Source organism: Streptomyces sp. AMJ-169, from assembly GCF_055597585.1.
In genome coordinates this window covers 288,545-343,906 of the sequence record NZ_JBVLTJ010000010.1, presented here as the reverse complement: position 1 = coordinate 343,906, position 55,362 = coordinate 288,545, and the positions used below count along the sequence as shown (strand labels likewise).

The 55,362-nt window shown below is 71.8% G+C and carries 51 protein-coding genes, 1 other RNA gene and 4 pseudogenes (2 of these 56 only partly in view); 28 read left to right on the top strand and 28 right to left on the bottom strand.

Translation table 11 applies throughout. From position 1 onward, the window contains the following. Positions 1-753: the 3' portion of a small ribosomal subunit Rsm22 family protein gene (locus ACYUD3_RS25590; RefSeq protein ID WP_470974163.1), read on the top strand. Its footprint begins 228 nt before the window's first position; the window shows 753 of its 981 coding nt (coding positions 229-981); the start codon falls outside the window, past its left edge; it ends in the stop codon at positions 751-753. A 248-nt stretch (positions 754-1,001) separates the two neighbouring features. Here the strand turns inward: ACYUD3_RS25590 and ACYUD3_RS25585 are convergent, their stop codons facing one another. Then, positions 1,002-2,039: a D-alanyl-D-alanine carboxypeptidase family protein gene (locus tag ACYUD3_RS25585; RefSeq protein WP_470974160.1), complete on the bottom strand. Its 1,038-nt coding sequence runs from the start codon at positions 2,037-2,039 to the stop codon at positions 1,002-1,004. Between the two features lie 237 nt (positions 2,040-2,276). Between ACYUD3_RS25585 and ACYUD3_RS25580 the strand changes: the two genes are divergently transcribed. Beyond that, on the top strand, positions 2,277-3,722 hold the full coding sequence (locus ACYUD3_RS25580) for an ABC transporter permease (RefSeq protein ID WP_470974157.1): 1,446 nt from the start codon (positions 2,277-2,279) through the stop codon (positions 3,720-3,722). Positions 3,723-4,590: 868 nt separating this feature from the next. Further along, positions 4,591-5,277 (top strand): ABC transporter ATP-binding protein, encoded by a 687-nt coding sequence (locus ACYUD3_RS25575; RefSeq protein ID WP_470974154.1) that lies wholly within the window; start codon positions 4,591-4,593, stop codon positions 5,275-5,277. A 331-nt stretch (positions 5,278-5,608) separates the two neighbouring features. On the opposite strand, the gene ACYUD3_RS25570 is transcribed toward ACYUD3_RS25575, so the two are convergent. Beyond that, entirely contained in the window at positions 5,609-6,601 is a 993-nt protein-coding gene (locus tag ACYUD3_RS25570; protein ID WP_470974151.1) for an aldo/keto reductase, read from the bottom strand. Between the two features lie 558 nt (positions 6,602-7,159). Between ACYUD3_RS25570 and ACYUD3_RS25565 the strand changes: the two genes are divergently transcribed. From ACYUD3_RS25565 to ACYUD3_RS25550, 4 genes are all read left to right on the top strand, one after another. After that, positions 7,160-7,747, top strand: coding sequence for a DoxX family protein (locus ACYUD3_RS25565; protein ID WP_470974149.1), 588 nt, complete (start codon positions 7,160-7,162; stop codon positions 7,745-7,747). A gap of 80 nt (positions 7,748-7,827) precedes the next feature. Beyond that, positions 7,828-8,262, top strand: coding sequence for a MazG-like family protein (locus ACYUD3_RS25560; RefSeq protein ID WP_470974146.1), 435 nt, complete (start codon positions 7,828-7,830; stop codon positions 8,260-8,262). Continuing rightward, the gene (locus ACYUD3_RS25555) at positions 8,263-8,700 is read left to right on the top strand and encodes a hypothetical protein (protein WP_470974143.1); all 438 of its coding nucleotides are present in this window, start codon (positions 8,263-8,265) and stop codon (positions 8,698-8,700) included. It begins immediately after the preceding gene. Between the two features lie 79 nt (positions 8,701-8,779). Next, entirely contained in the window at positions 8,780-9,556 is a 777-nt protein-coding gene (locus ACYUD3_RS25550; RefSeq protein ID WP_470974140.1) for a DUF3105 domain-containing protein, read from the top strand. Between the two features lie 376 nt (positions 9,557-9,932). Here the strand turns inward: ACYUD3_RS25550 and ACYUD3_RS25545 are convergent, their stop codons facing one another. The 3 genes and pseudogenes from ACYUD3_RS25545 to ACYUD3_RS25535 form a co-directional block, all read right to left on the bottom strand. Continuing rightward, the gene (locus tag ACYUD3_RS25545) at positions 9,933-11,111 is read right to left on the bottom strand and encodes an alpha/beta fold hydrolase (protein ID WP_470974136.1); all 1,179 of its coding nucleotides are present in this window, start codon (positions 11,109-11,111) and stop codon (positions 9,933-9,935) included. 347 nt (positions 11,112-11,458) lie between these two features. After that, positions 11,459-11,878: RNase P RNA component class A (rnpB, locus tag ACYUD3_RS25540), an RNA gene on the bottom strand. A gap of 118 nt (positions 11,879-11,996) precedes the next feature. Next, positions 11,997-12,782: pseudogene (locus ACYUD3_RS25535) on the bottom strand (DMT family transporter); the annotation flags it as partial. Positions 12,783-12,985: 203 nt separating this feature from the next. Here ACYUD3_RS25535 and ACYUD3_RS25530 point away from each other — a divergent pair. Both ACYUD3_RS25530 and ACYUD3_RS25525 read left to right on the top strand, forming a co-directional pair. Continuing rightward, a complete protein-coding gene (locus tag ACYUD3_RS25530) occupies positions 12,986-13,771 on the top strand; it encodes a MerR family transcriptional regulator (RefSeq protein WP_470974133.1) in 786 nt (261 codons plus the stop codon). Next, positions 13,768-14,319, top strand: a complete 552-nt coding sequence (locus ACYUD3_RS25525; RefSeq protein WP_470974130.1) for a hypothetical protein — start codon at positions 13,768-13,770, stop codon at positions 14,317-14,319. The genes ACYUD3_RS25530 and ACYUD3_RS25525 overlap by 4 nt, the downstream gene beginning before the upstream one ends. Here the strand turns inward: ACYUD3_RS25525 and ACYUD3_RS25520 are convergent. Then, the gene (locus ACYUD3_RS25520; protein WP_470974127.1) at positions 14,270-15,694 is read right to left on the bottom strand and encodes an RNB domain-containing ribonuclease; all 1,425 of its coding nucleotides are present in this window, start codon (positions 15,692-15,694) and stop codon (positions 14,270-14,272) included. The two genes, ACYUD3_RS25525 and ACYUD3_RS25520, sit on opposite strands and share 50 nt — an antisense overlap. Before the next feature lie 76 nt (positions 15,695-15,770). Here ACYUD3_RS25520 and yaaA point away from each other — a divergent pair, with 76 nt between their 5' ends. Next, positions 15,771-16,535 carry a peroxide stress protein YaaA gene (gene yaaA, locus ACYUD3_RS25515; protein WP_470974124.1) on the top strand — a complete coding sequence of 255 codons (765 nt, stop codon included), beginning with the start codon at positions 15,771-15,773 and terminating at the stop codon, positions 16,533-16,535. A 4-nt stretch (positions 16,536-16,539) separates the two neighbouring features. Here the strand turns inward: yaaA and ACYUD3_RS25510 are convergent. From ACYUD3_RS25510 to ACYUD3_RS25500, 3 genes and pseudogenes are all read right to left on the bottom strand, one after another. After that, a pseudogene (locus tag ACYUD3_RS25510) lies at positions 16,540-17,178 on the bottom strand (histidine phosphatase family protein); the annotation flags it as partial. 11 nt (positions 17,179-17,189) lie between these two features. After that, the gene (locus ACYUD3_RS25505) at positions 17,190-17,933 is read right to left on the bottom strand and encodes a zinc ribbon domain-containing protein (RefSeq protein ID WP_470974220.1); all 744 of its coding nucleotides are present in this window, start codon (positions 17,931-17,933) and stop codon (positions 17,190-17,192) included. Beyond that, a complete protein-coding gene (locus tag ACYUD3_RS25500) occupies positions 17,930-18,769 on the bottom strand; it encodes a Nif3-like dinuclear metal center hexameric protein (RefSeq protein WP_470974121.1) in 840 nt (279 codons plus the stop codon). The genes ACYUD3_RS25505 and ACYUD3_RS25500 overlap by 4 nt, the downstream gene beginning before the upstream one ends. 218 nt (positions 18,770-18,987) lie before the next feature. Here ACYUD3_RS25500 and ACYUD3_RS25495 point away from each other — a divergent pair, with 218 nt between their 5' ends. Together ACYUD3_RS25495 and ACYUD3_RS25490 are read left to right on the top strand one after the other, a co-directional pair. Next, positions 18,988-20,280: a hypothetical protein gene (locus ACYUD3_RS25495; protein WP_470974118.1), complete on the top strand. Its 1,293-nt coding sequence runs from the start codon at positions 18,988-18,990 to the stop codon at positions 20,278-20,280. Between the two features lie 96 nt (positions 20,281-20,376). Next, the gene (locus ACYUD3_RS25490) at positions 20,377-20,532 is read left to right on the top strand and encodes a hypothetical protein (protein WP_470974115.1); all 156 of its coding nucleotides are present in this window, start codon (positions 20,377-20,379) and stop codon (positions 20,530-20,532) included. Positions 20,533-20,662: 130 nt separating this feature from the next. Here the strand turns inward: ACYUD3_RS25490 and ACYUD3_RS25485 are convergent, their stop codons facing one another. The 4 genes and pseudogenes from ACYUD3_RS25485 to ACYUD3_RS25470 form a co-directional block, all read right to left on the bottom strand. Further along, positions 20,663-21,574, bottom strand: coding sequence for a 3-oxoacyl-ACP reductase (locus ACYUD3_RS25485; protein WP_470974112.1), 912 nt, complete (start codon positions 21,572-21,574; stop codon positions 20,663-20,665). Positions 21,575-21,583: 9 nt separating this feature from the next. Continuing rightward, entirely contained in the window at positions 21,584-22,660 is a 1,077-nt protein-coding gene (locus tag ACYUD3_RS25480) for a Zn-dependent alcohol dehydrogenase (RefSeq protein WP_470974109.1), read from the bottom strand. A gap of 29 nt (positions 22,661-22,689) precedes the next feature. Continuing rightward, positions 22,690-23,547 carry a MaoC/PaaZ C-terminal domain-containing protein gene (locus tag ACYUD3_RS25475; RefSeq protein ID WP_470974106.1) on the bottom strand — a complete coding sequence of 286 codons (858 nt, stop codon included), beginning with the start codon at positions 23,545-23,547 and terminating at the stop codon, positions 22,690-22,692. Between the two features lie 851 nt (positions 23,548-24,398). Further along, positions 24,399-24,644, bottom strand: a pseudogene (locus tag ACYUD3_RS25470) (ABC transporter ATP-binding protein); the annotation flags it as partial. A 322-nt stretch (positions 24,645-24,966) separates the two neighbouring features. Here ACYUD3_RS25470 and ACYUD3_RS25465 point away from each other — a divergent pair. Further along, positions 24,967-25,437, top strand: a pseudogene (locus tag ACYUD3_RS25465) (response regulator); the annotation flags it as partial. Here the strand turns inward: ACYUD3_RS25465 and ACYUD3_RS25460 are convergent. Together ACYUD3_RS25460 and ACYUD3_RS25455 are read right to left on the bottom strand one after the other, a co-directional pair. Further along, entirely contained in the window at positions 25,394-26,044 is a 651-nt protein-coding gene (locus ACYUD3_RS25460; RefSeq protein ID WP_470974103.1) for a class I SAM-dependent methyltransferase, read from the bottom strand. The pseudogene ACYUD3_RS25465 and the gene ACYUD3_RS25460 overlap by 44 nt on opposite strands. 689 nt (positions 26,045-26,733) lie before the next feature. Then, positions 26,734-28,482: an MFS transporter gene (locus tag ACYUD3_RS25455; protein WP_470974100.1), complete on the bottom strand. Its 1,749-nt coding sequence runs from the start codon at positions 28,480-28,482 to the stop codon at positions 26,734-26,736. A 179-nt stretch (positions 28,483-28,661) separates the two neighbouring features. Between ACYUD3_RS25455 and ACYUD3_RS25450 the strand changes: the two genes are divergently transcribed. From ACYUD3_RS25450 to ACYUD3_RS25435, 4 genes are all read left to right on the top strand, one after another. Continuing rightward, on the top strand, positions 28,662-30,101 hold the full coding sequence (locus ACYUD3_RS25450; RefSeq protein ID WP_470974097.1) for an MFS transporter: 1,440 nt from the start codon (positions 28,662-28,664) through the stop codon (positions 30,099-30,101). Between the two features lie 10 nt (positions 30,102-30,111). Next, on the top strand, positions 30,112-30,951 hold the full coding sequence (locus ACYUD3_RS25445; RefSeq protein WP_470974094.1) for an N-acetylmuramoyl-L-alanine amidase: 840 nt from the start codon (positions 30,112-30,114) through the stop codon (positions 30,949-30,951). Between the two features lie 110 nt (positions 30,952-31,061). After that, positions 31,062-31,931 (top strand): DUF5336 domain-containing protein, encoded by an 870-nt coding sequence (locus tag ACYUD3_RS25440; RefSeq protein ID WP_470974091.1) that lies wholly within the window; start codon positions 31,062-31,064, stop codon positions 31,929-31,931. A 130-nt stretch (positions 31,932-32,061) separates the two neighbouring features. After that, a complete protein-coding gene (locus ACYUD3_RS25435; protein ID WP_470974088.1) occupies positions 32,062-33,072 on the top strand; it encodes an LLM class F420-dependent oxidoreductase in 1,011 nt (336 codons plus the stop codon). Positions 33,073-33,108: 36 nt separating this feature from the next. Here the strand turns inward: ACYUD3_RS25435 and ACYUD3_RS25430 are convergent, their stop codons facing one another. From ACYUD3_RS25430 to ACYUD3_RS25415, 4 genes are all read right to left on the bottom strand, one after another. Continuing rightward, positions 33,109-33,693 (bottom strand): hypothetical protein, encoded by a 585-nt coding sequence (locus tag ACYUD3_RS25430; protein ID WP_470974086.1) that lies wholly within the window; start codon positions 33,691-33,693, stop codon positions 33,109-33,111. Between the two features lie 183 nt (positions 33,694-33,876). Next, positions 33,877-34,944, bottom strand: a complete 1,068-nt coding sequence (locus ACYUD3_RS25425) for a prenyltransferase/squalene oxidase repeat-containing protein (protein ID WP_470974083.1) — start codon at positions 34,942-34,944, stop codon at positions 33,877-33,879. Continuing rightward, positions 34,941-35,675 carry a class I SAM-dependent methyltransferase gene (locus tag ACYUD3_RS25420; RefSeq protein WP_470974080.1) on the bottom strand — a complete coding sequence of 245 codons (735 nt, stop codon included), beginning with the start codon at positions 35,673-35,675 and terminating at the stop codon, positions 34,941-34,943. The genes ACYUD3_RS25425 and ACYUD3_RS25420 overlap by 4 nt, the downstream gene beginning before the upstream one ends. After that, entirely contained in the window at positions 35,669-37,024 is a 1,356-nt protein-coding gene (locus tag ACYUD3_RS25415; protein WP_470974077.1) for a glycosyltransferase family 4 protein, read from the bottom strand. Before ACYUD3_RS25415 ends, ACYUD3_RS25420 begins: the two co-directional genes overlap by 7 nt. A 206-nt stretch (positions 37,025-37,230) precedes the next feature. Here ACYUD3_RS25415 and ACYUD3_RS25410 point away from each other — a divergent pair, with 206 nt between their 5' ends. After that, positions 37,231-37,842: a TetR family transcriptional regulator gene (locus tag ACYUD3_RS25410; protein ID WP_470974074.1), complete on the top strand. Its 612-nt coding sequence runs from the start codon at positions 37,231-37,233 to the stop codon at positions 37,840-37,842. A gap of 50 nt (positions 37,843-37,892) precedes the next feature. Here ACYUD3_RS25410 and ACYUD3_RS25405 read toward each other — a convergent pair whose 3' ends face one another. Continuing rightward, positions 37,893-38,126 carry a ferredoxin gene (locus ACYUD3_RS25405; RefSeq protein ID WP_470974071.1) on the bottom strand — a complete coding sequence of 78 codons (234 nt, stop codon included), beginning with the start codon at positions 38,124-38,126 and terminating at the stop codon, positions 37,893-37,895. A gap of 2 nt (positions 38,127-38,128) precedes the next feature. Beyond that, complete coding sequence (locus ACYUD3_RS25400) at positions 38,129-39,580, bottom strand: aldehyde dehydrogenase (protein WP_470974068.1); 1,452 nt, start codon at positions 39,578-39,580, stop codon at positions 38,129-38,131. A 662-nt stretch (positions 39,581-40,242) separates the two neighbouring features. Here ACYUD3_RS25400 and ACYUD3_RS25395 point away from each other — a divergent pair. The 4 genes from ACYUD3_RS25395 (at position 40,243) to ACYUD3_RS25380 (ending at position 42,905) form a co-directional block, all read left to right on the top strand. Continuing rightward, the gene (locus ACYUD3_RS25395) at positions 40,243-40,476 is read left to right on the top strand and encodes a hypothetical protein (protein WP_184853161.1); all 234 of its coding nucleotides are present in this window, start codon (positions 40,243-40,245) and stop codon (positions 40,474-40,476) included. A gap of 501 nt (positions 40,477-40,977) precedes the next feature. After that, entirely contained in the window at positions 40,978-41,181 is a 204-nt protein-coding gene (locus ACYUD3_RS25390; RefSeq protein WP_470974065.1) for a hypothetical protein, read from the top strand. Further along, positions 41,178-41,603 carry a type II toxin-antitoxin system VapC family toxin gene (locus tag ACYUD3_RS25385; protein ID WP_470974062.1) on the top strand — a complete coding sequence of 142 codons (426 nt, stop codon included), beginning with the start codon at positions 41,178-41,180 and terminating at the stop codon, positions 41,601-41,603. Before ACYUD3_RS25390 ends, ACYUD3_RS25385 begins: the two co-directional genes overlap by 4 nt. A 228-nt stretch (positions 41,604-41,831) precedes the next feature. Then, entirely contained in the window at positions 41,832-42,905 is a 1,074-nt protein-coding gene (locus ACYUD3_RS25380) for an MBL fold metallo-hydrolase (RefSeq protein WP_470974059.1), read from the top strand. On the opposite strand, the gene ACYUD3_RS25375 is transcribed toward ACYUD3_RS25380, so the two are convergent. Then, positions 42,902-43,150, bottom strand: a complete 249-nt coding sequence (locus ACYUD3_RS25375) for a hypothetical protein (RefSeq protein WP_470974056.1) — start codon at positions 43,148-43,150, stop codon at positions 42,902-42,904. The genes ACYUD3_RS25380 and ACYUD3_RS25375 overlap by 4 nt on opposite strands. Positions 43,151-43,802: 652 nt before the next feature. Between ACYUD3_RS25375 and ACYUD3_RS25370 the strand changes: the two genes are divergently transcribed. Next, positions 43,803-44,219 (top strand): aggregation-promoting factor C-terminal-like domain-containing protein, encoded by a 417-nt coding sequence (locus ACYUD3_RS25370; RefSeq protein WP_470974053.1) that lies wholly within the window; start codon positions 43,803-43,805, stop codon positions 44,217-44,219. Between the two features lie 132 nt (positions 44,220-44,351). Here ACYUD3_RS25370 and ACYUD3_RS25365 read toward each other — a convergent pair whose 3' ends face one another. Next, on the bottom strand, positions 44,352-45,587 hold the full coding sequence (locus tag ACYUD3_RS25365) for a cytochrome P450 (RefSeq protein ID WP_470974050.1): 1,236 nt from the start codon (positions 45,585-45,587) through the stop codon (positions 44,352-44,354). 188 nt (positions 45,588-45,775) lie between these two features. Here ACYUD3_RS25365 and ACYUD3_RS25360 point away from each other — a divergent pair, with 188 nt between their 5' ends. Further along, positions 45,776-46,945, top strand: coding sequence for a steroid 3-ketoacyl-CoA thiolase (locus ACYUD3_RS25360; RefSeq protein WP_470974047.1), 1,170 nt, complete (start codon positions 45,776-45,778; stop codon positions 46,943-46,945). A 78-nt stretch (positions 46,946-47,023) separates the two neighbouring features. On the opposite strand, the gene ACYUD3_RS25355 is transcribed toward ACYUD3_RS25360, so the two are convergent. The 3 genes from ACYUD3_RS25355 to ACYUD3_RS25345 are packed head-to-tail and all read right to left on the bottom strand — an operon-like array spanning position 47,024 to position 50,123. After that, a complete protein-coding gene (locus ACYUD3_RS25355) occupies positions 47,024-47,275 on the bottom strand; it encodes a hypothetical protein (RefSeq protein ID WP_470974044.1) in 252 nt (83 codons plus the stop codon). A 58-nt stretch (positions 47,276-47,333) separates the two neighbouring features. After that, positions 47,334-48,026 carry a DUF6193 family natural product biosynthesis protein gene (locus ACYUD3_RS25350; protein WP_470974041.1) on the bottom strand — a complete coding sequence of 231 codons (693 nt, stop codon included), beginning with the start codon at positions 48,024-48,026 and terminating at the stop codon, positions 47,334-47,336. A gap of 33 nt (positions 48,027-48,059) precedes the next feature. After that, complete coding sequence (locus ACYUD3_RS25345; RefSeq protein WP_470974038.1) at positions 48,060-50,123, bottom strand: bifunctional glycosyltransferase 87/phosphatase PAP2 family protein; 2,064 nt, start codon at positions 50,121-50,123, stop codon at positions 48,060-48,062. Between the two features lie 415 nt (positions 50,124-50,538). On the opposite strand from ACYUD3_RS25345, the gene ACYUD3_RS25340 reads away from it, so the two are divergent. Both ACYUD3_RS25340 and ACYUD3_RS25335 read left to right on the top strand, forming a co-directional pair. Continuing rightward, positions 50,539-52,155, top strand: a complete 1,617-nt coding sequence (locus ACYUD3_RS25340) for a DUF2330 domain-containing protein (RefSeq protein WP_470974035.1) — start codon at positions 50,539-50,541, stop codon at positions 52,153-52,155. A gap of 114 nt (positions 52,156-52,269) precedes the next feature. Further along, entirely contained in the window at positions 52,270-52,932 is a 663-nt protein-coding gene (locus ACYUD3_RS25335) for an O-methyltransferase (protein WP_470974032.1), read from the top strand. A 77-nt stretch (positions 52,933-53,009) separates the two neighbouring features. On the opposite strand, the gene ACYUD3_RS25330 is transcribed toward ACYUD3_RS25335, so the two are convergent. Beyond that, positions 53,010-53,402, bottom strand: a complete 393-nt coding sequence (locus ACYUD3_RS25330) for a hypothetical protein (RefSeq protein WP_470974029.1) — start codon at positions 53,400-53,402, stop codon at positions 53,010-53,012. Positions 53,403-53,532: 130 nt separating this feature from the next. Between ACYUD3_RS25330 and ACYUD3_RS25325 the strand changes: the two genes are divergently transcribed. Together ACYUD3_RS25325 and ACYUD3_RS25320 are read left to right on the top strand one after the other, a co-directional pair. Then, positions 53,533-53,664: a hypothetical protein gene (locus ACYUD3_RS25325; RefSeq protein WP_470974026.1), complete on the top strand. Its 132-nt coding sequence runs from the start codon at positions 53,533-53,535 to the stop codon at positions 53,662-53,664. Then, positions 53,661-54,164 (top strand): GNAT family N-acetyltransferase, encoded by a 504-nt coding sequence (locus ACYUD3_RS25320; RefSeq protein ID WP_470974023.1) that lies wholly within the window; start codon positions 53,661-53,663, stop codon positions 54,162-54,164. The genes ACYUD3_RS25325 and ACYUD3_RS25320 overlap by 4 nt, the downstream gene beginning before the upstream one ends. A 78-nt stretch (positions 54,165-54,242) precedes the next feature. Here the strand turns inward: ACYUD3_RS25320 and ACYUD3_RS25315 are convergent, their stop codons facing one another. Next, positions 54,243-55,362, bottom strand: partial view of a DHA2 family efflux MFS transporter permease subunit gene (locus tag ACYUD3_RS25315; protein ID WP_470974020.1) — the 3' portion only. It continues 920 nt past the right edge of the window; the window shows 1,120 of its 2,040 coding nt (coding positions 921-2,040); the start codon falls outside the window, past its right edge; it ends in the stop codon at positions 54,243-54,245.

The window sequence follows — 55,362 nt, the reverse complement described above, 5'->3', positions numbered from 1 at the left end:
GCGGTGGCGGTGCCGGAGTGGGTGCCGGGGAGCCATGTCGATGTGGGCGGGGGGACCGGCGCCGCCACCTGGGCGGTGGCCGCCACCTGGCCCGGCGCGCGGGAGATCACCGTCCTCGACTGGGCGGAACCGGCGCTGGCGATGGGGCGGGAGATCGCCGAGGGGTACCCCGATCTGGCCGGCGCCCGCTGGGAGCGCGCCCGGATCGGCGCCGCGCTGACACTGCCGGCGGAGACGGACCTGGTCACCGTCTCGTACGTCCTCAACGAACTCTCCCCCGCCGACCGCACCGCCCTCCTCGACACGCTGAGCACCGCCCGCACGGTGGTGATCGTGGAGCCCGGCACCCCGGACGGCTACGCCCGCATCATCGAGGCCCGCGAACGGCTGCTCGGCGCGGGATTCACCGTCGCCGCCCCCTGCCCGCACGACACCCCCTGCCCGATCGCCCCCGGCACCGACTGGTGCCACTTCTCGGCCCGCGTCAGCCGCTCCTCCCTGCACCGCCAGATCAAGGGCGGCTCCCTGCCGTACGAGGACGAGAAGTTCGCGTACGTCGCGCTGACCCGGCTGCCGGCCGACCGCGCCGCCGCCCGCGTCGTCCGCAAACCGCAGCTGCGCAAGGGGCAGGTGCTGCTCGATCTGTGCGGCGCGGAAGGGGAGTTGGGGCGCACAACGGTGACGAAGCGGCACGGGGAGCTGTACAAGGCGGCGCGGGACGTGGAGTGGGGGGACGGCTGGCCGCCGCGGTAGCCGGGCGACATCGAAGTGGGCCGGGAGGGAGGGGGCGGCCGAAGTTACGTGACGCATATACACCGTTGCGTTACGCAGCGAAGTTGTGGTCAACTTCCTTCACGGGAGCTTCACACTTGGCCGGTGGGGTTCCGAAAGCCATTTCGAGGGGGGAGGCGGCGGCCGTCCCACGGCACCGGGTGGGGGTGGATCTCGCGTGGGACCGCGAGGTACGCACCGGGTCGTGGGGCGGCGGCCACAGGGGGCCGTCAGCCCTCCGCGCTCCCCTTGCCCTCCGTGCCCTCCGCGCTCCCCTTGCTCTCCTTACGCGCAGCCTCCGCCTCCGCCACCTTCGCCCGCCGCTTCCGCAACGCGTACACTCCGCCCGCCAGGGCGACCGCGACCGCGCCCCCGACCGGGAGGCCCCAGCCGAAGCTGTCGTCGTCCTCGGCCGTGCCCGCCGAGCCGGACGCGCCCGGGGCGCCGTGCGAGACCTTGTCGCCGCCCTCGCTGAGCGGATCGGCGAGCGTACCGACCGGCTTCGCCCCCTGAGGCTGCGCGAAGCCCCAGTCGAGGAGGGTGCGGGTCTCCTCGTACACGGCGTTGTAGCCGCTCGTGGGGTGCAGGACGGTGACGAGGAGAGTGCGGCCCGAGCGGGTCGCGGCGCCGGTGAAGGTGTTGCCCGCGTTGCTGGTGTAGCCGTTCTTGACGCCGATCAGACCGGGGTAGGCCGTGACGCCGTGCGAGCCGCACAGCAGGCGGTCGGTGTTCTCGATGGCGAGGGTCTTGGTCCCGCCGTCGGGGACGCTGGCCGTCTTGGTCGCGCAGTACGCGCGGAAGTCGGCGTTCTTCAGACCGTGCCGGGCCATGAGCGTGAGGTCGTAGGCGGACGAGTACTGGCTGGGGTGGTCGTACCCGTCCGGGCTGACGACGTGGGTGTTCACCGCCTGGAGGTCGGCCGCCGTGGCCCGCATCTCGGTGACCGTGGCCGCGATACCGCCGTTCATCGCCGCCAGGACCCGCACCGCGTCGTTCCCTGAGCGCAGGAAGACGCCGTGCCACAGGTCCTCGACGCTGTACGTCACCCCCGGCTTGAGCCCGACCAGGCTGGAGCCCTCGGGGACGCTCGCCAGCTCCCGCGCGGTGACCGTGTGCCGCACGGCACGCCCGAACTTGGGCAGCAGCGTGTCCGCGAACAGCATCTTCAGCGTCGACGCGGGCGCGAGACGCAGATGCGGGTTGTGGGCGGCGAGGACGTCGCCACTGTCATGGTCGGCGACGATCCAGGCGCGGGCGGAGATGTTCATCGGCGCGACCGTACAGAAAACAAGTGAGAGAACGCGAACCCTGGTGCGGGGAGGTCAGCCAACAGGGGTTTCCTTTCAACGGCCCGTCATTCGCGTGAGGATGAGCTGTCTTATCCGATTCTGATCCCGGGCCGCACTTTTTCAGTTCTCACACATCTTTTACTCACGGCGCCTCAACAGTCCGTTCCTACCGTGTGACCGCGCCCACATCGGGCGCCACCTAGTTCGAGGAACGGGATGTTTGCCACATATCTCAAGCGTGAGCTGGGCCGGCGCAAGAAGGCGGCGCTGGTCGTCGCGCTCGGCCTGGCGCTCGGTATCGCGCTCGTCATCACCGTCAACTCGGTCTCGGCGGGGATGACGAAGGCCCAGGACCAGGTCCTGAAGTCGCTGTACGGCCTCGGCACCGACATGACCGTCACCAAGGCCCGCAGCGCGCCGACCGCCGGCGCCTCGGGCGCGCCGCGCTTCGAGTTCGACGCGCGGTCCCAGGACGACAGCTCGCAGCAGAGCTCGGACCGGGTCAGGACCCAGGGCGGACAGGCGCTCGCGGCCTCGCTGGTGACCAAGGTCGCCGGGCAGCAGGGGGTGGCCGGGGCGGTGGGGGCGCTGAGCCTCAACGTGACCAAGGTGAACGGGAGTTTCACCCAGGGCAAGGCTTCCTCTTCCGGCTCCTCCGGGGGTCAGGGCGGTCCCGGCGGGGGCGGCAGCGGCGGGGGCCAGCCGCAGGTCCAGGGCGGCGGCGCCTCCTTCGACGTCAACTCCTACTCCGTGTCCGGCGTCGACGTCGGCGACCAGACGCTCGGCCCGCTCGCCGGCTCGACGATCACCTCCGGTGTGACGTTCACCTCCGCGCAGAGCAACGCGGCGGTCGCCGTGATCTCCGCGTCGTACGCCAAGGAGAACTCCTACAAGGTCGGCTCTACGCTGACCATCTCCGGCACGAAGTACAAGGTCATCGGCATCGCCACGCCCGACAGCAGCGAGTCCACCACCGACGTCTACCTCCCCCTGAAGCAGGCGCAGACCCTCGGCGACGCGGCGAACGAGGTCACGACGATCTACGTCAAGGCGAGCGACTCGAAGCAGATCGAGACGGTCAAGAAGACCATCCAGAAGAACATCTCCGGTACGACGGTGACGACGTCCGCCGATCTCGCCGAGACCGTCTCCGGGTCCCTCTCCACCGCGTCCGACCTCGCGACGGGCGTCGGCAAGTGGCTGTCGGTCGTCGTCCTCGCGGCGGCGTTCCTGGTGGCGGCGCTGCTGACGTCGTCGGCCGTGTCCCGGCGGGTGCGGGAGTTCGGCACGCTGAAGGCACTGGGCTGGACGAGCCGCCGGGTGACCCGGCAGGTCGTCGGCGAGTCCATGGTCAACGGTCTGCTCGGCGGGGCGCTCGGGATCGGCCTCGGCCTGGCCGCAGCGTATGCGGTGACCGCGTACGCGCCTACGCTCACGGCCCAATTGGGGAGCGGCGGGGGCGGTATGGGGGGCGGTCCCGGCGGGGGCGGGCGTACGGCTGCCGCCGGCACGATGGAGATCGCGTTGTCGGCGCCGGTGTCTTTGACGACCATCGCGCTGGCTGTGGGGCTTGCGGTGACGGGTGGGTTGGTCGCCGGGGCGATGGGGGGTTGGCGGGCTTCTCGAATGCGGCCTGCGGATGCGTTGCGGAGTGTTTCGTGAGGGCGGGTGGGGTTGCGGGGGCGGCTGGGGTTGCGGAGGTCGCTGGAGTTGCGGCGGCTGCTGGGGCCGCTGGATTTACGGGGGCTGGGCGACTCGCGGGGGCTGGAGCTGCGGCGGCGGCTGGGTTTACGGGGACTGGGCGACTCGCGGGGGCTGGATTTACGGAGGTCGCTGGAGCTGCGGCGGCTGCCGGAGCTGCTGGGGCCACTGGATTCGCGGCGGCTGGATTCGCGGAGGCCGCTGGAGCTGCGAGGACCGCTGGATTTACAGGGGCCGTCGGAGCTGCGGGGGCTGGGCGACTCGCTTTTTCGGCCGGGCGGTTCGCGAGACTCGCCGGGCAACTCACGGTGCGGGCCGAGCGGTTCGCGGCGGCTGGAGCTGCGGGGGCGGCTGGACTCTCGACGGCTGCCGAATCTGTAGGGGCCGCTGGAGCTGCGGCGGCTGGAGTTGCGGAGGTCGCTGGAGTTGCGGCGGCTGCCGGAGCTGCGGGAGCTGGGCAACTCGCGGCGGCTAGATCTGCGGGGGCCACTGGAGTTGCGAAGGCTGCTGGATTCGCAGCGGCTGCCGGAGCTACGGCGGCTGGGCAACTCACCTTGTCGGCCGGGCGGTTCGTGGAGCCCGTCGGGCAAATCGCAGTGCCTGCCGGGCAGTTCGCGACGGCTGGATCTGCCGGAGCTGCGGGGGCCGCTGGATTTACAGGGGCCGTCGGAGCTGCGGGGGCTGGGCAACTCGCAGTGCCAGCCGGTCGGTTCGCGGGGCCTGTCGGGCAACTCTCGGTGCCTGCCTGGCGATTCGCGGCAGCCGTTGGGCCGGGGGCGCGGTGGCGGCGTCCCGGAAACCGTTCCCTCACTTACTTCTGGAGCACCCCATGTACACACTGACCGGCGTCACCAAGCGCTACCGGCGGGGCAAGGAGACCGTCGAGGCGTTGCGCGGGATCGACTTGACGATCGGGGACGGCGATCAGCTCGTCATCCAAGGACCCACGGGCGGCGGCAAGTCGACGCTGCTCCAGATGATCGGCGGACTCGACCGGCCCTCCGAGGGCAGCGTCGAACTCGACGGCACCGACCTCTCGAAGGTCAGCGAGGCCAAGCTGACCCGGCTGCGGGCCGAGAAGATCGGCATCATCTTCCAGTCCTTCAACCTCATCCCGACCCTCACGGCCCAGGAGAACGTCGAGACCGCGCTGGTCCCCCTGGGCGTGAAGCCAGCCGAACGCCGCGAACGGGCGGCGGAGGCACTGCGTTCGGTGGGCCTCGGCGAGCGCCTCACCCACGTCCCCTCCGAGATGTCCGGTGGCCAGCAGCAACGCGTCGCCATCGCAAGGGCGTTGGTGAAGCAACCGAAGGTCCTGCTCGCCGACGAGCCGACCGGCAACCTCGACGAGGGGACCCGGGACGACATCATGGCGCTGCTGGAGGGGTTGTGGCGCGAGCACGGGCTGACGTTCGTCCTGGTCACGCACGATTCGTCGATCGCACGGCGGGCGCCGAGGGTGGCGACGATCAGGGCGGGGCGGGTGGAGGTGACGGAGAGGGTGGGGGCTAGCTAGGGGAACTGGGAGGCTTCGAGGGGGTGTTGGGCAACTGGCGCTATCGGGAAGGGGGGTTGGCCAACCAGGCTGCCTAGGGCTGAGGTTGGCCAACTGAGGTGCAGGGGAGCGGCGTTGACTGACCGGGTTGCCGGGAAGTGGCGCTGGCCGGCCTGGTTGCTGGGAAGCGACGTTGGCCAACCAGGTTGCTGCGAAGTGGCCTTGACTAACCAGCTTGCAGAGAAGCGGCCTTGGCCAACCAGCTTGCCGGAAAGCGGCCTTGGCCAACCAGGCTGCCGGAAAGCGGCGTTCCCCCCTCCCGCACCCTCGCCCCTTCAGCACCTCCGCCCCCTCAACTCCCCCCACCCCCAAGAATCCTCCCCACCTCCGCCATCTGCTCCCCGCTCAACGCCCCCCTCTCCAACGCCCCGGCGTTCTCCTCGGCCTGCGCCACCGAGCGGAACCCGGGGATCGGAACCGTCACCGCGCTGCGCGCCCAGATCCAGGCCAACGCGCCCTGCGTGAGCGTCCGCCCGTCGGACGTCAGCACCTCACGCAGGGCGTCGACCCGTTCCAGCCACGCCGGATCAGCGCCACCGTCCCCGAAACCGGGCAGCCAGACCGGCGGACGGCTGCGGATGTCACCGTCCGCCAGCACAGCCCCCCGCTTCCCCGCCCGCGTCAGCAACCCCATCGCCAGCGGACTGCGATTGACGCTGGCCAGCCCCAACTCCTCGCACAGCGCGAGCATTTCGGGCGCGTCCTGGAGAACGTTGAGCCGATGCTGGACGGCGGCACAGTGCACCCCCTCCGCGAAGACAGCGGCGAGCGCGGGTTCGTCGGTACTCCAGGCGTACGTCCGGATGAGCCCCTCCGCCACCAACTCCTCGCAGGCCTCCCGGAGTTGGGCCCCCTCCTCGGGGCTCGCGTCGGAGATGTGCAGCTGGTAGAGGTCGATGTGCTCGGTGCCGAGGCGGGCGAGGGACGCCGTGAGGGCCGTACGCAGATGCGCGGGGCTCGCGTCCTGGCCGTCGGCGATACGGGTCCGCTCGTCGAAGAGGTTGCCCCACTTGGTCGCGACGACGACATCCGCCCGCCGCTTGCCGAGCGCGCGGCCGAGGACACGTTCACTGTGCCCGGCACCGTAAGCATCGGCGGTGTCGAAAAACGTGACACCGAGGTCAACTGCCTTGCGCACGGCCCTGATCGACTCGTCGTCGTCCACCTCGCCCCAGCCGAGCGGCTGCCCATCGGACCGCGCCCACTCCCCACCGATGGCCCAACACCCGAACCCAAGCGCACTGACCTCAATACCGGAACGTCCCAGAGTCCTTGTCGTCTCCATGGGGCGGACGGTAGGCGTTGGAGTGCACTTGAGGGGAAGGGGGTGTCGAGAGCCGGGTTCGGGGCCGGGGTTCGGAGGCCGGGGCCGGAGGCCGGGGCCGGAGGCCGGGGCCGGAGGCCGGAGCCGGAGGCCGGAGCCGGAGGCCGGAGCCGGAGGCCGGAGCCGGAGGCCGGAGCCGGAGCCGGAGCCGGGGGCCGGAGCCGGGGGCCGGAGCCGGGGGCCGGAGCCGGGCGAGGGCCTGAGGCCCGGCCCGGGCCTGGGAGCCGGAGGCTGGGCCGGGGCCAGGGTTCGGCAGCCAGGTGCCGGGGTTCGAGGCCAAGGCCGGAGGCCGGGGTTCGGAGCCGAGGCCGAAGTTCGGAGCCGGAGCCGGAGTTCGGGGCCAGGGCCGGGTTCGGGGCCAGACGCCAAAGCCGAGGCCGGACGCCAAGGCCGGGGCCAGACGCCAAGGCCGGGGCCAGACGCCAAGTACCGGCCGTCACCCGAACGGCCTCGTCCGCAAGGCGCGCCCAGCCCGCCCGGTGCGACCGTGGAGAAAACCCCGTTGCCCAGGGAGCCCCCGTGACCTGCTGCACCGCCCGCCGCGCCACCCCCTGCGCGCCCCCCACCCGCCAGGACCTCGGTCTGCTCCTGCTCAGACTCGGCACCGGCGGAGTCCTCGCCGCGCACGGCGCGCAGAAGCTGTTCGGCTGGTTCGGCGGGCACGGCCTTGAGGGCACCGGACAGTTCATGGAGTCCGTCGGCTACCGCCCCGGCAAGGCGAGCGCGGCGGCGGCCGGACTCGCGGAGACGGCCGGCGGCACGCTGCTGGCGCTGGGCCTCGCGACCCCGGCGGCGGGCGCGGCGGCGGCCGGGGCGATGGCGGGGGCGGCGGCGGTCCACGTACCGAACGGCTTCTTCGCCCAGTCCGGCGGCTACGAGTACGCCGCTTTCCTGGGCCTCGCGGCGGCGGGCCTGTCCGTCACGGGCCCCGGCCGGCTCTCCTTCGACCACGCGCTGGGCCACTCGGTCAACCGGAGCTGGATGGTCCCGGCGGCCCTGGGCGCGACGGCGGCGGTGACGGCGGTGATCGTGGGCCTGCGGAACAGGAGGGTGCGGGAGGAGGAGGCAGGGGTACAGGGGACGTTGTTCGAGGGGTACGAGGAGTAGGGGCACAAGGGGCTTGAGTGTGCCGGGAGTTGAGCAGCACGGGCGCTGAGCAGGACCGTCGTCTGTGCGAAGCTGCCACCATGCCCGACCCCCAGCAACCGCGACTTCCCGACCCCCAACTGCCCGCGCAGCCAACCCCCACCCAGCCAACTCCCGCCCTCTGGCCCACAGTCGACGCCCTATGGACCTGGCTGCACGCCCACCGCCGCCACGACGACCACTCCGAACTCCTCCTCCGCGTACTGAAGTTGTCGGAAGAGGTCGGCGAGACAGCACAGGCGGTGATCGGCGCGACCGGCCAGAACCCGCGCAAAGGCATCACCCACACGTGGGACGACGTACAAGCGGAACTCTGCGACGTGGTCATCACGGCGCTGGTCGCGCTACGCACCCTGACCCCGCAGCCGCAGCAGGTCTTCGAGCACCACCTGGCGAGGGTGGCCGCAAGGTCACTGCCGCACAACGAACCTGACCGGCCACCCGCCCCTCACCCGTCCGGCGGATACACTCCTTGAGTGTTCAATCGGCCCATAGACCGCAGGCGCCCCGCTTTCCGGGGCCCCCTGACGACCGGCCGTGACACAAGAACCCCGGCGGCCCTGAGCCTGCTGCTGGCCCTCCTGGCGGTGCTCACCTGCTGCCTGGGCAGCCCGGCACGGGCGGAGACGGAGTCCGTACAGACGCTGCTCTCGGCCGTCTATACGCCCCACTCCCCCACGGACACGGACCACTCCCCGGGTGCCGAACACGTCTGCCCGGCCCCGAACCACGACCACTGCCACCCGGGCACACCCCCGACGGCCCGTACGACGGCCCCGACCCCGCACCCGGCGCCGTACGCGCTCCCGGCGAGGGCCGACGCGCGCCCGGCGGCGCGGCCCGTACGCCCGGGAACGCGCCCGGCGGCTCCGCGCGGGCCGGATCTGCATGTGCTGCAAGTGCTGCGGACGTGAGGGGCGGAACACTTCCGCCCCTTGTCCCGGGTGGCCTCGCCGCCCGCCGAACTCCGCATGCCTGAAAGGCACTTGAGCCATGGCCGCGAACAACGCGAACAAGAAGCCGACGACGCCGAAGCAGAAGACGAGCACGGCAGCGCCGAAGCAGAAGACGGCTGCGGCAGCGCCGTCGCAGAAGACGGCCACGCCGCCGCCGTCGGCGAAGAGGAAGCCGGGCAACAAGCCCTCGGCGAACGAGAGGTCCGCCGCGCGCCGGGCGCGGATAGAGGAGCAGCGCCAGGCGGAACGCGCGCGGGAGCGCCGTAGCCGGATGCTGACGGTCTCCGCGTCGGCGGCGATCGTGCTGGCGCTGGTCGCCGGCGGGGTGTGGCTGGTCAACGACGCGAACGAGAAGGAGGCCGCGAAGGCGGCGCCGCTCGCGGGTGAGAAGACGTGGGAGGACCTGAGCCAGAACCACGTCGAGGGCACCGTCAAGTACGCGATGACCCCGCCGGTCGGCGGCGACCACAACGCCGTGTGGCAGAACTGCGACGCGCAGGTCTACACCCAGCAGCTCCAGAACGAGAACGCCGTGCACGCGCTGGAGCACGGCGCGGTCTGGGTGACGTACAGCGCGAAGGCCGCCGAGGCGGACGTGAAGACCCTGACGGAACGGGTCAGCAAGACGCCGTACACCCTGATGAGCCCGTACGACTCCCAGACCTCGCCGATCACACTGTCCGCGTGGGGCCACCAGCTGGGCGTCGAGACGGCGTCCGATCCTCGGGTGGATCAGTTCCTGGACAAGTATGTACAGGGGGCGCAGACGCCGGAGCCGGGGGCGGCGTGCAGTGGGGGGAAGGCGACGGCGTAGGTGGGGGGTTCGGCGGCTCGGGGGTCTGAGATTCGCCGGGTGGGGGGGGCTGGGATTTGCCGGGTGGGGGGGGCTGGGCCGCCGGGCCCCCCTCAAGTCGCCGAGCCGCCCAACTGTCGAGTTGCCAAGCGGCCGAGCCGCCCGGTTGCCCAATCGCCGAGTTGCCGAGCCATCGAGTTGCCCAGTTGCCGGGCTGTCGAGCCGTCGAACAAATCAACCGATCCGTCGGTCAGGTCAGGTCAGGCCAGCCGACCCGCCGGTCAGGATTCCGGGCGGCCGGCCGGGAGCGCTCTCGGCCGGCCGGACCCCGCGCTGATCGGCTCGCCGTTCAGCCGACCCGCTTCAGGAACCCACCCTCCTCAGGAACTCACCTTCCTCAGGAACCCACCCGCCTCAGGAACTCCGCGAAACTCGCGAGCGTTGTGTTGGCAGAGGGCGCGGAGAAGAGCGGGTCGAGGTGGTTCATGCCGGTGTCGGTGTGGAGGGAGGTGAAGGGTACGCGGGCGGCGGAGGCGAGTTTCTGGGCGGCGGTGTTGACGGTGCCCTGGGAGTAGCTGGTCTGGAAGGAGTAGAGGGGGACATCGATGCCGGCGGCGTGCTGGAGGCGCAGGCCGAGGGAGCGGGTGACGTCGGTGTCGGCGTAGAGGTCGGCGGCGTCGAGATCGAGGGAGTAGCGGGCGGGGAAGTACCACTGCCAGACGGTGGGTTCGGGTCCGGCGTAGGCGAGGGCGACGCGGGAGATCGGGGTGATCCCGGTGTCGGTCCAGTCACCGGTGGCCGAGATCTGCCCGGAGTGCACGGTCATGACGTTGGGCCAGCCGAAGCTCTGGTCGACGAGGAGGCCGAGCAGGGCGGCGTTGGTGATGGTGTCCGCCGGGCGCAGGGCGGCGGGGAGGCGGGGCTGGAGGACCGACTTCCCGGCCGGGTCGCGGTGGGCGTACCAGCCGGCGAGCTGGTACCAGAGCTGGCTGCTCTCGGCGCGGCTGCCGAGTCCGACGGCGCTCAGCGACATGTCGTACACGGCGCCGCCCGCGATCGCGGCGAGCCGCTGCTTGACCTGGTCGGGCGAGCTGGCGGCGGTCTCGCCGGCGCCGGTGAAGGCGCCGAGGACGCCGCCGTCGACGAGCGCGAGGCCGGCGAGGTCGCGGAAACCGGGCTGTCCGTCGAAGTCCCAGGCGGCGTAGGCGGCGGCGGTGGTCGCGCCCCAGGAGTGCCCGCCGAGGACGACCTTGCGCCGCCCGCCGTAGGAGGCGGCCTTGACGACGGCCCGCAGATCGGCGAGGACCTGCGCCAGCCCCCAGTTCGCCATGTACCCGGCGGAGGCCGGGGCGATGGACTTGTACCCGCCGTCGAGGTAGTACCCGGCGGGATCGGCGGTGGCGAACCCGCTCCGGTCGACCAGATTCTCCTCCCGCCGGTCGAAGGCCCACACCTGCACCCCGGGCACGGCCGCGACGAGATCCCGGGCAAGCAGCCGGAAGTCGTTGGCGGCCCCGAGCTGCCCCGGAACGAGCACAAGTACGGTGGCGGCGGCCGGGTCCCCGACCTGAAGCACATGCACCTGATCCGACCCGACGGGCCCGCCGCCGGCACCGACGGGAACACTGACGTATGCCTCGGCGAACCCCCCATACACACCCCGGTCCCCCCCGCGCCGACCGCCCCGCAGCCTGAGCCACCCCACTCACCCCGACGGCCCCCACCACCAGCCCCCCGACCATCCCACCCAACAACACCCGACGCCCCACATACTCCACCACGCCCACCATCTCCTTGAAAGTTGAAGAACATAACTTTGGGGGTAGCTTTCCTTATGGGCGACGACAGATGATCACCGGGTCCCCGGTAAACAGAAGGGCCCGCCTCGGTCGTACCGACCAGAGGGGGCCCGAAAAAGAGCGGCAGACGAGCCAAGCTATACGCCGGGTTCTGTCCCCGGGGCCCTCGCGGGATCCCCGGTCGACGGCCATCCATCTAGGACCGGCGTCACCACCGGCCTCCTGCGGTCCACCCGCGGACTCGGGCGAGCAGCCCTCGAACGTCCGCGCAGTCACGCCCCTTCTCGGTCCCGAAAAGGGGCGCTCCCTTTTGACCTTGCTCCGGGTGGGGTTTACCTAGCCGCCTGAGTCACCTCAGGCGCTGGTGGTCTCTTACACCACCGTTTCACCCTTACCCGGCGCCGAAGCGCCGGGCGGTCTGTTTTCTGTGGCACTGTCCCGCGGGTCACCCCGGGTGGCCGTTAGCCACCACCCTGCCCTGTGGAGCCCGGACGTTCCTCGGGGAGTCCCGTGAGGGGCTCCACGCGGCCGTCCGCCCGGCTCGTCTGCCGTGTCGACCATGGTAGCGGGCGCGCCCGGGGGCGCCGAATCGGGCCGGCGGTGGCCAGGACCGAGCCGGTGAGGATGAGGGCGAACGCCGCCCAGATGCCGGCCGTCAGCCGCTCGTCCAGGATCAGCGCGCCCGCCGCGACGGCGACCGCGGGGTTGACGTACGTGATGACGGTCGCCCGGTTCCCCCCGATCTCCTTGATCAGCTCCAGGAACGCCACGAACGCGACGGCCGTGCAGAAGATGCCGAGCGCGACGACCGCGAGGACCACCTTGGCCGACGGCGGCTGCGCGGGCCACGTCACCGCCGCCGCCGGCGCGTACACCAGCGCCGACAGCGCCAGACAGGCCGCCGTCAGCTGGAGCGAGGGCACCTCCTTCATGTACTTCGCGGCGATGAGGGGGGCCGTCGCGTAGCCGATGACCGTCACGAGGATCTGGCCGAGGGAGAGGGCGTCGCCGCCGGTGAGGTGGGGCAGGGTGAGGACGGCGACGCCCGCGAGGCCGACCGTGAGGCCCGCGAGCCGGCGCCGGCCCAGCCTCTCGTCGTCGCCGATGCCGAACCAGCGGCCGAGGACGAGGCCGGCGATCGGCACGCCCGCGATCAGCAGTCCGGCGGTCGAGCTGGAGATACGGCGTTCGGCGTCGGTGAGGGTGTACCAGGGGACGATGATCTCCAGGACCGCGAAGGCCAGCATCGGGCGCCAGTGCGCGCGGACCGTGTCGGGCAGTCCGCGTCCGCGCAGCGCGAAGGGGAGCAGGAGGGCCGCGCCGACCGTGCAGCGCGCGAACACGATCACCGTCGGGTGGAGTTCGGCCACCGCCACTTTGATCAACAGATAAGGGACTCCCCAGATGACTCCCGTGAGGGAGAAGAGGAACCAGCCACGTGCAGTCATGCGAGGAGTCTGCCGTTTCTCAACGCCGCGCGCGTTGAACGCTGTTGCGGTACACCACAGGAGTGACACCGGGCACCCGGCAAAACCACCGGGTCGGCCGCGCCCGGTCCGCGGACCCCACCGACGCCGTCAGCCGATCCAGGCCCGGCCCCTCCCGCCCCGGCGTTGACCTTGTCGTGGGGTCAACGTCTCTACTGGACCGTATGAGGATCGGAGAACTCGCCGAGACCGTCGGAGTCACCACCCGGACCGTGCGGCACTACCACCATCTGGGGCTGCTGCCGGAACCGCGGCGGCTGGCCAACGGGTATCGGGACTACACGCTGCGGCACGCGGTGGTGCTGGCGCGGATACGGCGGCTGACGGAGCTGGGGATAGGTCTCGCCGAGGTGCGGGACGTGCTCGCCGACGACCTGGGGCGCGACCTCGTCGAAGTGCTCACCGAGCTGGACCAGGACCTGGCCCGGCAGGAGGCGGCGCTCGCGGAGCGCCGGACGCGGCTGCGGGCGCTGCTGGCCGCCGGGGAGCTGTCGGCGGAGGGGCCGGTCTCCCCCGAGCTGGCCGCCCTCTTCGCCCGCACCGCCGGCCTCGCCGACTCCCCCATGGCCGTCAAGGACCGCGAGGTCCTCGCCCTGATCGAGACCGCCGCCGGGCCCGAGGAGCGCGAGCACCTGCTGGCCCTGGTCCGCCGGATGCTCAGCTCCCCGGAGGCCGTCGCCCGCGCCGAGGAGGCGTACGCCCTCCTCGACGGCCTCGCCGACGCCGACCCCGGCGACCCGCGCGTCGAGGAGGCCGCCCGCCTCGTCGTCGCCTGCGTCCCGCCGGACCTGATCACCGGCGCCGACCTGGACAGCAACTTCCTGCGCGCCCTGTACGCCGACGTCCCCCCGGCCCAGTCCCGCGCGATCCGCCTGGCCCTGGAGACGCTGGCCCGGGGGGACACCGCGACCGGGGACCTGCCCGGAGACGCCGGCCTGGGGATGCCGTGACCGGCGACCTGCTGCGCTGGCTCACCCGCAGATACGACCGCCAGAACCCCTTCGCGTACGCGCGCGGCCAAGGTGCCATGGCCGGCGGGCTCGTCTTCGTCTGTGCGGTCGAGACCGCCGGGATGTCCGTCCTGCTGTGGGACTGGCCGCTGGTCCACGCCGTCGTCCTCGTCCTCGATCTCGCCACGCTCCTCTTCGTGGCGGGCCTGTACGCCTCCCAGGTCGTGCGGCCGCATGTGCTGGAGGGGGACGTGCTGCGGGTGCGGTGCGGGGCGCGGGTGGAGGTGCGGGTCGGGCTGGGGCAGATCGCCGGGATCGCGCGGGAGACGCGGTTCTCGCATCCGGAGGTGGCGGGGGAGCTGAGCCTGCCGGTGGGTGAACAGACGTCCGTGCGGCTGGAGTTGGCCGAGCCCGTCGTGCACCGGGGGCGGTCGGTGCGGGTCGTGCGGTTCCACGCCGACGGGCCCGACGACGTCGTACGGGCCGTGCGGGGCGCGCTCACGCCGGGGCGAAGCGGACCGTCCCCGTCGCCGGGTCCGCCTGGGTGAGGCGGACCCGGAGGGGTTCGCCCAGGGGGAGGGTGTCGCCGTCGACGCGGCCGATGACCGCCGGGGTGGTCAGGTGGACCGTGCCGTGGTGGTCGTCCTGCTCGATGACGCAGCCTTCGAAGGTCTCGCCCTCGTGGCCGGCCAGGATCGCCGCCTCGACGGTGTCGGTGCAGGCGCGCTCCACGGTGTTCGCGCGGTGGGTGCCCTCCGCCATCTCGTGCGGGAGGGTTCCCAGAGCCGCCAGCGCCCACTGCGGCGGCTCCTCACCCGCCATCGCCGCCAGGCACAGCTCGGTGGCGTAGCGGTCGGTGAGCCGGCGCAGCGGGGCCGTGCAGTGGGTGTACGGGGCCGCGACCGCCGCGTGCGTGGTGAGTTCCGGCAGGTCACCGTCCCTGAACGCCGTGTACCCGGCGCCCCGCAGCAGCGTCGTGCACTCCTGGAGGAACGCCGCGTGGTGCGGGTCGTCCGGGTTCAGGGAGCGGATCAGGCGGGCGTAGGGGACGTGGTGCGGCCAGTCGATCCGCAGCGCCTTCGCCACGTTCCGCAGCCGCCCCACCGCGCCGTCCGGAGCCGCCGGGAGCGTACGCAGGATGCCCGTGCCGTGCGCCAGCATCAGCCCCGCCGCCGCCATCCCCGTCGCCAGCGACAGCTGGGCGTTCCAGCCGTCGGCGGGCAGCGGCGCGCGGTACGACAGCTCGTACGCCCCGTCCGCCTCCACTACCTCCTGCTCCGGCACGTTCAGCGAGATGCCCCCGCGCTCGACCTCAAGGCGTTCCCGCAGCTCACCGATGGTCTTCAGGAGCGCCAGGCTCTCCTCGGCGGTGCCCGTGTCGATCGCCTTCTGCACGGCCGCGTAGTCCAGCCGCGCCCGGCTGCGCACCACGGCCCGCCGCACGTCCACCCCCGCCGTCCGCCCCTCCCCGTCCAGCTCCAGCGTCCACACCACCGCCGGCCGCGCCTCCCCCGGCAGCAGACTCGCCGCGCCCTCGCTGAGGACCGTCGGGTGCAGGGGGACCTTGCCGTCGGGGAGGTACAGGGTCGTCACCCTGCGGTGCGTCTCGCGGTCCAGGGGGCCGCCGGGTACGACGAACGCGGCGACGTCCGCGATGGCGTACCGCACGCGGTAGCCGGAGCCCGCCCGCGACAGGTGCAGCGCCTGGTCGAGGTCGCGCGCGCCGGGCGGGTCGACGGTGACGAACGGGACGTCGGTCGCGTCGTCCCCGATCAGCCGGGGCGCCCGCGCCGCGCGCTCCGCCTCCGCCAGCACCTCCGGCGGGAAACCGTCCGGCACCCCGAGCCGGACACGCAGGGCGGCGAGGGCGGCGCGGAGGGGGGCCTCGGGGGCGCCGGTCACTTTCACGGGGCGGCGGGGCATGGGACGAGCGTAGGGCGGGGCGGGGGCGGGGGCATGTCGTCGTACCCTGTCCGAAGTCCCTGAGAGGAGATCACCTGTGCTCGTCCTGCTGCCGCCGTCCGAAGGCAAGGCGCCGTCCGGGAGCGGTACCCCGGTGAAGCTGGAGTCGCTGTCGCTGCCGGGGCTGAACCCGGCGCGGGAGGCGGTGCTGCGGGAGCTCGTGGAGCTGTGCGCCGGGGACGCGGAGAAGGCCCGCGAGGTGCTGGGCCTGAGCGAGGGCCTGCGCGGCGAAGTCACCAAGAACGCGGGCCTGTTGGGCGCGGGCGCACGGCCGGCCGGGGAGATCTACACCGGGGTTCTGTACGACGCCCTGGAGCTGGGTTCGCTGGACGGCCCCGCCGCCGGGCGGGCCGCGCGGTCGGTGCTGCTGTTCTCCGGGCTGTGGGGAGCCGTCCGGGTGAGCGACCGGATTCCCTCGTACCGCTGCTCGATGGGGGTGCGGCTGCCGGGGCTGGGGGTGCTCGGGGCGTACTGGCGGGGTCCGATGGCCGAGGTGATGCCGGAGGCGGCCGGGGACGGGCTGGTGCTGGATCTGCGGTCGGCCGCGTACGCCGCCGCGTGGAAGCCGAAGGGCGAGCTGGCCGCGCGCACGGCGACCGTACGGGTCCTGCACGCGCCGACGCGGAAAGTGGTCAGCCACTTCAACAAGGCGACCAAGGGGCGCATCGTCCGCAGCCTGCTGACGTCGGCCGCCGAGCCGTCGGGCCCCGCCGAACTCGCCGAGGCGCTGGGGGACTTGGGGTACGTGGTGGAGGTCGCGGGGCCGGGGAAGCTGGACGTGCTGGTGGACGAGGTCCACTGAGGCACTACAGGTACGACGTCTCGTTCAGCAGCCGCACGCTCGCGTTGCCGTCCGCGTAATAGGCGACCGCCGACAGGGACGCCGCCGCCAGCTCCATCCGGAACAGCGCCTGCGGCGGCGCGCCCAGGGCGAGCCGTACCAGCGTCTTGATCGGCGTGACGTGGCTGACCAGCAGCACGGTCTCCCCCGCGTACGCCCCGACGAGCCTCTCCTTGGCGGCCTCGACCCGTACCGCGACCTCGGCGAAGCTCTCCCCGCCCCCGCCCGGCCGCGCCTCGGGGTCCCCGAGCCAGCGGTCCAGCTCCTCGGGGTAGCGCTCCCGGACCTCCCCGAAGGTCAGCCCCTCCCAGCCCCCGAAGTCGGTCTCGCGCAGGCCGTCGTCGACGCGTACGCCGATCCCGAGCCGTTCGCCGACGGCGGCGGCGGTCTCCCGCGTGCGGGCGAGGGGGGAGGCGACGATGTGCCGGACGGTCCCCCGGCGCGCCAGTTCCCCGGCGGCGAGCCGGGCCTGTTCGCGGCCGGCGGCGGACAGCGAAGGATCGCTGCCGCCGCTGCCGGAGAACCGTTTCTCGGGGGTGAGGGCGGTCTCGCCGTGCCGCAGGAGGAGGAAGGTCGCGGGCGCGCCCATGTCGGGCGCCGACGCGGCCCCCGTTCTCAGAGCCCCGACTCCGTCGTACGCACCAGGATCCGCCGGCAGTTCTCGCACCGGACGACCATGTCGGACGGCGCCTTGCGGATCTCGGCGATCTCGGTGACCGCGAGTTCCTGGCGGCAGCCCTGGCAGGTGCGGGCGTACAGCTTGGCCGCGCCGATCCCGCCCTGCTGCGCGCGCAGCTTGTCGTAGAGCTTGAGCAGGTCGGCGGGGACGGCGCCGGAGACGACGGCGCGCTCCTTGGTGACCGTGCCGGCCTCGCCGTCGATCTCCTGGAAGGAGGCGTCGCGGCGGGCGGTCGCGTCGTCGATCTTGCCCTGGACGGCGCCGGTGCGCTCGGTCAGTTCGGCGACGCGCTCCTGGGCGGACTCGCGGCGCTCCATGACCTCCAGGACGACGTCCTCGAGGTCGCTCTGCCGCTTGGCGAGGGAGACGATCTCGCGCTGGAGGTTCTCCAGGTCCTTGGGGGAGGTGACGGCGCCGGAGTCGAGGCGCTGCTGGTCGCGGCCGGCCCGCTGGCGGACCTGGTCGACGTCCTGCTCGGCCTTGGTCTGCTCGCGCGAGCAGTCGCTCTCCTCGGTCTGCGCGGCGACAAGGAGGTCGCGCAGCTGCGTGAGGTCCCGGCCCAGCGACTCGATCTCGGCGTGCTCGGGGAGCGACTTGCGCTTGTGGGCGAGCTGCTGGAGGCGGACGTCGAGGGCCTGGACGTCGAGAAGGCGGATCTGGTCGGCGGGCGCGGCGTTCAGTTGGGGGCTCCAAGAGACGGGGAGTGGCTGGTCCAGGGGTCGGTGACCGTGGCGGAGACATGCGTGCGCAGGCCCCAGCCCTCGCGGTCGGAGATCTCGTCGAGCTGGGCGGCGGCGAGCTCGCACCAGGGCCATTCGGTGGCCCAGTGGGCGGCGTCCAGCAGGGCGAGGGGGTGCTCCGCACGGGCCTCCGACACCGGGTGGTGGCGCAGGTCGGCGGTGAGGAAGGCGTCGACGGCGGCGGCGCGGACGTACGCGAAGAGGCTGTCGCCCGAGCCACCGCTGACGGCGACCGTGCGGACGACCGCCTCGGGGTCGCCGGCGACGCGGACGCCCTGTGCGGTGGCGGGCAGCCGCTCGGCGGCGCGGGCGGCGAACTCCCGTACGGTCAGCGGGTGGTCGAGTGCGCAGACCCGGCCGAGACCACGCCGTCCGGAGGGGTCGGTGGTGTCCGGGACGAGGGGGCGCAGCACGCGCAGGCCGAGGGCGCCGGCGAGGGCGTCGGAGACGCCGGGGTCGGCGACGTCGGCGTTGGTGTGGGCGACGTGCAGCGCGATGTCGTTCTTGATCAGGGTGTGCACGACGCGGCCCTTGAAGGTGGACGCCGCGACGGTCGTCGTCCCGCGCAGGTAGAGCGGGTGGTGGGTGATCAGCAGGTCGGCGCCGAGCTTGACGGCCTCTTCGGCGATCTCCTGGACGGGGTCGACGGCGAAGAGGACGCGGGTGACCTCCTGGTCAGGGTCGCCCACGACGGTTCCGACCGCGTCCCACGACTCGGCGCGGTCGGCGGGCCACAGCTTCTCCAGCGCGGCGATGACTTCAGACAGACGGGGCACGGACCCAAGGCTACCTGCCCGTTCCCTGGGACCGCACCGGTCCCGCCCGCCCGCTCTCCGCCCATCGGCGGCGAGGCACATCCCCGCCCCACCCCTCAGGCGAATCGCTTCTGCACCACTCGTACGAGCTAAGGGTGGGGCGCTTGGTGCGACGGACGGGCGGGCGAACCCTAGCTTCTGCGGTGGACCGAGGGCCGTTGAGGACGAGGGAGCGGACGATGACGGCTTGTGCGATCGAACCCACTACGGAGGACGGATCCGGGGGCGGGCCGGGGCCGGAGTGTGTGATCACGGCGGGCGGCGCCTACGGGGCGCGGCTCGCGCGGGACGGGGAGTCGTGGTTCCCGGAGCGGTGGACGCTGGACGGCCCCGAGCCGTACGCGGTGCCGCTGCCGGGGCCGCAGCCCGAGGAGCCGGGCACGGCGGTGCAGCCGCTGGCGGACGGGCGGGTGCTGATCCACCGGCGGGCGGCGGGGCGGCACGTCTTCTCGCTGCTGTACCCGACCGGACCCGGCACCGGTGAGCTGGCGCTGGGCGCGGTGGAGTGCCCCCGGCTGACCCTGCTCGCGCCCGCGCCGTGCGGCGAGCGGGCGTACGCGCTCGCGGTGGGCGCGGACTCCAGCGTGCTGTGGCAGGTCGCCGGGGGCGCCTTCGGGCCCGAGCGGGTCGCGGAGGTGCCCGGGCGCTGCTCGGGCGGGGTGTGGCTGGACCCGGCCGGGCGGATGCTGGCGCTGGACCGGGAGCTGGAGGGGCGGACCAAGGCGGTCGTGGTGGATCTCGGGCGGGGCGGGGAGGTGTCGCCGCTGCTTCAGATCGCGGCGGGGAGCGATGACCGGGTGCTGCTCGCGGATCCGGTCAGCGGGCTGCTGGTGATCAGCTCGGACGCCCCTTCTCCGGGTTCGGGCGAACCCTGGCTCGGGTGGGGCGTGTTGGGGTCGACGCTGCCCGTCCGTTTCCCCGGCTCGCTGCGGCTGCCCGGCTGTGAGCTGACTCCGTTCGCCGTTCAGCCGGGGCAGGTGCTGGCGCCCGAGCGGTGTGCGGTGGCGCTGCGGGTCGACGGGGCGTTCGGGAGCTGGGTGGGGGTGTGGCGGGCGGCGGACCGGCGGCTGTGTCAACTCGCTGCGCCGGAGGGGTGGTTGGCGGGGAGCGGGTGGTGGTCGGCGGAGGGGGTGCTGGGGTTGCCTTATTCGGTGGCCGAGGTGCCGTGCGGGGTGGTGCGGGTGGAGGTGCCGGAGGGGGGTGCGGGGTCGGCGGGGGTTGGCGGAGGGGGTGCGGCGGGGGGCTTGGGATCGGCTGCGGCAGGGCTCGTTGAAGGGGGCTCGGGGTCGGGGTCGGGGTCGGCGGGGGTTGGCGGAGGGGGTGCGGCGGGGGTTGGCGAGGGGGGCTCGGAGGCGGATCGTGAGGGGGTCGTCGTGCTCGGTGCGGACGGCTCACCCGGCCCCGGCGTCCCGCTCGGGCTGCGGCCCGTCCCCCTTCAACAGGCGCCTCTCGACAGGCTTGTAACGAAGTAGTCGCAGAGGGCCGGGCGAGTGGCTCCACCCCCGGGTTCGCTCGATACACTCGCCCGGCTGTAAGAAGGATCATGTTGACGGGGTGGAACACTTCCGATGAACGACGCAAGCACGATGCAGCCGCCGTCCACCGACGCCCAGACCACCGGTCACGGCCGGCACCGGGGCACCCAGGCGGACCAGGACAGCGAGACGGCCCCCCACGGCCGCCACCGCAAGCCGGCGGAGGACGCCGGGACGACGGCCGCGTAAGCGGCTGCGAAGAGGGCCCGCCCGGGGAACGGGAGGGCCCTCTCTTGTTGCCCTGGAATATGCGCGGGGACGGCTCGCGCCTTGTGGCTTACGCCAGTTGGCGCTCTACGTCGGCTCCCGCCACTTATGCCTACGTCGGCTCCCGCCGCAGCCCGAGCACCTCCGTCGCGCCGAACGTCTCCCCCTCCGGCCGCCGGGCGTAGTGCGGGGTGAGGACGGCGTCCAGCTCGGCGTAGCTGAACAGTTCCTGTTTGCTGTCGAACTTGGCCTGGACGCGCGGCCGTTCGACGATCGCGACCATCCCGCCGTGCACGACGAGCAGCTGCCCGTTGATCCGCCCGGCGGCCGGCGACGCCAAGTACCCGACCAGCGGGGCGACATGGGCCGGCGACAGCGGATCGAGCCCGTCCTCCGGACCGGCCGGCGCGGCGAAGACGTCCGCCGTCATCCGGGTCCGGGCGCGCGGGCAGATGACGTTCGCGGTGACGCCGTACTTGGCGAGGGCGAGCGCGGTGGACGTGGTGAGCCCGACGATCCCCCCTTTGGCGGCGGCGTAGTTGGGCTGCCCGGCCGACCCGGCGAGGAAGGCTTCGGAGGAGGTGTTGACGATCCGCCCATACACCTCGCCCCGCTCGCGCTTGGCCCGCTCCCGCCAGTGCGCGGCGGCGAACCGGGTCATGTTGAAGTGCCCTTTGAGATGGACGCGGACGACGGCGTCCCACTCGCCCTCGGTCATGGAGAAGACCATCCGGTCGCGCAGGATGCCCGCGTTGTTGACGAGGACGTCGAGCTTGCCGCGCGCGCCGATGACCAACTCGACGAGGTCGCGGGCCTGTTGGAAGTCGGACACGTCCCCGGCGTGGGCGTCGGCCGCGCCGCCGCAGGACCTGATCTCGGCGGCGACCTCCTCGGCGGGCTCCCGGTCGTAGTCGTTGACGGTGACGTGTGCGCCCAGCCGGGCGAGTTCGAGGGCTTCGGCGCGTCCGAGCCCGCGCCCGGCGCCGGTGACGAGAGCCGAAAGTCCTTGCAGCGGACCGGACATGACGTTCCCTCAGATCTCGATGCAGGTACGCAGCGCGGCCCCCGTACGCATCTGCTCGATGGCCTCGTTGATCCCGGCGAGCGGGACGCGGTGGGTGATGAGGCCGGCGAGGTCGATGCGGCCCGCGCGCCACAGGGCGATGGCGCGGGCGTAGGAGCGGACGACGTCGCCGCCGCCGTACAGGGACGGCAGGATGCGTTTCTCGTCGAAGAACAGCTCGAACATGCTGAGTTGGAGGAAGTCGTCCACGGCTCCGGCGCCCACGACGACGAGGGTGCCGCCGCGCCGGGTGTTGTCGTAGGCGGTGCGGGCGGTGGCGGACTTGCCGACCACCTCGAAGACGTGGTCGAAGCCCTCGCCGCCGGTGATCTCCTGTTTGGCGGCGGGGAGTTCGTCGGGGGAGACCGCCTTCGTCGCGCCGAACCTCAGCGCGGCCTCGCGGCGGGCGGGCACGGGGTCGACGGCGACGATCTCGGCGGCGCCGCGCAGCCGGGCGCCCTGGACGGTGGAGATGCCGACGCCGCCGCAGCCGATCACGGCGACCGATGAACCGGCTTCCAGGTCAGCGGTGTTGAGGGCGGCGCCGAGTCCGGTGGTGACGCCGCAGCCGATGAGCGCGGCGATGTCGTACGGCACGTCGGCGGGGATCGGGACCGCGCAGCCGGCGTCGACCACCACTTCCTCGGCGAAGGTGCCGGTGCCGGCGAACCCGAACACATTCCCGCCCGGACGGCGGAAGTTGGGGGTGCCGGCGTTCACGAACCCGGCCAGACACAGTTCGCTCTGCCCGCGTTGACAGGCGGGGCAGGCGCCGCAGGCCGGCAGCCAGCACACGACGACCCGGTCGCCGGGTTTCAAGTGCCGTACGCCTTCGCCGACTTCGAGGATCTCCCCGGCGCCTTCGTGGCCGGGTACGAAGGGGGCCGGCTGCGGCAGGACCCCGTTCATCGCGGACAGGTCGGAGTGGCACAGCCCTGTGGCGCGCACCCTGATCCTGACCCTGCCCGGGCCGAAGCCCACCGCCTCGACGTCGTCGAGGACCTCCAGCTTGTCCTGGCCGATCTCGTGCAGTACGGCTGCGCGCATTGGCTTGAGACTCCCAACTGACTGGTTTTTCAGTGGTGTTGGACGACCGTGTCGACGAGCACGGGGGCGTCGTCGCGCTCGGCGGCGCTCACGGTGACCCGGATCTCCCCGTCCCCGCGCCACATCCGGATCCGCAGGGTCTCCCCCGGGTACACGACCCCCGCGAACCGCGTCCCGTACGCCCTGACGTGGCCGACGTCCCCGCCCAGCTGCGTGTCCACGACTGCCTTCAGCGTCATCCCGTATGTGCACAGTCCGTGCAGGATGGGCCGTTCGAAGCCGGCGCGCTTGGCGAAGTCGGGGTCGGCGTGCAGGGGGTTGAGGTCGCCGGAGAGGCGGTAGAGGAGGGCCTGGTCCTCGCGGGTCGGGCGCTCGACGGTGAAGTCGGGTTCACCGATGGGGACTTGCCCCCGGCCGGAGGGTCCCCGTTCCCCACCCCACCCGCCTTCCCCCCGTACGAAGATCTGCGCGTCGGCGGTCCACAACGGCCCTTCGTCGTCCGCGACTTGGGTGCGCAGGACGAGGACGGCGGCCTTTCCCTTGTCGTACACGGCGGCGATGCGGTGGGTGGCGGTCGCGGTGCCTTCGGCGGGGATCGGGCGGTGGACTTCCAGGACTTGTCCGCCGTGCAGCACTTTGGCCAGATCGACGTCGATGCCCGGCATGGAGAGTCCGCCGATGACCCCTGGGGAGCCGTTTCCGGCGACGGTCGCGAAGCTCGGGAGTACGTGCAGCCGGGATTCCAGGGTGTAACGCAGCTCGTCCGCATGGGTAGCGGGACGCCCGGCGCCGAGGCCAAGGTGATAGAGCTGGACGTCTTTACGCCCCCAACTGATCACTCCGACACGGGGGTCAGCGGCGAGGGCCTTGGCTGCGTCGATGGGCATGGGGCTCCCTGGGGGGGGTGGGGCGGGTGGAGTGGCGGGCGGGGTGGGCGGGGTGGCAGGCGGCGGCGGGTGGGGTGGATGGGGCATTGGGCGGGGCTGCGGGCCGGGCGGGCTGGCAGGTCGGCGGTGGCTGGGGCGGCGGGCGAAGTGGGCGGCGGGCGAGGTGAGTTGACCGAGGTGGCGGGGCGGCGGGCCGTTGGGCGGGGTGGCTGGCCGAGCGGACAGGGCGTTGGGTGGGGCAGCAGGCCGGGCGGATGGGGCGTTGGACGGGGTGGCTCGCGGGGCGGGCGATAGGTCGGCGGCGGGTGAGGTGGCGGGCGAAGTGGGCGGCGGGCAAGGTGAGTTGACCGAGGTGGCCGGGCGGCGGGCTGCTGGACGGGGCGGTGGGCCGAGCGGGGCGGATGCGGTGCTGGGCGGGGTGGCTCGCGGGGCGGGGTGGCAGGTCGGCGGGCGGGTGAGGCTGCGGGCGGTGGGCTGCGGGCTAAGTGGGCGGCGAGCTAGGTGAGTTGGTCGAGCGGCGGACCGTTCGGTACCCGAGACCCCGGCACGGCTGTCCGCACCGTCGGCCGCGCCGAGGTCGTCACGGGCCGGCCTAGAACTCGTTCCAGTCCGGCGCCCTTTGTATAGCCGAGGGGGGATGGATTGTGAAGGCTCATGGCTGACGGTGCGTCAGCTGAACAGGGCGCGGCACATCGGCTCGCCGGACACCGCACACCGGCTGAACGGGGACCGCCCATCAGCTGAGCGGGGGCGGCACGTCGACCGAACCGGCACCGCCCGTCAGCTGATCCGGCACCGCACCCCTCGGCCAATCCGACACCGCCCGCCAGCCGATCCGACACCACCCGTCGGTCAATCCGGCACCGCCCGCGCAGCTTCGCCGGGCGCACCGAGGGCACCGGGTCGGCCTTTTGCTCGTCCGCGTCGAGGAGCTCGAAGATCCGCTCGGCGGAGGCGACGCCGGACTGCACCAGGTTCGCCATGGAGGCGACCTGGGTGAGTGGCATGGAGAACTGCCGCGAGTACTGGATGAACGCCTGCACGTCACCGATCGACAGCGAGCCCGAGGCGACCCGCAGCCCGCCGACCACCGCCACCCCCAGCGCAGCCACCCCGCCCAGCACCGCATCCGCCCCCCTCGGCCCACCGCCCCGTCCAGCAGCCCGCCTCGCCAGCCACCCCTCCCAACGCCCTGTCCACTCGGCCCGCCACCTCGTCCAACGGCCCGCCGCCTCGGTCAACTCACTTCGCCCGCCACCTCACCCGCCGCCGACCTATCGCCCACCGCCACACCCCCACACCCCCGCCCCGCCAAGCCGCCCCCCTCTCGACCACCCCCACCCTCCACACCATGCCAACCCCCTCCCCTCCCCCTACGCTGTCCCCGTGACCACCCCTTTGAACCCGTCATCCGATGAAATGCCCCGTACCCACCGCCCCGCGAAGTCGATCAGGGTGCTGCTGGCGGAGCGCAGAGGGGGCCTGGGTGTGCTGCTCGGGCTTGAGCCGGACATCCGGGTGGTGGCGCAGGTGACGGCGGGTGACGCGGTGGTGGACGCGGCTCTGACGCACCGCCCGGACGTGGCGGTCCTGGACATGGACCTCCCGACCCTCGACGGCCCGACGGCGGCGACCCTCCTCCGCACCGAGGTCCCCGACTGCCGAGTCCTCCTCCTGACGACCTCAGCCCACCCCACCCACCTCCACCGCGCCCAGACCGCAGGCGCCGCAGGCCTCCTGATCAAGGACGGCCCGCTCCCCGAACTCACCGAGGCGATCCGGAGAATCGTGACGGGAGAGACGGTGATCGACCCGGCGTTCACGGACAAAGACGAACCGGAACGGTTCAGCCCTTCCGCAGCACCCGCAACGACCCCGTCACCGACACCTCCGCGAACCCCTCCTCCAGCGCCCGCAAGTAGACCCGATACGGCGCCTGGCCGGTGAACTCGTCCTCGGGGTCGGGGAAGACGTCGTGGATGAGGAGCAGGCCGCCGGGGGCAAGATGCGGGGTCCAGCCCTCGTAGTCGGCGGTCGCGTGTTCGTCGGTGTGGCCGCCGTCGATGAACACCAGCCCCAGCGGCCCCCGCCACAGCGCGGCGATCTGCGGGGAGCGGCCGACCAGTGCGACGACGTACTCCTCCAGACCCGCCCTGTGCAGGGTCCGGCGGAAGGCCGGCAGGGTGTCCATCAGGCCCAGTTCGGGGTCGACCGTCTCGGGGTCGTGGTACTCCCAGCCGGGCTGCTGCTCCTCGCTGCCCCGGTGATGGTCGACGGTCAGCGCGCTCACCCCGCCCCGCCGGGCGGCATCCGCGAGCAGCACGGCGGAGCGCCCGCAGTACGTCCCGACCTCCAGCAACGGCAGCCCCAGCGCCCCCGCCGACAGCGCCGCCGCGTACAGCGCCAGCCCCTCGTCCTCCGGCATGAACCCCTTGGCCCCCCGAAACGCCGCCAAAATCTCCGGCCCGGGCCGCTCCACCAGTGAGCCGCGCTCCATGAGGGGTTCCTTCCGATCGTTACGAGGCTGTCGGCGCCCCATGCTGTCGTACGCCTCCGGGTCCGCCCCCAGCCGGGTGCCTCCGGCGGCACAGCCGTACGAGGCTCAGCCCGAACACCGCGCAACTGGGCCCCTTCTCCGGCACAGCCGCACGCCGCTCAGCTACCACCCCTCCCCGGCACAGCCGAACACCCCTCAGCCGGACCCCTTCCCCGGCACAACCGCACACCCCTGAACTACCGCCCCCTCCCGGTACAGCCGAACGCCCCTCAGCTACCACCCCTCCCCGGCACAACCGCACGCCCCTCAGCCGGACCCCTCCCCCGGCACAACCGCACACCCCTGAACTACCGCCCCCTCCCCCGGCACAGCCGCACACCCCTGAACTGCCGCCCCCTCCCCCAGCCCCAAAGCCCCCCCTCCACACCCACACCGCCCCCAACTCCATCCCCCGACCGCCCCCGCCCGGCACATCCTCACCCCGGACCACCGCCCCGATCACGCCCCGCGTCTCTCTCCGGCTTCCTCACCCCCGTGACGACGCCGACACGCTACGCGCCGCACATGAAAAAAACGACACGGGGAGCGCCGTAGCAATACGACACCCCCCGCGAAGCGAGAGCGAGAGCGAGAACGCCGGCTATCCAGCAACCCCCCGCCGCCGACACACCACCCCCGTAAACCGGAGATCAGACCGCCGCCCCCTCCTGCGTACCCGGCAGCGACAGATCAAGGTCGATCGCGGCAGTCCCCCCATGCGTGGCGGCCGACGCCAGCGGACCATGCCCCGACGCCTTCGCCGCCAGCACATACGCCCCCTCAGACGGCACAGCCAGCTCGTACGTCCCGTCGGCGGCGGACACCGTAGCCCCGGCCTGCCGCCCCCGCCGGTCGATGAGCGTCACCTTCGCCCGCGCCACCGGCGCACCCCCAGCGTCGAGAACGCGCCCCCGGAACCCCCGCAGCACTTCCTCCGCACGTTCCAGATTCGCCTCCTCCTCACTGCTCGCCCGCAACTGCGTGTGCTGCTGAGCGGACTTCGGCCGGCCGGGGAGGAACAGCGCCAGGACCAGGCCGACCGCCACAGCGGCGGTGGCGATCAGGAAGGAGACCCGGAACCCGTGCATGGTCGGGATCTCGACCCCGCCCACCGTGTTCGCCGTGTTGGCGAGCACCATCCCGACGACGGCGCTCGACACGGACGTACCGATGGACCGCATGAGCGTGTTGAGCCCGTTGGCCGCGCCCGTCTCGGAGGCGGGGACGGCGCCGACGATCAGGGCCGGCAGCGAGGAGTACGCGAGGCCGATGCCCGCGCCGAGGACGACGGCGATGATCAGGCTCTGCCAGGCCGCGGACATGAGGCCGAGCCCGGAGCCGTAGCCGATCGCGATGATCAGCATGCCGAGGATCAGGGTGACCTTGGGGCCGAACTTCGCGGAGACGCGGGCGTAGACGGGGGCGATGAGCATCATCGTCAGGCCCAGCGGGGCGACCAGCAGACCGGCGGTGACCATGGACTGGCCGAGGCCGTAGCCGGTCGCCTTGGGGAGCTGGAGGAGCTGGGGCAGGACGAGGGACACCACGTAGAAGGAGACGCCGACCATGATCGAGGCGAGGTTGGTGAGCAGGACCTCGCGGCGGGCGGTCGTACGGAGGTCGACGAGCGGGGCGGCCGTACGGAGTTCGAAGAGGCCCCAGAGGAGGAGGACGACGACCGCTGCCGCGAAGAGGCCGAGGGTTGTGCCGGAGGACCAGCCCCAGTCGCTGCCCTTGGTGATGGGGAGCAGGAGGAGGACCAGGCCGGCCGAGAGGCCCAGGGCGCCGGGGAGGTCGAAGGAGCCCTCCGCGCGCATGGGGGACTCGGGGACGACGAGGAGGGTGAGGCCGATGGAGAGGACGCCGAGGCCGGCCGCGCCGTAGAAGAGGGCGTGCCAGTCGGCGTGCTGGGCGACCAGCGCGGCGGCGGGCAGGGCGAGGCCGCCGCCGACGCCTATGGAGGAGCTCATCAGGGCCATGGCCGAGCCGAGCTTCTCGCGGGGCAGCATGTCGCGCATGAGGCCGATGCCGAGCGGGATGGCACCCATGGCGAAGCCCTGGAGGGCGCGGCCGGCGATCATCGTCAGGAGGTCGCTGGTGACGGCGGCGACGAGGGAGCCCACGACCATCACCGCGAGGCTCGCGATGAGCATCTTGCGCTTGCCGAAGAGGTCGCCGAGCCGGCCCATGATCGGGGTGGCGACGGCGCCGGACAGGAGCGTGGAGGTCAGGACCCACGTCGCGTTGCTGGGCGCGGTGCCCAGCAGCTGCGGCAGGTCCTTGATGACCGGGACGAGCAGGGTCTGCATGACCGCGACCACGATGCCCGCGAAGGCGAGCACCGGTACGACGGCACCGCTCGCTTCGCGGGTGGGCCGGTCGGTCGGCGATTGCGTCATGAGGAGGGGCCTCCAGGCCGTAGTAGTGCGCAGGGGAGTCCCGGGTGTGGGGGCCTCGGGTACGTGCATTCCGAACGACGTATGCACAGGCAACTATTCCGGCTGGAGGCCGCTGTCAAAAAACCTTGACTATCTCTTGGGGAAACGGAGAGAGGCCTCCGGGTGGGACCATTGCCGGTATGCCGGATGCCATAGAAGCCTCGTCGGGTCTCGCCCCCAGCTCCGCCTCCGTCTCCGCGAAACGGCCTCCGACCTGGCTGCTCGTGGCGCTCGCCTGCGCCGGGCAGTTCCTCGTGGTGCTCGACGTGTCGGTGGTGAACGTCGCCCTCCCCTCGATGCGCGCGAGCCTGGGCCTGAGCGCGCCCGGCCTCCAGTGGGTCGTCAACGCGTACGCGATCGCCTTCGCCGGCTTCCTGCTGCTGGGCGGGCGCGCCGGTGATCTGTACGGCCGCAAGCGGATGTTCCTCGTCGGGCTCGCCCTCTTCACGCTGGCCTCGCTGGCCGGCGGGCTCGCCCAGGACGGCTGGCAGCTGCTGCTGGCGCGGGCCGTGCAGGGGCTCGGCGCGGCGGTGCTCGCGCCGTCCACGCTGACGCTGCTGACGGCCGCCGTCCCCGAGGGGGCCGCGCGGGCGCGGGCGATAGCGACGTGGACGGCCGTCGGCGCGGGCGGCGGCTCGGCGGGCGGGCTGGTCGGCGGGGTCCTCGTCGACACGCTGAACTGGCGGTGGGTGCTGCTGATCAACGTCCCCGTCGGCGCCCTCGTCCTCGCCGGCGCCCTGCGCCGGCTCCCGGAGACCCGTCCGGGCTCCGGCCGCCGCCTCGACGTCCCCGGCGCCCTGCTGGTGACGGCCGGCCTCGCGACGTTCGCGTACGGCATCTCCCGCACCGAGGCCGCCGGCTGGACGTCCCCCACGGCGCTGCTCCCGCTGGCCGCCGGGCTCCTGCTGGTGCTGGGGTTCCTCGCGGTGGAGGCGCGTACGGCGGCGCCGCTGATGCCGCTGGGGCTGCTGCGGCTGCGGGCGGTGGCGTCGGCGAACGCGGCGATGCTGCTGTGCGGGTCGTCGATGTTCTCGATGTGGTTCTTCATGACGCTGTACGCGCAGAACGTCCTCGGCTACACACCGCTGGAGGCCGGGCTCGCCTTCGTGCCGAGCTCGCTCGCGGTGGTCGTCGGCTCGAAGGCGGCGCCCCTGCTGATGCGGAGGACGGGCGCGCGGGCGGTGGCGGTGCTGGGGACGTCGGTCGCGGCGGCCGGCTTCGGCTGGCAGTCGACGATGACCGCGCACGGGACGTACCTCACGGCGATCCTCTTCCCCGGCGTCCTGATGATGCTGGGCGCGGGCCTGGTCGCCACCCCGCTGGCCGCGCTGGCGACCTCCGGGGCCGCCGCGGCGGACGCGGGCGTGGTGTCGGGGCTGATCAACACCTCGCGGACGATGGGGGGTTCGCTGGGCCTGGCGGTCCTGTCGGCTCTCGCGGCCGGCCGGACCGGCGGTTCGGCGAGCGCGGCGGCCCTGACCGAGGGGTACGCGCTGGCGTTCCGGACGGCGGCGGGGGTGCTGGCGGCGGGGGCGGTGCTGATGTGGGTGTGGCTGCCGCGCGGGGAGAGCAAGGCCTAGGCTGGCCGGCGTGTCGTACACAGCACCTGGAATCGCTCGTCGTCGTTGGCTCGTCGTCGCCCTGGCGGTGGTCGCGCCGGTGGTGCTGGCCGGGTGCGGCGGGGAGGGGGTCGCCGCGGACAGACCGGCCCCGGCCTCGCCCAGCGCCAGTGCCTCCCCCGACGCCAAGAGCGCCGACCCGCTCAAGGGCAAGGTCGTCGTCATCGACCCCGGCCACAACCCCACCAACTACGAGCACACCTCCGCCATCAGCGAGCAGGTCGACATCGGCACCCACCGCAAGGAGTGCGACACGACGGGGACGTCGACCAACTCCGGTTACGCGGAAGCCTCGTTCACGCTGGACGTGGCGCACCGGCTGCGGTCGCTGCTCCAGGCGCGGGGGGTCGTCGTCAAGCTCACGCAGGACGGGGACCGGGCGTTCGGGCCGTGTGTGGACGAGCGGGCGCGGATCGGGAACGCGGCCCGCGCGGACGCGGTCGTGTCGATCCACGCCGACGGCTCGGGGGCGGGGAACCGCGGGTTCCACGTGATCATGCCGGGGGCCGTGCATCAGGGGATCGCGGACACCCGGGCGATCGTCGCGCCCTCGAAGCTGCTCGGGGAGCGGGTCGAGGCGGCGTTCGCGCGGGTGACGGGCAGCGCGCCGGCCAACTACCTCGGCGGCGGTACGGGGTTGGTGACGCGCACCGACCTCGGCGGGCTCAACTTGTCGACGCGGCCGAAGGTGTTCATCGAGTGCGGCAACATGCGCGACGGCGCGGACGCGGCGCTGCTGACGAGCGGCGGCTGGCGGCAGAAGGCCGCGCAAGGGATCTCTGAGGGAATCGTGAGTTTCCTGCGCGGGTAGCCCGCGCGCCCCTGTCCGGGCGGACAGCGAGATCGTACGGACGATAATGTCGTCCGTACGTTGACCGTTGATGTACCGACGCACGACAGACGACAGACGAAGGACCTGAAGTGAATATCCGCTCCCTCACTAGAGGCGACGGCGTGGTGATCGGAGCAGCGGTATTGCTGTTCATCGCGTCGTTCCTCGATGTCTACTCGGCCGACCAGGCGCCGGCAGGGTTCGCCTTTCCCAGCTCCTGGGCGAGCGGGCCGATCATCATGGGCGTGGTGCTGGCCGGTCTCATCGGGGCGGCGCTGGTCGTCGCCTCGCGTCTGCTGCCGCAAGCGCCGAAGCCGGCCGGGCTCGACCTCAAGCAGTTCGGCGTGGCGTTCACGGTGTTCGCGGCGTGGAGCGCGCTGGGCAATGTCATCGACCCGGCCAGCGCGATGAACAACTTCACCGGCGCGACGGACACGATCAGCGCGGGCACCGGTCTGATCCTGCTGCTGGTGGCCGCCCTGGTCATGGCGGGCGCGGCCATCGCGACCCCGCTGGTCCCCGCGCTCCAGGGCGCCCTGATCCCGGCCCCGAAGCCGCCGGCCCCGCAGCCGTACGGCGCCCAGCCGCCGGCCGGGTACGGCTATCCCGGCGCTCCCGGGGCCCAGCAGCCGTTCGGGGCGCAGCAGGCGTTCGGGGCGGGACCCGGGGTCGGCCAGCCGGGTGCCGGTCAGCCCGGGATCGGCCAGCCCGGCGTCGGCCAGCCCGGTCAGCCGGCTCCTGCCGCGCCGCCCGTGCCGGAGTTCTCCCCGTTCTGGTTCGCGGTGCCCGTGCCGCGGCCGCTGTACGCGGAGGACGGCTCGCCCGCGCCGATCGCCGAACTCGCGCCGGGTACCTGGTACTTGGCGATCGAGCAGGGGCCGCAGGGGGCGCTGATCGCGCAGACGCAGGACGGCCGCAGGGGTGTGCTGCGGGACACCTCGGGGATCCAGCGGGGCTGACCCCCAGGCCCCTTTTCAGACCCCGGCCCAGCTCAACTCCGTTCCACCGTACGGCCCTTCGCCTCTTCCAGGCGGGGGGCCGTAGTCGTACAGTCACCCTCCCGTTTCTGACGTGTCATCAGGAGGCGTGATGCGGCTCGGACTTGCGCTCGGTTACTGGGGCCGCCGCCCCGACCCCGGTCAGCTGCCGCTGGTGCGGGAAGCCGAGCGGCTCAGGTACAGCTCGGTGTGGACGGCGGAGTCGTGGGGCTCGGACGCGTTCTCGCCGCTCGCGTGGCTCGCGGCGCACACGTCGACGATCGGACTGGGCACGGCCGTCGCGCAGATGGCGGCGCGCTCCCCCACGGCGACCGCGATGCACGCCCTGACCCTCGACCACCTCTCCGGCGGGCGCATGATGCTGGGGCTCGGTCTGTCGGGGCCGCAGGTGGTGGAGGGCTGGTACGGCCGCCCGTTCCCCTCCTCACCGCTGACCGCGACCCGCGAGTACGTCGACGTCGTACGGCAGGTCCTGCGCAGGGGCGGTCCTGTGACGCTGGACGGGCGGTTCCACGCGCTGCCCTACCGGGGGGACGACGGGACCGGGCTCGGGAAGGCGCTCAAGCCGATCACGCATCCGCTGCGGGCCGAACTGCCCGTGCTGCTCGGGGCGGAGGGGCCGCGCAACGTGGCGCAGACGCTGGAGATCGCGGACGGGTGGCTGCCGCTGTACTGGTCGCCCAGCCGGCCGGCCGCGTACGGGGCTGCCGTGGGGGCCGTGTCCGAGGGGTTCATGGTCGCGGCGATGGCGCAGGTCAGGGTGTGTGCGGAGGTCTCCGAGGGGTTGTTGCCGGTGAAGGCGATGCTGGGGTTCTACATCGGGGGGATGGGGCACGCGTCGCGGAACTTCCACGCCGAGCTGATGGGGCGGATGGGGTACGAGGGGGAGGCTCGGCGGGTGCGGGAGCTGTTTCTGGCGGGACGCAGGGAGGAGGCGGTGCTGGCCGTGCCGGACGCGTTCGCCGATGAGATCTCGTTGGTGGGGCCTCGGGAACGGATCGCCGAGCGGCTGGAGTTGTGGCGGAAAGGTCCGGTGACCGACCTGTTGGCCGTGTCACCGGACCTTTCCAGTCTGCGGGTGCTGGCGGAGCTGAACTCATGAACTCCGCGCGGACCGGCGGGAGTTGTCCAACAGCCTTCAGCCGCCGGAGAGTTGGGAAGCCGACGGGACCTTGTCCGTCACCGTCGCCCCCGCTCCCTTGCCCGCGTCCTTCACCTTCCCGATCACGTCGTTGAAGGAACCGGCCGCCGAGTCGTCGCCCTTGCGCAGCTTGGACGGCAGGTTCTTGAGGCCGTCGATGCTCGCGGTGAGCGGGGCCAGGGCCTTGGACAGCAGCGGGTCGCCCTCGGCGTTGCGGACCGCCGCCTTGAGCCGGTTGTACGCGAAGGTGCCGGCGAGACCGGCCTTGACCAGCGCGACCGTCCGCCCGCCGGCCCCCTTCTTGAACTTGCCGGCCTTCCACGGCTTGACGATCCACTGATACGTCGCCCCGGCCGCTAGGCCGGCGTTCGCCACGAAGCGGGTCTTCGCGAGGTGCTGCCGGTCGGCTGAGGGACTGGGGTCGGCGGCTGGGTAGGCGGCGATCAGCGCCGCTACGGTGTCCTGGGCGGCGGCGGTGTCATGGGTGGCTCGGCCGCTCGCAACGGCCCCAGCGGTGCCGCCCGCCAGCAGGGCTCCGCACAGAGTGAGCGCCACGGCGAGGCGCCGTACGGTTACAGGCACGGAATCCTCCGGGATGTCCTCCCCGAGCAGAACTTTCCCGCCCAGCCTCACCCGACCGGAGCACACCCGCCACTCGAAACGACGGCCGGCGGACCCTGGCGAGGGCTCTCACCAGGGCATATACCAGTTCTGGGGCCGTCGGCCCCCAAGGGCCCCCAGCAACCGCCCGCCCCCAAGCCGCCCTCAGCAGCAGTCCGGCTCCAGCCCCGCGGGCAGCCGCTCCCCGCCGAACACCGCGCACGTCGCCTCGTCCCCGCCCAGCGCGGCGACCGCCAGCAGCAGCGAGCCGGCCGTCCACGTCGTCAGCTCCTTCGGCCAGACGGCGTCGTCGTCGAAGACGTACCCCGTCCAGTACAGCCCCGACTCCGGGTCGCGCAGGTGCTGGATGGACTGGAGTATCGCGAGCGCGCGGTCGGACTCGCCCGACGCCCAGAGAGCCAGGGCGAGTTCGGCGGACTCGCCGCCGGTGACCCAGGGGTTGGGGACGACGCAGCGCACCCCGTGTTCGGGCACCACGAACCTCTCCCACCCTTCCTCCAGGCGGGACTTGGCCTCCGCGCCCGTCAACGCGCCGCCCAGGACCGGGTAGTACCAGTCCATGGAGTAGCGGGCCTTGTCGAGGAAGCGTTCGGGGTGCCGGCGTATCGCGTGGCGCAGCGCGCCGGCCGCCAACTCCCAGTCCGGCTGCGGCTCTTCGCGCTGCTCGGCGATGGCGAGGGCGCAGCGCAGGGCGTGGTGGACCGACGAACTCCCGGTCAGCAGCGCGTCATCGGTCGCCGTCCCGTCGTCCTCGCGGCGCCACCCGATCTGTCCGCCGGGCTGCTGGAGCCGCAGCACCCACTCGACGGCCGCGTACACGGCCGGCCACATGCGGTCGAGGAAGGTGTCGTCGCCGGTGGCGAGGTAGTGGTGCCAGACGCCGACCGCTATATAGGCGACGAAGTTCGACTCACGGGAGCGGTCGGTGACGTCGTCGTGGGCGCCGTCGGCGTAGGCGGCGTACCAGGAGCCGTCGGTGTTCTGGTGCCGGGCGAGCCACAAGTAGGCGCGTTCGGCGGCGAGATGCTCGCCGGCCGCGTCGAGGGCCATCGCGGCCTCGGTGTGGTCCCAGGGGTCCAGGTGGTGGCCGCGGAACCAGGGGATCGCCCCGTCCTCGCGCTGCACGGCGAGGATGCCGCGGACGGTCGCCACAGCCTGCTCAGCGGTGAGGACCCCGGGCAGGACGAGGTGTTCTGTCCGGGGGGTGGTCACTGGGCGGCCACCCGGGGCAGGTGCGGCTTGGTCGCGTAGGCCACGAAGCTCTTGCCGATCAGCGGGTTGAGCGCCTGTTCGGCGACCCGGGTCGCGAACGGTTTCTTCATGATGTCCCACACCAGCAGCTTGTGGTACGCCTGCACGGGCAGCGCCTTGTCGTTGTCGACGCCGAACGCGCACTTCAGCCACCAGTACGGGGAGTGCAGCGCGTGCGCGTGGTGCGTGCCGTACGGCTTCAGCCCCGCCTCGCGGATCCGCTCCAGCAGTTCGTCCGCCTTGTAGATGCGGATGTGGCCGCCCTCGACCTCGTGGTAGGCGTCGGAGAGGGCCCAGCAGACCTTCTCGGGGCCGTAGCGGGGGACGGTGATCGCGATCCGCCCGCCGGGCTTGAGCACGCGCACCATCTCGGCGAGCACGCCCTTGTCGTCGGGGATGTGCTCCATGACCTCGGAGATGATGACGACGTCGAAGGACTCGTCGGGGAACGGCAGCGCCAGCGCGTCCCCCTCCATCGCGGTGGCGGTGGCCCCCTCCGGCGCCTCGCCCGCCTCCTCCATCGCCGCGAACCACTTGGCGACCTCGCGGATCTCCTCCGCGTTCTGGTCCAGCGCGACGACCTGGGCTCCTCGCCGGTAACACTCGAAGGCGTGCCGTCCGGCGCCGCAGCCGAGGTCCAGTACACGGTCGCCTGGGGCGAGCGGGAACCGGGAGAAGTCGACGGTCAGCACTTGGTCCTGCTTTCGGGGGTGGGGGTGGGGGTGGCCGCGGAGCGGCCTGGTTGTTTGGCCGCGGAGCGGGCTATCGCCTGCCTGTAGTGGGACGCCGTTCCCTCTGCCGCCTTCGACCAGGTGAAGTTCGTCAGTACGCGCCGGCGGCCCGCTTCGCCGAGGCGGGCTCTCAGTTCCGGGGAGGACAGCAGCGTGGTCAGTGCCGTAGCCAGCGCTCCCGGATCTCCCGGGGGTACCGCGAGGCACGTTTCGCCGTCCCGGCCCGCGACCTCCGGTACCGCCCCGCCCGTCGTCGCGACCAGCGGAGTCCCGGTCGCCATCGCCTCGGCGGCCGGCAGGGAGAAACCCTCGTACAGAGAGGGCACACAGGCGACTTCGGCCGAGCGGATCAGCTCGACCAGCTCCTGGTCCGAGATCCCCTTGACGAACTCGACGGCGCCCTGAAGGTCGTACCGCTCGACGGCCTGGGCGACCGGGCCTTCCGCCGGCCGCTTGCCCACGACGACCAGATGCGCGCCGGGGTGTTCGGTGCGGACCTTCGCGAGCGCCTCGACGAGGAAGACGAGCCCCTTCAGCGGGACGTCCGCGCTGGACGTCGTCACGATGCGGCCCGGGATCACCGGAGTCGACGGGTCCGGGGAGAACAGGTCGGTGTCGGCGCCGATGTGCACGACGTGGATACGGTCCGGGCGCACCCCGAGGTGGTCGACGATCTCCTGGCGCGAGGTGCCGGAGACGGTGAGCACGGAGGGCAGCCGCCGCGCGACGCGCTTCTGCATCCGCGTGAACCCGTACCAGCGCCGCACGGAGTACCGCTTCTGCCAGCCGGCGGCGGCGTCCAGCTCCAACTGCCGGTCCACGGTGATGGGGTGGTGGATGGTGGTGACCAGCGGCGCGCCGACCCCGCCCAACAGCCCGTACCCGAGCGTCTGGTTGTCGTGCACGACGTCGAACTCACCGCGCCGGGCCAGCAGATGGCGGCGGGCGCGCAGCGAGAACGTCAGCGGCTCGGGGAACCCGCCCGTCCACATCGTGCCGACCTCGACCGCGTCCACCCAGTCCCGGTACTCGGCGAGCTTCGGGGTGCGGAAGGGATCCGGCGAGCGGTAGAGGTCGAGGCTCGGCAGCTCCGTCAGCGTCAGTCCGTCGTACCCCTCGTCGAGGACCGGGTACGGCTGCGCCCCGATGACCTCCACGCGGTGTCCGAGGCGGGCCAGTTCGCGCGAGAGGTGTCGTACGTAGACGCCCTGTCCGCCGCAGAACGGGTTCCCTTTATAGGTGAGGAGCGCGATGTCGAGCGGTCGCTCGCCGTCGGCGGCCAAGTCGCCCCGACTGGCCTCAGCGGTCAACTCCGGTCCCCCTTCTGCCTGCGCGCCTGTGAGACTACGCCGGGACGGTAATCTAGAACAAGTTTCAGACTTGATCGTTCGGGAGGCTCCGAATCTACCGGCAGGTAAGGGACCTGTGAGCAGTGGATCAGGTGATTCACGCCACGGCCACCGCCCTGCTCACGGCGTACGACCCCGGCCTCACCGACTGTCACGGAACAGGGACCATGCCTGCCGAAACGAGTGCCTCACCCACCCTCACGGAGCGCCAGCAGGCCCGCCGCCGCCGCATCCTGCACGCCAGCGCGCAGCTCGCGAGCCGGGGCGGGTTCGACGCGGTGCAGATGCGCGAGGTGGCCGAACTCTCCCAGGTCGCGCTGGGCACGCTGTACCGCTACTTCCCGTCGAAGGTGCATCTGCTGGTGGCGACGATGCAGGACCAGCTGGAGCACATGCACGGCACGCTCCGCAAGAAGCCGCCGGCCGGGCAGGCGCCGTCGGCGCGGGTGGCGGAGACCCTGATGCGCGCCTTCCGCGCGCTGCAACGCGAGCCTCACCTGGCCGACGCGATGGTCCGCGCCCTGACCTTCGCCGACCGCAGTGTCAGCCCCGAGGTGGACCAGGTGTCCCGTCAGACGACGGCGATCATCCTCGACGCGATGAACCTTCCCGACCCGACGCCGGCCCAGCTGTCGACGGTCCGGGTGATCGAGCACACGTGGCATTCGGCGCTGATCACCTGGCTGTCGGGGCGGGCGTCCATCGCGCAGGTGAAGATCGACATCGAGACGGTGTGCAGGTTGATCGACTTGATCGACTTGCCGGAGAAGAAGGGGTGAGGGGCTGACGGAAGCAGAGGCGAGGACTCCTCCTCACTTCTCCCTCCTCCTTATTCCTCCGGCGGGAACACCGCCTCCCCGCTCCCCGCCAGCGTGATCGTGATCGCCTCGACGGGACAGTTCTCGGCGGCTCCCAGCACCCCCTCGTCCGCGGCTGTGTCCGCCGCCGCGGGCCGGGACTGCCGGGCGGCGTCCAGCTCGAAGAACCCCCCGGTCCGGTGGACGCACTGGCCCGACCCGATGCACAGCGACCGGTCGACCTCGATGTGCCAGTGGTCGGACACGGTCAGGCGCCCGCGGGGAGGTGGATCATCTTGTGTTCGAGGAAGGCGCCGTACCCCTCGGGCCCGAACTCCCGCCCCACGCCGCTGTTCTTGTAGCCACCGAAGGGGCCCAGCATGTCGAGGCTGAAGGTGTTGACGTTGAACGTGCCGGTCCGCACGCGGCGGGCGATGTCGATGCCGTGGCCGGTGTCGGCGGTCCAGACGCTGCCGCTGAGCCCGTACTCGGAGTCCCCGGCGATCTCGACGGCCTCGTCCTCGTCACCGTAGGGCAGCAGGCAGATGACCGGCCCGAAGATCTCCTCCCGGGCGACCCGCATGCCGTTGTGGACGTCGCCGAGGAGGGTCGGCTCGACGTACCACCCCTTGGCGAGCCCGGCCGGCCGCCCGCCCCCGACCAGCACTTTGGCCCCTTCCTCCTGCCCGATCCGGATGTAGTCGAAGCTGCGCTGCTGCTGCCGGCGCGCGACGAGGGGCCCGACCTGGGTGGCGGGGTCGAGCGGGTCCCCGACGGTCAGCGCGGAGGCCGCCGCGACGAACGCCTCGGCGTACTCGTCGTACCGCGCGCGCGGCAGCAGGATGCGGGTCTGGGCCACGCAGGCCTGCCCGTTGTTCATCCAGGCGGCGGGCACGATCCCGGCGACGGCACTCTCCACGTCCGCGTCCGGAAGGACGATCGCCGCCGACTTGCCGCCCAACTCCAGCGTGACCCGGGTGAGTTGGCGGGCGGCGACCTCCATGACCCGCTTCCCGGCGGCGACGGACCCGGTGAACGACACCTTGTCCACCCCGGGATGCCCGACGAGATACTCGCTGACCTCCCGGCCGGCGGGCAGGATCGACAGCACGCCCTCGGGCAGCCCCGCGTCGCGCGTGATCTCGGCGAGGAGATAGGCGTCCAGCGGCGCCTCGGGCGAGGGCTTGAGCACGGCCGTGCACCCCGCGAGCAGCGCGGGCGCGAGCTTGGCGGCGGCGGTGAACTGCGGGACGTTCCAGGGGATGACGGCGGCGACGACCCCAACTGCCTCCCGCCGTACGAGAATCCGCCCGAGCGCCCCGTCCCGCCGCTCCTCGTACGGGAAGTCCCGCGCGACCTTGATCGCCGAGTCCCACACCATCATCGCGCCCAGCGCCTGCCCGAGGAGGCTCCAGGAGTAGGGCGACCCGTTCTCGGAGGAGATGACGCGGGCGATCTCCTCGTACCGGGCGGCGATCCCGTCCTTGATCCGCGTGACGACGGCGATCCGCTCCGCCAACGGCAGCCGCGGCCAGGGCCCTTCGTCGAAGGCGCGGCGCGCCACGGCGACGGCCCGGTCGACATCCGCCCGCGAGGCGTGCGGCACCCGCCCGATGACCTCCTCGGTGTGCGGCGAGACGACGTCGATGACCCCCTCACCCAACGGCCCGACCAACTCCCCACCGACGAACAGCTGCCCGTACTCCACTACCTCGCCCATCGCCCTCACTGCCCTGCCTGTCGAGTAGCCACCCGCTTTGCGCGGAAGCATTTCTGACGGTGCATCAGAAACTGATACCAGTTCTCGTTATAGTGGGCAATGGCCTTGACGAAGTAAGCCCTCACCAGCACTTTCGTCGCATCGAGTCGATGGCCCGCCGCGCGGGTCCACGTGCCCCAGGTATCTGCCGAGTGATCGCACAGCCCTGAGGTGCGGCGGACACGAGCTTCTTCGTACCAAGCGGCCCGTCCGGCTTGCCCCACGGCAACGTGACGCCTTGTTCCGCTTGGGCAGCGCGACGATGAGCTTTCCCCCCCGGCCGGGGCGGGGTGGTGGTCACTGGCCTGCCAGGGTGGGTGGTCAGACCGCGGGGAGGGCGGGGCGATGCGGCGGCGGCCGGGTGTCCCGCCGGGCGCGGCGGCGGTCTCTTCCTCGCTCGCCCCGCTGCTCCCCTTCTAGAGCGCTCCTGCACGATGGAGAAGGACGCTCTTAGGGAGACGGAGGCGAACCGACGTCGTCCCTGCCGCGTTCCGTCCTGAAGAGCCGTAGGAGCCTGCTCGGAAGCGGCGGCCGGCCGACGGCACCGGCCCCCGCTCGCCGCCCGCCTGGAAGGCCCCAGTAGGTTCGTGCGGTCGAGGGCGGGCTGAATCGCAGGAGTGTGTATGAGTGACAGCCAGGTCACGATCAAGCTCACGAGCGACGAGGCGCTGGTGCTGTCGCACTGGCTGGAGAGGCTCCAGATGACGGACCTCAGCCGCGTTGTCGACGATCCGGCGGTCTGGGCACCGATCCATCGGATCGCCGGAACACTGGACAAGGCGCTTCCTGAGCTGTTCGCGCCTGACTATGACCAGCGGCTTGAGGCCGCTCGTCAGCGGCTTCGGCCGGAGGACTGACCGAGCGGTCTTGATCCCTCACCTGGCCGCAACCGTCTCCTGGGAGCTCCCGGGAGAGCGTCGGGGCGCGTTCTACTGGCTGCCGGCAACCTTGCCGACAGCCCCGGCACAGCCGACCGGCAAACGGCGTGGCGGACCTGAGCGGACAGAAGGCCGCGTAGCCGGGACCATCCGCTACCCCGATCACGCCTCCGACCAGGGAGGTAGCGGAAGTAGCGGCAGCTGAAGGACCGCGGGACGGCTGACCGACCCGACGCACCCCTGCTCACATCGCGCCCCCAATGCCGTGGGCCGCGAACCATCCCCGGAGCCGGATGAGGGCCCTAAGCGGCGCCGGACAGGGCCCGGTATGCCGCGCCAGACCGAACAGGGGGTTTCGAGGGGCTGACCTGCACACCTCCCTGGCGCCTCCCTCGAAAACGGAACGCGCCCGGGGGCCTCGCCGCAGCCTTCTCCACACGTCACCCCCCACCTCCCGCCACCGCTGACTACCCTGAACCCATGACCACACGGGAAGAGCTGCACGCGCTCATCGATCGCCTGCCGGAAGACGACATCGACGCCGTGGCGCAGAGCCTGCGCCCGTTCATAGGGTCCGCCGACCGCCCGGGGCGCCCCTCGTTCATCGGCATGGGCCACTCCGGGCACTCCGACACCTCCGCCCGCGCGGACGAGATCCTCCGGGAGACAGGGTTCGGCGAGTGATCGTTGTGGACACGGGCCCCCTCGTAGCCCTCGCGGACGCCGACGACGCCCACCACGAGGCCTGCGTCCGCTGGTACGACACCGTCCACCCGCGCAACCTCGTGATCCCCGCGCCGGTCATCGCGGAAGCCTGCCACCTGATCGGGACCCGGTGCGGCGCCCAGGTCGAAGCGGCGTTCCTCGACGCGCTCGCGGCCGGAGACCTCGGTACCGTCACGAGCGTCATGCCCGAGGACATCCAGCGCATGGCCCACCTCGTACGGCAGTACGCCAATCTCCCCCTCGGAGGCACCGACGCGTGCGTCGTCGCCCTCGCCGAACGCTGGCAGGCCAAGCAGGTGGCCACCGTCGACCGCCGCCATTTCAGCGTCGTACGCCCCTCCCACGTACCCGCGTTCGATCTGCTCCCCTACGACCTGTAGCCCTCCGCCGGGCCGTCCGGGCGCGGCCGACGACGACAGACGACGACTGTTCCCCGGCTGGCCAGAGCGAGGTTTTCCAGCAGCCCCCCGAGCGATCTGACGGATAATCAGTTCTCGTTATAGTGGGCAATGGCCGCAGGACGTCGGGGACTTAGGGCCGACGGCGGGACCGGGAAGTCGGACAGGTCCAGCGCGGGACAGAGGCGAACCTGGAAGGGCGGGGGCCGGATGACCTACGACCACGGCGACGGCGGCGACGGCGGGGACCGGCCAGCTCAGACCTACGACCACGGCGGCGGCGTCCGCTCGATCCGGGTGCCCATCCCGGACAACCCCCTCGGCCACACCCTCGTCTACCTCGTCGACACGACCACCGGCCCCGTCCTGATCGACACCGGCTGGGACGACCCCGCCTCCTGGGCCACCCTCACCGCGGGCCTCCTGGACTGCGGTACGGCGGTGGAGGAGGTGACCGGGGTCGTCGTCACCCACCACCACCCGGACCACCACGGTCTGTCGGGCCGGGTCCGGGAGGTCTCGGGGGCGTGGATCGCGATGCACGCGGCGGACACGGCGGTGGTCCGGCGTACCCGGGAGGCGCCGGTCGAGCGCTGGTACACATACATGGCCGACAAACTCACGGCGGCCGGCGCCCCGGACTCCCACACGGCCCGCCTCCGCGAAGCCCCCCACGCCACGTTCCCCGGCTCGACCCCGGCGCTCCCCGACAGAGAAATCATCCCCGGCGAACTCCTCCCCCTCCCCGGCCGCCGCCTGCGCGCGATCTGGACCCCGGGCCACACACCGGGCCACGTCTGCCTGCACCTGGAGGAGACCCACCCGGCCGGCCTCCCGGGCAACGGCCGCCTCTTCTCCGGCGACCACGTGCTCCCCGGCATCACCCCTCACATCGGCCTGTACGAGGACCCGGACGACACGACAATCACGGACCCCTTGGGCGACTACCTGGCCTCCCTGGAACGAATAGCCCACCTCTCCCCCTCCGAAATCCTCCCGGCCCACCAACACCCGTTCACGGACACGCCCTCCCGCATCGAAGCCCTCCTCACCCACCACTCCGACCGGCTTTCAGCATTGCACGCCCTACTGACAACGCCCCTGACCCCATGGCAGCTGGCGGAACAGATGCCCTGGAACCGCCCCTGGCCCGACATCCCCGCCCCCTCCCGCAACATCGCGGTCTCAGAGGCGGAGGCCCACCTACGACGCCTGGTGAAGCTGGGGCGGGCGGAGGCGGTACCGGGGACCGATCCGGTGCGGTACGCGGCGGTGCCGGCCTAGACCAGATACCTCCGCACCAACTCCCCGGCGAGACCGAGCAGTTCAACCTCCCCCGAACTCATCGTCGGATTCCCCGCCCGCCACCGCGACGCCTCCGCGACCCCCTCCTCGGTGAGTCCCGAGGGGTCGGCAAGGAGAGCATCAAGAACAGCGGCGGCCGGCCCGGCAAGGGGCGCGGCGGAGACGGCGACCTGGGCGAGGATGACGGCGGAGATCCCCCAGTCGAGAGCGGGGACGCCGTCCATACAGCCCCGCAAGCATCACCCCCACCTCACACGCCCCCACCTCCCCACTCACCAGCACCTCAAGCAAGGTCGGCCCGTACAGCCGCCGCATGATCAGGTCACCGGGCACACCGGAGGACCGTACGGCCGGGACCGGGTAGCCGTATCCCCCTGTGTACGACATAACGGCCGCCTCGGCCGCGGAGTTCCCCCAGCCCTGGCGGTCCCTTCGCAGGACCCAGGCCTCGTCGATCTCGTAGACGTCGGCCGTGCGGCCAGTGCCGAGGAGTTTTCCTGTGACGGTCATGCGGCAGACCGTAACAACGCCGAGAGCGGGGTCACATTCAGGGCCCGGAGACGGCTGTTGAGCGGTGAAGCACCCCACATGACGCAGGTCACCTACGAAGCAGGGTAGGAGCCCGCCCGGGTTGTCGTGTACGCAGCGAACAGGGCCCTGACCTGCACATTGAGAGCCAGGTCACATCACCACCGAAAGCCCCGCTTGCTACTAAAACTAGTAAAAAGGGTCATTGCGGACCCCCCTCCCAGCCTGCTTCTCTGGATGACGTCGCACGGCGCCGACGTGCCCCTCCCGGGCCGCGGCGCCGCCCCACGCCGGGGGTGAGACTCCACCGGCACCGCGACAGTCCCGTCCCCGAAGAAAAAGGTTCCCGTGACCGTCTCCACCATCCGCCGCATCGCCCTGTCCCCGAAGAAGGCCCTGACCACGGCCGCCGTGGCCGCCGCGACCGTCGGCATGGCGCTGACCGCGGCCCCCGCCCACGCCGCGACCACGTCCGCCGGCTCGGCCCAGTCGATCGCGAAGCAGATGATCCCGGACGCGGCCCAGTACAGCGCCTTCTCGAAGATCGTCGAGCACGAGTCCGGCTGGAACGTCTCCGCGACGAACTCCTCCTCCGGCGCCTACGGCCTCGTCCAGGCCCTCCCCGGCTCCAAGATGGCCTCGGCCGGCTCCGACTGGAAGACCAACGCCGCCACGCAGATCAAGTGGGGCCTGGACTACATGAACTCGCGCTACGGCAGCCCGGCGAAGGCGTGGAACTTCTGGCAGTCGAACGGCTGGTACTGAGCAGTTCCCTTACGGGACGACGCCGCTCGACCGAAGCCGAATCAGAATCCGCTCACTCGGCGCCGCATTCCCCTAGCCGGCGCCGAACTCCTTCACCCGGCGCCGATTTCCTTCAGTCACCGCCGATTCCCTTCAGCCGCCGCTGACCCGCAACTCCTTCACCCCGTTGATCCAAGCCGACCGCAACCGCCGAGGCTCCTCCACGAGCCGGATCCCCGGCATGGCATCAGCGATCGCGTTGAATATGAGGTCGATCTCCAGCACGGCGAGCGACTTCCCCAGACAGTAATGCGGACCCCCGCCTCCGAACCCGAGGTGGGGGTTCGGATCACGTGTGACGTCAAAAGCACCGGGGTTCTCGAAAACCTCGGGATCATGATTGGCGGAGGCGTAGAAAAGCCCCACCCGATCCCCTTTCCTGATCTGCTTGCCCCCCAGCTCGGTGTCCTGAACGGCGGTCCGCTGGAAGGACACGACGGGAGTGGCCCACCGCACGACCTCCTCGGCGGTGGTAGCCGGCCGCTCACGCACATAAAGATCCCACTGCGCGGGATGGGTCAGAAACGCGTGCATCCCATGCGTGATGGCATTCCGGGTCGTCTCGTTCCCGGCGACGGCGAGCATGAGCACGAAGAACCCGAACTCGTCGGAGTTCAGATTCCCTTCGTCCTCGGCGGCGACAAGAGTCGAGACGATATCCCGGGCGGGACAAGCCTTCCGCTCCCCCGCCATATTCATGGCATAGGCGATGATCTCGGCGGCGGACCGCTGCCCCACTTCCTCTGTCACCGCGTACTCGGGATCGTCGTAAGCGATCATCTTGTTGGACCAGTCGAAGATCCGCGCCCGATCGTCCTGCGGAATCCCGATGAGTTCGGCGATGGCCTGAAGCGGCAGCTCACAAGCGACTCGGGTGACGAAGTCAAAGGGCTCGGAACTCCCGCGTACGACCTCGACAATGGCCCGCGCCCGATTGCGCAGCCGCTCCTCCAGCGCCCGGATGGACCTCGGCGTGAACCCCCGCTGGACGATCTGCCGCACCCGGGTGTGCTCCGGCGGATCCATGTTCAGCATGATCAGCCGCTGCGCCTCGATGGACGCCCGCTCGATGTGCTCGTTGAACCGGATGATGGCGGTGTTGACGGAGGAGGAGAAGAGCTCCGGGTGGGTCGAGACGTACCGGACGTCGGCATGCCGGGTGACCGCCCAGTAGCCCTCGTCCGCGAAACCGGCGACATTGCCCGACTGCGGTATCCAGCGCACGGGTTCGGCCCGCCGGAGTTCGGCGAACTCCGGGAGGGGTACCCGGTGTTGGAGCAGGTCGGGGTCGGTGAAGTCGAAGCCGTCGGGTAGCGCCGGACAAGTCATGGCGGGCTCCAGCCATCTGACGGTCCATCAGAAACAGGTGCCGCGAAGGTAGTTCAGCGGGCCTGAGGCTGCAAGACCCTTGCGGTGACGCACATCACGTCAGCAGACTGCTCAACAGAACTAGAACACGTACTAGTTGTACGAGTCGCCCGGTTCCTCGCTCGGCCACCCGGAAGGAATCCGCACCCATGGCCGCCGAACCTGTGATCGTCGAAGCAGTCCGCACCCCCATCGGCAAGCGCGGCGGCGCGCTGGCCAACCTCCACCCCGGCTATCTGCTGGGCGAGACCTACCGCGAACTCCTGGGCCGCACCGGCATTCCCGCCGACGCCGTGGAGCAGGTGATCGGCGGCACGGTCACCCAGGCCGGCGAACAGTCCGCCAACCCCGCCCGAACGGCCTGGCTGGCCATGGGACTTCCGTACGAGACCCCCGCCACCACCGTCAACTGCCAGTGCGGCTCCTCGCAGCAGGCCTCTCACATGACCGCCAACATGATCGCGGCCGGCGTGATCGACGTGGGCATCAGCTGCGGCGTCGAGTCCATGTCCCGCGTCCCGTTGGGCGCCGCCTCCAAGCACGGCCCCGGCAAGCCGTTCCCCGAGGAGTGGAACGTCGACCTCCCCAACCAGTTCGAGGCCGCCGAACGCATCGCGCGCCGACGGGAGTTGACCCGCGAGGACGTCGACGCGCTGGGCCTGCTGTCCCAACAGCGCGCGGGCAAGGCGTGGTCGGAGGAGCGCTTCAAGCGCGAGACGTACGCCGTGCAGGTCCCGACGACGGAGGAGGAGCAGCGGGCCGGCGAGGGCATGTGGCGGCTGATGGACCGCGACGAGGGGCTGCGCGACACGACCGCGGAGAAGCTGGCGGGCCTGAAGCCCATCATGCCGAACGCCGTCCACACGGCGGGCAACTCGTCCCAGATCAGCGATGGTTCGGCGGCGATCGTGTGGGCGTCGAAGCGGATGGCAAGGGCACTGAAGCTGAAGCCGAGGGCACGGATCGTGGCACAAGCACTGGTAGGCGCCGACCCCCACTACCACCTGGACGGCCCGATCGACGCGACGCATGCGGTGCTGGGCAAGGCGGGTATGTCGCTGAAGGACATAGACCTGGTCGAGATCAACGAGGCTTTCGCGTCAGTGGTGTTGAGCTGGGCGAGGGTGTTCGGTCAGGACCTGTCCAAGGTGAACGTGAACGGCGGCGCAATAGCCCTAGGCCACCCGGTAGGCGCATCGGGCGCCCGTCTCATCGTCACAGCACTGCATGAACTGGAGCGCACGGACAAGGAGTTCGCGTTGGTGACGATGTGCGCGGGGGGTGCGCTGGCGACGGGGACGATCATCCAGCGGCTGTAGCTCCGCTGCTGGAGAACGCTGCGGGTTGGTGATCGTACGGAGCAAACAGTCCTTGACGGTGTCCAGATCGGCAGCCGCTCAAGCAACCCACCGCACACTTTCCGGCCCGATCCCGAAATCCTTCACGAAGTCATCCAGGACACGAGCCCCGTCCCCCTCACCCGCTCGGTAGAGAACAACCCCTGGAACAGAACTACCGGGGACATCGACAACGGCGACCAGCCGCCCGCTCGACAGCTCGACCGCCGCGAACCCAAAACCGTCCTCATCGTCCGGATACTCGAACTCCAGGTCATCGAACGGAGCCTCAGCAGCGCCCATCACGAACATCGCGACCGGCGCTCTTTCCCCTTCGGCGCCTTCCCAGCGCGTGAGTTCGACCTGTCGCCTAGCAGCCATAGGAATCCGGAACTCGACCAACCGATCCAGCCGCCGCTTCAATCGCCTCGGCCAAGGTCCCGACAACAGACGTCGCTCCAGGCAGCATGGTGTCCTCCACCCGGTAGCAAGAACCCTCCACCGGAGAGATAGGAACCTCTCGGCACCCCTGCACTCCAAGATTCGAGCTGAGCCGCAAGACCCCGTGGCTGAGATTGGGAAAGAGCCGCCGCAGACGCCCATCGGAATGAGCGGCTTCCACTAGAGGCCGCTCCTCTTCGAACAGATCCGAATTCAGCGGCCAGCCCCATTGAGCCGGAATCGGATCGCCCGCCTCCCGTGCCTCGGCCGGCCTCGTGAGCACCATGAACGGGAACTCTCCCGCGAACTCACCGACCCGCAGACCGGCCCGCCAAGCCGCTGCCGCGGCTACCAGGGCACCGAGATCACCCGTGGCACCCTCCGCCCAAACAAAACGCCCCTCCTGGATACCGACGAAGAAGGTCCTCTCGGACTCCCCGAGCCAGACCAAAAACCTTCCTCGACCCGAATCCACCTGCGCGGTAGAGATCACCCCCGGCCCAGCCTCCGATTGGCCGCGAACTCCCCCCAGGTCAAATCCACCGACCCCCGCCTGAGCAGCCATCGCAGCCGGCAGCGAGCCAGATTCCTGAATCTCCGGATAGGGATCGAAGTCGATCACGCTCCTCACCACCCCGCCCCGATGGCCGACCCGTCAGCTGGAAGCCCTGGCCGGCTCAGTCACCTCAGCCCCCACCCCCCGAGCCACCTGCCGAGGAATCCTGATCCGGGCCCGAGGCCCCATCAGGACGTACGACAACCCGAACCCGGCGGCGACGACGGTCGCCCCGCCCACGGCGTCGAGCACCCAGTGATTCCCGGTCGCGACGATCGCGGAAACGGTGAACAGCGGATGCAACAGCCCCAGCGCCTTCATCCACCACTTGGGCGCGACGATGGCGATCACCAGACCGCACCACAACGACCACCCGAAGTGCAGCGACGGCATGGCGGCGTACTGGTTGGTGAGGTTCGTGAGGGTCCCGTAGTCCGGCTTGGAGAAGTCCTGCACCCCATGGACGGTGTCGATGATCCCCAGGGCCGGCATGAGGCGCGGCGGCGCCAAGGGATAGAGCCAGAAGCCGACCAGCGCGAGCAGCGTCGCGAACCCCAGGGACGCCCGCGCCCAGCGGTAGTCGACGGGACGGCGCCAGTACAGGACCGCGAGGACCGTCAGCGGGACCACGAAGTGGAACGACTCGTAGTAGAAGTCGAAGAAGTTGCGCAGCCAGGGGACACCGACGACCCAATGGTTGACGGCGTGCTCGATGTCGATGTGCAGGAAGCGCTCGATGTCGAGGATCTGGTGCCCGTGCGCCTCCGCGCGGAGGCGCCCCCCGGAGTTGGTGCCGCCGGTGGCGGCGAGCCGGACCTGCTGGTAGGCCGCGTAGGTGACGCGGATCAGCAGCAGCTCCATGAGGAGGTTGGGGCGGGTCAGGACGCGCCGCAGGAAGGGCAGCAGGGGCACCCAGGAGAACCGCGCGGGGACGGGGGCGGCGTACTCGGTGGGGACGGGCGCGGCGTAGTGGGGTGAGGTGCGGGAGAGGAACGGGACGACGGTGGCCGCCGCGATCGCGGCCAGCAGGACGAGGTTGTCGCGCAGGGGGTAGAGCGCCGCCATGTTCGGCAGCATCATCTTCGCCGGGAGCGTCATCACCAGGACGACGGCGACGGGCCACACGTACCGGTCGGAGGCCTTCTTCCCGACCCGTCCGACGACCGCGAGCAGCACCCACAGGAGCTGGTGCTGCCAGGTCGTCGGCGACACGGCGACGGCCGCGCAGCCCGTGAGGGCGACGGCGAGCAGGAGCTGGCCGTCGCGCGCGTAGCGCACCGCGCGGTGCACGCCCAGGGCGGCGACGGCGGCGCCGAGCGCAAGGAACAGGCCGATTTCCAGCGGGCCGTTGAGACCGGCCCGCAAGAGGGCGCCGTGCAGGGACTGGTTGGCGAGGTCGTCGGCCTTGCCGCCGAGCCCGGTGCCCGCCATGTGGTGCACCCAGTAGGTGTACGAGTCGTGCGGCATCGCCGCCCAGGCGAGCAGCGCGGCCCCGGTGAACGTCGCCACGGCGGTCGCGGCGGCCCGGCGCCGGCGGGTGAACCACAGGAGGGCCGCGAAGAGCAGCACGGTCGGCTGGAGGGCGGCGGCGACGCCGATGAGGGCGCCGCCCGCGTACCGGCCGCGTACGGAGAAGCAGCCGAGGAGGACCAGCAGCACCGGGATGATGCTGGTCTGCCCGAGCCAGAGGGCGTTGCGCACCGGCAGCGACAGCATCAGCAGGCTGATCGCGACGGGGGCCGCCAGAAGCGCTGTACGGCGGCTCACGGGCTGCGGGAGGGCTCGGGCGGCCACGACCCCCAGCGCGGCCACGAGAAGCAGCGTGCCGAACGTCCAGCCCCATCCGAGGGCCTGCTCGGCGGCCTTCGTGAGCGGCTTGAGGACGAGTCCGCCGAAGGGGGTGCCGGTGAACTGGGTGGAGTCGTACAGCGATCCCTTGATGTGGAGCACGCCGTGCGGGCCGACCCAGGTCTCCAGGTCGGTCAGGCGTTCCCCGCGCGGGGTGGACAGCACGACGGCGACCTGGCGCACGGCCAGGACCGCCACGATCAGCCACAGGCCGATCCGGGTCGCGCGCAGGCGTGCCTGTCGTGCGTCTGCGGGGTCGGCCGCCGGCGCCCCGAAGGGTTCCATCGGTCGTCCGCTGTGCTCCGCGTTCGCCACGGCTGGTAGGCCTCCCGCCCCGTTTTGTGAGCCTGCTCGTCGTCCCGGGTTCCGCGCGGCTTCCGCGCGCGTTCTCCTGGGCGAACCCTATGAGGCGGGCCCTCTTCCAGGACACCCCGGGACAGAGACGCAGGTCACCCCCGCTTCACCTGACGGCCGCTCTCCTTTTGTCCGGAAGACCATAGTGCGTGCGGGGTACGGCCGCGTCGGCGGGGCCCTGATCGCGCGCTCGCCGGGGCGGGATTTGGATCAGCCGCCGAACGCATCCCGCGCGCGGGCCGTACCGTCGGTGACTCGCCTTGGTCAGGACATTACGGGTAGTCACGAACTGCAACGGAGGGCTACGGGCATGCTGGTCGGTTTCCCGTGGAGACGACTGCGGGGGCGGAAGGGTTCCGGATCGCGCGCCTTAGGTGTGCGCGCCCGGACCCCAGCGGGGAGTGCGGCTCCACGCGCGCGCGTAGCCGTCGTCGCGTTCGCCCTCCTGGCGCTGCAACTGGGCTCCCTGGTCGCGCCCGCGTACGCCTGCGGCTGCGGCGTCCTGATCACCGGCCAGACCGGGCAGACAGGCCAGGCCGACCAGGGGCAGCTCGCGGTCCGCCGTGAGGTGTCCCTCGTCCGCTGGGACGGCCGCCAGGAGCAGGTCGTCGTACGGCTCACCCTCGCCGGTGACGCCCAGGAGGCCGCCTGGCTGCTGCCCGTCCCGAGCCGGGCCAGCGTCGCCCTGGGGGACCCCGCCCTGTTCGACCAGCTCGCCAGGATGACCGCGCCGCAGTACCGCACCCGGTACCACTTCTGGCCCCAGGACGGCGACTGGCCGCTCACCTCCGGCGGCAGCCGCCGCCTGCCGCCCCCGCCGCCCGCCGCGCGCGTGTCCGTCGTCGGCCAGCAGCGGCTCGGCCCCTTCGACGTCGCCCGGCTCTCCGCCACCGACTCCGGGGCGCTCGACACCTGGCTGCGCGACAACGGCTTCGCGCTGCCCACGCGCGCGCGGGACGCGCTTGAGCCGTACGTGTCCCGGCAGTGGGAGTACGTGGCGGTGAAACTGGCCCCTCCGCGCGCGGGCGTGCCGCTGCGGGGCGACCTCACCCCCCTGCACCTCACCTTCGCCTCGGCGTCCCCGGTGTACCCGATGCGGCTGTCCCGCCTGGCGCAGACCCCGCAGTCCCTGGGGATGTACGTCCTGGCGACCCACCGTATGGAGCCCGTGTCGGACATCGGGGGTTCACCGCCGAGGGTGACGTTCGCCGGGACGGTGACGACGCGTACGGGCCCCTTGTCGACGTTCGCCCAGGGCACCCCGTACCTGACCTCGATAGCCCAGGAGTTCCCCGCCCCGACCGCCGTCTCCGCCGACCACCGCTTCCGCGCGGCGCCCGACGACGACCCCTTCCGCCAGGTCGTCTACACGGACCGCCTCCGCACCTTCGCCGGCGTCCCCCTGTGGCTCCTCACGATCGTCACTCTGCTGCTGGCGGCGGCCCTGCTCTCGGTCAAGGCGGCCCTGCGCGGCGGAGGCGGCACCAGAAGAGCGGCGAGCGGCCCCCCAGGAAGGCCGGGCGGATTCGGAGGATTGACCATGACCGGTGTCCCGGCAGGCCTGAGGGGCGGCTTGCGAGCCGCCCTGCGCGCCAGGGGCAAGGAAACCGCGCGGAGCACGGAGAACGCCGGCGGCAAGGAGAGCGCGGAAAGAACGGCTCCCCCCGCCCCCGGCTCACCCCCGCGCGTCCCCCCGGTCCCGGACTTCGCGCCGAGGATCCCGGCACTGCCGGACTACGCGCCGACCGCGTCCGACCCCCTCGTCCCGCCCCGCCCCACAGCACCCCCCATGCCCTCGGTCCCGCCCAGACCCACCGAGCCGCCCGCCCCCGCCCCCTCCCTCGGCGAGGAAGCGCCCGGCCCCCGGCGGTCGTACCCCTTCGCCGCCCCTCCCATCGCCCCGGACACCGAGGCTCCCCGGGAGGTTCCGTTCGCCGGGTCCGGAGAGCGGCGGCGGGTGCGGAGGCCCCGGCGGTGGGGTGGCGTCGCCTGATCGGGTGAATGGGGCGGAATGGGGGGCGTGCGGGAACCCGGTGGGGCGCGGGAGCGTTGGAGGGGCAGGATGGTCGGACGAGGACAGTGGACGAGAACGGGGATGGTGGGGCGTATGCAGGTGTGGGACGCGGTGGACGAGTACTTCGCCGAGCGGCTCGGGCTTGAGGACGAGGTGCTGCGGGAGACCCTGCGGGACACCGAGGCCGCCGGGATGCCCGCGATCAGCGTGTCCGCCGGCCAGGGCAAGCTGCTTCAGCTGCTCGCCCGGCTCCAGGGCGCCCGCCGCATCCTGGAGATCGGCACACTCGGCGGGTACAGCACGATCTGGATGGCCCGCGCCCTCCCCGCCGACGGCCGGCTGATCACGCTGGAGTACAGCCAGAAGCACGCGGAGACGGCGTGCCGCAACATCGCGCGGGCGGGCCTCGACAAGGTCGTCGAGGTACGCGTCGGCGCGGCCCTGGACCTGCTGCCCCTGCTGGCCGACGAGAACCCGCCCCCGTTCGACCTGGTCTTCATCGACGCGGACAAGGTGAACAACCCCCACTACCTGGAGTGGGCGCTCAAGCTCACCCGCGCGGGCAGCCTGATCATCGTCGACAACGTGGTCCGGGGCGGCCGGGTCGTGGAGTCCGACAGCCCCGACCCCGGCGTCCAGGGCACCCGCGCCGCCCTGGCCTTCATCGCCGACCACCCCCGGCTCGACGGCACGGCCGTCCAGACGGTCGGCGCCAAGGGCTACGACGGCTTCGCCCTGGCCCGCGTCCTGGCCTGACCGGCGCAGGGCACGGCGGGCAGGACCGGCGCACGGGCCCGGCCGCTCACCCCGCGCGCGGAGACGCCCCCGCCCCCTCAACCCTCGTGATAAAAGCCCACGTTGACACTGCGCGGCCCGGTCCGGTCGAGTACGAGGATCTCGCCGGACCCCCCGCGCGGCAGCGGGACGGTGCCGCCGTAGCCGACGGGCTGCGCGTACTGGCCGACGACGAGGCGGACCTCGGAGGAGGGGTCGTCCTGGGAGCCGCGCAGCCAGGACACCTGCCAGGTCCCCTCCGGCCCGCACAGGAACTCAAGATGGACGCGGGAGACGAACAGCCAGTCCTCCGGGGTCGCCAGGCGGCACACGGACCGGTCCCGCCCCACCCGCAGCACGGCCCCCGGCTCACTGGCCGCGTCGGCCATGAGCATGCCCGCGGTGGCACCCTCTTCCGTCCCGGAGACGGTGGCCATGGTGAGTTCGAGCACGTGCGCTCCCCTAGTGTCCGCCGGACGTCCGCCCGGCCCTCGCCGCCGTCTGCACAGCGGCCGAAGTGTCTTTGCACAGCGGGCGCATGATAAATCGCCCGGCCGCACCGCGTCCGGCACAATGAAGGTCATGACCGAGCGAAAGCCACGGGCCGTACCGTTCGCATCACGCGTCGGCCGGCAGATCCAGGACGCCCGCAGGCACGGCGAGTTCGGTCAACTGCCCGGCGCCGAACGCCCGTTGGCTCCGAGGCCGGCATGAGCTGGACGATCACCCCGGAGCCGTACGACTCCCCTGCCGCCGTCGCGCTGTGGCGGGCGTACTACACGGAGGTCAGCGACCGCTGGTACCTCCTGCACGAGGGCCGCCGCACCGACCCCGCCGAGCTGGAACGGGAGATCGCCGCCAGGACCGGCGCCGAACTCGCGCCGCCCGCAGGACAGTTGCTGGTCGGCCGGTACGACGGGACGGCGGCCGGCACGGCAGGGGTACGGCTGCTGGACGCGGGCACCGCCGAACTGACCCGGGTCTTCCTGCTACCGGACGCGCGCGGCAAGGGCGGTGCGGCCCTGCTGGTGGCCGCCGCCGAACACACCGCCCGCCGGCTCGGCGCCATCCGCATGATCCTGGACACCCGCAGCGACCTGACCGAGGCGCGGGCGCTGTACACGAGGCTGGGGTACACCGAGACGGACCGCCACAACAACGACCCTTACGCGGAACACTGGTTCACCAAGTCGCTGCGACAGCTGCGGAGTTGACGGCGGCTGCCACAACGCCCCGCCTCTCACGCCGAGTTGACGGCACCCCCTATAGAAGCCTCCTAGAAGCCCCCCCCCTCACGTCGCCCCCAACACCCGCCCCCCAGAAGGCCGCTCCCCCACCGACCCGCACAGCTCCCCGTTCAGCTCCTTCACCAGCCGCACCAGGTCCGTGGGCCGTTCCGGCCCCCACCAGTCCCCCAGCAGCTCCCCCAACGACTCCTCCCGGGCCTCCGACAGCCGGTCCGCCACTTCCCGCCCCCGCGCGGTGAGGTGCAGGTCGGGGCCTTCCCGCCGGGCCAGCCCGGTCTCCTCGATCTGCCGGGCCCCCTCGATCACGACGGCCAGCGGGACGGGGCTGCGCTCGGCGAGCCGGGCGGGCTCGACGGTGCCGTAGTTCCTGATCCGCAGCAGCAGCCAACTCGCCGCCGGGAGCAGGTCGTAGCCCGCGCGGGCGGTGATGTCGCGGTAGACCTCGCGGCGCCCCTCGCGGGTGCCGAGGACGGACAGCGCCCGGCACACCTCGTCGTACGACGACCGCTGGACGGGGTTGGTGGCGAGGGTCTCGGAGAGGTCGGGGGCGGTGACCGAGCCGCGCAGGCGGTCCTCCTTCAGGAACCAGGCGAGGAGGAAGCCGAGGAGGGCGACGGGGGCGGCGTACAGGAAGACGTCGGTGATCGAGGACGCGTACGCGTGCAGGGCCGGGGGGCGCAGGGCCGGCGGCAGCGCGGCGATCGCGCGCGGGTCCGACTCCAGGGTGTCCGCCGAGAAGCCCGCCGGGAGATTCGCAACTCCCTTGAAAGCGCTGGTGAGTTTGTCGGCGAGGCGGCTCGCGAAGATCGTGCCGAAGATGGCCACGCCGAAGGAGGCGCCGATCGAGCGGAAGAAGGTCGCGCCGGAGGTGGCCACACCCAAGTCCTCGTAGGACACGGCGTTTTGGACGATCAGCACCAGCACCTGCATGACCAGGCCGAGGCCCAGGCCGAACACGAAGAAGTACAGGCTCATCTCGAGGGTCGAGCTGTTCTCGGTCAGCCGGTGCAGCAGGAGCAGGCCGATGCCGGTGACGGCGGTGCCCGTCACCGGGAACACCTTCCAGCGGCCGGTACGGCTGACGATCTGGCCGGAGAGGGTCGAGGACAGCAGCAGGCCGGCCACCATCGGCAGCATGTGCACGCCCGACATCGTCGGTGTGATC

Excerpts from the sequence above, each read along its gene's own strand:
- ACYUD3_RS25380 (WP_470974059.1), top strand. The coding sequence starts at position 41,832 with ATGACCTACGACCACGGCGACGGCGGCGACGGCGGGGACCGGCCAGCT.
- ACYUD3_RS25495 (WP_470974118.1), top strand. The coding sequence starts at position 18,988 with ATGACGGCTTGTGCGATCGAACCCACTACGGAGGACGGATCCGGGGGC.
- ACYUD3_RS25410 (WP_470974074.1), top strand. The coding sequence starts at position 37,231 with ATGCCTGCCGAAACGAGTGCCTCACCCACCCTCACGGAGCGCCAGCAG.
- ACYUD3_RS25365 (WP_470974050.1), bottom strand. The coding sequence starts at position 45,587 with ATGACTTGTCCGGCGCTACCCGACGGCTTCGACTTCACCGACCCCGAC.
- ACYUD3_RS25325 (WP_470974026.1), top strand. The coding sequence starts at position 53,533 with ATGACCGAGCGAAAGCCACGGGCCGTACCGTTCGCATCACGCGTCGGC.
- ACYUD3_RS25375 (WP_470974056.1), bottom strand. The coding sequence starts at position 43,150 with ATGGACGGCGTCCCCGCTCTCGACTGGGGGATCTCCGCCGTCATCCTC.
- ACYUD3_RS25520 (WP_470974127.1), bottom strand. The coding sequence starts at position 15,694 with ATGCCCCGCCGCCCCGTGAAAGTGACCGGCGCCCCCGAGGCCCCCCTC.
- ACYUD3_RS25335 (WP_470974032.1), top strand. The coding sequence starts at position 52,270 with ATGCAGGTGTGGGACGCGGTGGACGAGTACTTCGCCGAGCGGCTCGGG.
- ACYUD3_RS25475 (WP_470974106.1), bottom strand. The coding sequence starts at position 23,547 with ATGCCCATCGACGCAGCCAAGGCCCTCGCCGCTGACCCCCGTGTCGGA.
- ACYUD3_RS25550 (WP_470974140.1), top strand. The coding sequence starts at position 8,780 with ATGGCCGCGAACAACGCGAACAAGAAGCCGACGACGCCGAAGCAGAAG.
- ACYUD3_RS25480 (WP_470974109.1), bottom strand. The coding sequence starts at position 22,660 with ATGCGCGCAGCCGTACTGCACGAGATCGGCCAGGACAAGCTGGAGGTC.
- ACYUD3_RS25460 (WP_470974103.1), bottom strand. The coding sequence starts at position 26,044 with ATGGAGCGCGGCTCACTGGTGGAGCGGCCCGGGCCGGAGATTTTGGCG.
- ACYUD3_RS25320 (WP_470974023.1), top strand. The coding sequence starts at position 53,661 with ATGAGCTGGACGATCACCCCGGAGCCGTACGACTCCCCTGCCGCCGTC.
- ACYUD3_RS25585 (WP_470974160.1), bottom strand. The coding sequence starts at position 2,039 with ATGAACATCTCCGCCCGCGCCTGGATCGTCGCCGACCATGACAGTGGC.
- ACYUD3_RS25575 (WP_470974154.1), top strand. The coding sequence starts at position 4,591 with ATGTACACACTGACCGGCGTCACCAAGCGCTACCGGCGGGGCAAGGAG.
- ACYUD3_RS25355 (WP_470974044.1), bottom strand. The coding sequence starts at position 47,275 with ATGTTCGTGATGGGCGCTGCTGAGGCTCCGTTCGATGACCTGGAGTTC.
- ACYUD3_RS25485 (WP_470974112.1), bottom strand. The coding sequence starts at position 21,574 with ATGTCCGGTCCGCTGCAAGGACTTTCGGCTCTCGTCACCGGCGCCGGG.
- ACYUD3_RS25530 (WP_470974133.1), top strand. The coding sequence starts at position 12,986 with ATGAGGATCGGAGAACTCGCCGAGACCGTCGGAGTCACCACCCGGACC.
- ACYUD3_RS25395 (WP_184853161.1), top strand. The coding sequence starts at position 40,243 with ATGAGTGACAGCCAGGTCACGATCAAGCTCACGAGCGACGAGGCGCTG.
- ACYUD3_RS25360 (WP_470974047.1), top strand. The coding sequence starts at position 45,776 with ATGGCCGCCGAACCTGTGATCGTCGAAGCAGTCCGCACCCCCATCGGC.
- ACYUD3_RS25580 (WP_470974157.1), top strand. The coding sequence starts at position 2,277 with ATGTTTGCCACATATCTCAAGCGTGAGCTGGGCCGGCGCAAGAAGGCG.
- ACYUD3_RS25435 (WP_470974088.1), top strand. The coding sequence starts at position 32,062 with ATGCGGCTCGGACTTGCGCTCGGTTACTGGGGCCGCCGCCCCGACCCC.
- ACYUD3_RS25490 (WP_470974115.1), top strand. The coding sequence starts at position 20,377 with ATGAACGACGCAAGCACGATGCAGCCGCCGTCCACCGACGCCCAGACC.
- ACYUD3_RS25560 (WP_470974146.1), top strand. The coding sequence starts at position 7,828 with ATGCCCGACCCCCAGCAACCGCGACTTCCCGACCCCCAACTGCCCGCG.
- ACYUD3_RS25400 (WP_470974068.1), bottom strand. The coding sequence starts at position 39,580 with ATGGGCGAGGTAGTGGAGTACGGGCAGCTGTTCGTCGGTGGGGAGTTG.
- ACYUD3_RS25390 (WP_470974065.1), top strand. The coding sequence starts at position 40,978 with ATGACCACACGGGAAGAGCTGCACGCGCTCATCGATCGCCTGCCGGAA.
- ACYUD3_RS25450 (WP_470974097.1), top strand. The coding sequence starts at position 28,662 with ATGCCGGATGCCATAGAAGCCTCGTCGGGTCTCGCCCCCAGCTCCGCC.
- ACYUD3_RS25455 (WP_470974100.1), bottom strand. The coding sequence starts at position 28,482 with ATGACGCAATCGCCGACCGACCGGCCCACCCGCGAAGCGAGCGGTGCC.
- ACYUD3_RS25570 (WP_470974151.1), bottom strand. The coding sequence starts at position 6,601 with ATGGAGACGACAAGGACTCTGGGACGTTCCGGTATTGAGGTCAGTGCG.